58 protein-coding genes, 1 tRNA gene and 1 pseudogene (2 of these 60 only partly in view) are annotated in these 54222 nt (G+C 70.7%); 40 read left to right on the plus strand and 20 right to left on the minus strand.

The window, feature by feature from the left end; all coding sequences use genetic code 11:
- The 3 genes from I4Q55_RS18625 to I4Q55_RS18635 form a co-directional block, all read left to right on the plus strand.
- On the plus strand, nucleotides 1–156 hold the 3' portion of the coding sequence (locus tag I4Q55_RS18625) for a Gfo/Idh/MocA family protein (RefSeq protein ID WP_206789317.1). It extends 810 nt beyond the left edge of the window; only the last 156 of its 966 coding nucleotides appear in the window; the start codon falls outside the window, past its left edge; it ends in the stop codon at nucleotides 154–156.
- 59 nt (nucleotides 157–215) lie between these two features.
- Nucleotides 216–2063, plus strand: coding sequence for a DUF2339 domain-containing protein (locus tag I4Q55_RS18630; protein WP_242546265.1), 1848 nt, complete (start codon nucleotides 216–218; stop codon nucleotides 2061–2063).
- Nucleotides 2064–2129: 66 nt separating this feature from the next.
- Nucleotides 2130–2522, plus strand: a complete 393-nt coding sequence (locus I4Q55_RS18635; RefSeq protein ID WP_206789321.1) for a TIGR03667 family PPOX class F420-dependent oxidoreductase — start codon at nucleotides 2130–2132, stop codon at nucleotides 2520–2522.
- Here I4Q55_RS18635 and I4Q55_RS18640 read toward each other — a convergent pair whose 3' ends face one another.
- Nucleotides 2523–3086: a superoxide dismutase family protein gene (locus tag I4Q55_RS18640; RefSeq protein WP_206789322.1), complete on the minus strand. Its 564-nt coding sequence runs from the start codon at nucleotides 3084–3086 to the stop codon at nucleotides 2523–2525.
- Nucleotides 3087–3211: 125 nt separating this feature from the next.
- Here I4Q55_RS18640 and I4Q55_RS18645 point away from each other — a divergent pair, with 125 nt between their 5' ends.
- The gene (locus I4Q55_RS18645; RefSeq protein ID WP_206789323.1) at nucleotides 3212–3700 is read left to right on the plus strand and encodes a DUF6328 family protein; all 489 of its coding nucleotides are present in this window, start codon (nucleotides 3212–3214) and stop codon (nucleotides 3698–3700) included.
- On the opposite strand, the gene I4Q55_RS18650 is transcribed toward I4Q55_RS18645, so the two are convergent.
- Nucleotides 3676–4059 (minus strand): glyoxalase/bleomycin resistance/extradiol dioxygenase family protein, encoded by a 384-nt coding sequence (locus I4Q55_RS18650; RefSeq protein ID WP_242546266.1) that lies wholly within the window; start codon nucleotides 4057–4059, stop codon nucleotides 3676–3678. The genes I4Q55_RS18645 and I4Q55_RS18650 overlap by 25 nt on opposite strands.
- 80 nt (nucleotides 4060–4139) lie before the next feature.
- Between I4Q55_RS18650 and I4Q55_RS18655 the strand changes: the two genes are divergently transcribed.
- Together I4Q55_RS18655 and helR are read left to right on the plus strand one after the other, a co-directional pair.
- Nucleotides 4140–5957 (plus strand): LamG-like jellyroll fold domain-containing protein, encoded by a 1818-nt coding sequence (locus tag I4Q55_RS18655; protein WP_206789325.1) that lies wholly within the window; start codon nucleotides 4140–4142, stop codon nucleotides 5955–5957.
- Nucleotides 5958–6057: 100 nt separating this feature from the next.
- A complete protein-coding gene (gene helR, locus I4Q55_RS18660; protein WP_277991928.1) occupies nucleotides 6058–8262 on the plus strand; it encodes an RNA polymerase recycling motor ATPase HelR in 2205 nt (734 codons plus the stop codon).
- A gap of 46 nt (nucleotides 8263–8308) precedes the next feature.
- On the opposite strand, the gene I4Q55_RS18665 is transcribed toward helR, so the two are convergent.
- A complete protein-coding gene (locus I4Q55_RS18665; RefSeq protein ID WP_091319192.1) occupies nucleotides 8309–8785 on the minus strand; it encodes an Lrp/AsnC family transcriptional regulator in 477 nt (158 codons plus the stop codon).
- A gap of 263 nt (nucleotides 8786–9048) precedes the next feature.
- On the opposite strand from I4Q55_RS18665, the gene I4Q55_RS18670 reads away from it, so the two are divergent.
- Nucleotides 9049–10599: an APC family permease gene (locus I4Q55_RS18670; RefSeq protein ID WP_206789327.1), complete on the plus strand. Its 1551-nt coding sequence runs from the start codon at nucleotides 9049–9051 to the stop codon at nucleotides 10597–10599.
- On the opposite strand, the gene lysA is transcribed toward I4Q55_RS18670, so the two are convergent.
- Nucleotides 10577–11920, minus strand: coding sequence for a diaminopimelate decarboxylase (gene lysA / locus I4Q55_RS18675; protein ID WP_206789328.1), 1344 nt, complete (start codon nucleotides 11918–11920; stop codon nucleotides 10577–10579). The genes I4Q55_RS18670 and lysA overlap by 23 nt on opposite strands.
- 197 nt (nucleotides 11921–12117) lie before the next feature.
- Here lysA and I4Q55_RS18680 point away from each other — a divergent pair, with 197 nt between their 5' ends.
- On the plus strand, nucleotides 12118–13089 hold the full coding sequence (locus I4Q55_RS18680) for an RNA polymerase subunit sigma-70 (RefSeq protein ID WP_206789587.1): 972 nt from the start codon (nucleotides 12118–12120) through the stop codon (nucleotides 13087–13089).
- Here I4Q55_RS18680 and I4Q55_RS18685 read toward each other — a convergent pair.
- Entirely contained in the window at nucleotides 13086–13991 is a 906-nt protein-coding gene (locus I4Q55_RS18685) for a dihydrodipicolinate synthase family protein (RefSeq protein ID WP_206789329.1), read from the minus strand. The two genes, I4Q55_RS18680 and I4Q55_RS18685, sit on opposite strands and share 4 nt — an antisense overlap.
- A complete protein-coding gene (locus I4Q55_RS18690; protein ID WP_206789588.1) occupies nucleotides 13988–14692 on the minus strand; it encodes a GntR family transcriptional regulator in 705 nt (234 codons plus the stop codon). The genes I4Q55_RS18685 and I4Q55_RS18690 overlap by 4 nt, the downstream gene beginning before the upstream one ends.
- Before the next feature lie 62 nt (nucleotides 14693–14754).
- Here I4Q55_RS18690 and I4Q55_RS18695 point away from each other — a divergent pair, with 62 nt between their 5' ends.
- The 5 genes from I4Q55_RS18695 (at nucleotide 14755) to I4Q55_RS18715 (ending at nucleotide 20095) form a co-directional block, all read left to right on the plus strand.
- Nucleotides 14755–15981, plus strand: a complete 1227-nt coding sequence (locus tag I4Q55_RS18695) for an extracellular solute-binding protein (RefSeq protein WP_206789331.1) — start codon at nucleotides 14755–14757, stop codon at nucleotides 15979–15981.
- Complete coding sequence (locus I4Q55_RS18700) at nucleotides 15978–17021, plus strand: ABC transporter ATP-binding protein (RefSeq protein ID WP_206789333.1); 1044 nt, start codon at nucleotides 15978–15980, stop codon at nucleotides 17019–17021. Before I4Q55_RS18695 ends, I4Q55_RS18700 begins: the two co-directional genes overlap by 4 nt.
- A gap of 400 nt (nucleotides 17022–17421) precedes the next feature.
- Nucleotides 17422–18315: an ABC transporter permease gene (locus tag I4Q55_RS18705; RefSeq protein WP_206789335.1), complete on the plus strand. Its 894-nt coding sequence runs from the start codon at nucleotides 17422–17424 to the stop codon at nucleotides 18313–18315.
- The gene (locus I4Q55_RS18710) at nucleotides 18312–19139 is read left to right on the plus strand and encodes an ABC transporter permease (protein ID WP_206789336.1); all 828 of its coding nucleotides are present in this window, start codon (nucleotides 18312–18314) and stop codon (nucleotides 19137–19139) included. Before I4Q55_RS18705 ends, I4Q55_RS18710 begins: the two co-directional genes overlap by 4 nt.
- A 113-nt stretch (nucleotides 19140–19252) precedes the next feature.
- On the plus strand, nucleotides 19253–20095 hold the full coding sequence (locus tag I4Q55_RS18715; protein ID WP_206789339.1) for a MerR family transcriptional regulator: 843 nt from the start codon (nucleotides 19253–19255) through the stop codon (nucleotides 20093–20095).
- Between the two features lie 37 nt (nucleotides 20096–20132).
- On the opposite strand, the pseudogene thrS reads toward I4Q55_RS18715, so the two are convergent.
- The 3 genes and pseudogenes from thrS to I4Q55_RS18730 all read right to left on the minus strand — a co-directional run.
- Nucleotides 20133–21317, minus strand: a pseudogene (gene thrS, locus I4Q55_RS18720) (threonine--tRNA ligase); the annotation flags it as partial.
- A 141-nt stretch (nucleotides 21318–21458) separates the two neighbouring features.
- Nucleotides 21459–22091, minus strand: a complete 633-nt coding sequence (locus I4Q55_RS18725) for a dihydrofolate reductase family protein (protein ID WP_206789342.1) — start codon at nucleotides 22089–22091, stop codon at nucleotides 21459–21461.
- 76 nt (nucleotides 22092–22167) lie between these two features.
- Nucleotides 22168–22635, minus strand: coding sequence for a heme-degrading domain-containing protein (locus I4Q55_RS18730; protein ID WP_206789343.1), 468 nt, complete (start codon nucleotides 22633–22635; stop codon nucleotides 22168–22170).
- A gap of 86 nt (nucleotides 22636–22721) precedes the next feature.
- Between I4Q55_RS18730 and I4Q55_RS18735 the strand changes: the two genes are divergently transcribed.
- Nucleotides 22722–24671 carry a phosphocholine-specific phospholipase C gene (locus I4Q55_RS18735; protein ID WP_206789344.1) on the plus strand — a complete coding sequence of 650 codons (1950 nt, stop codon included), beginning with the start codon at nucleotides 22722–22724 and terminating at the stop codon, nucleotides 24669–24671.
- Here the strand turns inward: I4Q55_RS18735 and I4Q55_RS18740 are convergent.
- Entirely contained in the window at nucleotides 24668–25897 is a 1230-nt protein-coding gene (locus I4Q55_RS18740) for a M20 family metallopeptidase (protein ID WP_206789345.1), read from the minus strand. The two genes, I4Q55_RS18735 and I4Q55_RS18740, sit on opposite strands and share 4 nt — an antisense overlap.
- Nucleotides 25898–25974: 77 nt before the next feature.
- Between I4Q55_RS18740 and I4Q55_RS18745 the strand changes: the two genes are divergently transcribed.
- The 6 genes from I4Q55_RS18745 to I4Q55_RS18770 all read left to right on the plus strand — a co-directional run bounded on the left by I4Q55_RS18745 (nucleotide 25975) and on the right by I4Q55_RS18770 (nucleotide 28705).
- Complete coding sequence (locus I4Q55_RS18745) at nucleotides 25975–26457, plus strand: tRNA adenosine deaminase-associated protein (protein ID WP_206789346.1); 483 nt, start codon at nucleotides 25975–25977, stop codon at nucleotides 26455–26457.
- Nucleotides 26458–26480: 23 nt separating this feature from the next.
- Entirely contained in the window at nucleotides 26481–26909 is a 429-nt protein-coding gene (locus I4Q55_RS18750; protein ID WP_206789347.1) for a nucleoside deaminase, read from the plus strand.
- A 20-nt stretch (nucleotides 26910–26929) separates the two neighbouring features.
- Nucleotides 26930–27145: a CsbD family protein gene (locus I4Q55_RS18755; protein WP_206789348.1), complete on the plus strand. Its 216-nt coding sequence runs from the start codon at nucleotides 26930–26932 to the stop codon at nucleotides 27143–27145.
- 33 nt (nucleotides 27146–27178) lie between these two features.
- Nucleotides 27179–27266 (plus strand) — tRNA-Ser (locus I4Q55_RS18760).
- Between the two features lie 164 nt (nucleotides 27267–27430).
- The gene (locus tag I4Q55_RS18765; RefSeq protein WP_206789349.1) at nucleotides 27431–27910 is read left to right on the plus strand and encodes a hypothetical protein; all 480 of its coding nucleotides are present in this window, start codon (nucleotides 27431–27433) and stop codon (nucleotides 27908–27910) included.
- An 18-nt stretch (nucleotides 27911–27928) separates the two neighbouring features.
- A complete protein-coding gene (locus I4Q55_RS18770) occupies nucleotides 27929–28705 on the plus strand; it encodes an NAD(P)H-binding protein (protein ID WP_206789351.1) in 777 nt (258 codons plus the stop codon).
- On the opposite strand, the gene I4Q55_RS18775 is transcribed toward I4Q55_RS18770, so the two are convergent.
- Nucleotides 28698–29270 (minus strand): hypothetical protein, encoded by a 573-nt coding sequence (locus I4Q55_RS18775; protein WP_206789352.1) that lies wholly within the window; start codon nucleotides 29268–29270, stop codon nucleotides 28698–28700. The genes I4Q55_RS18770 and I4Q55_RS18775 overlap by 8 nt on opposite strands.
- A complete protein-coding gene (locus tag I4Q55_RS18780) occupies nucleotides 29267–29578 on the minus strand; it encodes a hypothetical protein (protein ID WP_242546270.1) in 312 nt (103 codons plus the stop codon). The genes I4Q55_RS18775 and I4Q55_RS18780 overlap by 4 nt, the downstream gene beginning before the upstream one ends.
- A gap of 309 nt (nucleotides 29579–29887) precedes the next feature.
- Here I4Q55_RS18780 and I4Q55_RS18785 point away from each other — a divergent pair, with 309 nt between their 5' ends.
- Together I4Q55_RS18785 and I4Q55_RS18790 are read left to right on the plus strand one after the other, a co-directional pair.
- Complete coding sequence (locus I4Q55_RS18785; protein WP_206789354.1) at nucleotides 29888–30808, plus strand: TauD/TfdA family dioxygenase; 921 nt, start codon at nucleotides 29888–29890, stop codon at nucleotides 30806–30808.
- Nucleotides 30809–30824: 16 nt separating this feature from the next.
- Nucleotides 30825–31268 (plus strand): limonene-1,2-epoxide hydrolase family protein, encoded by a 444-nt coding sequence (locus I4Q55_RS18790; protein ID WP_206789355.1) that lies wholly within the window; start codon nucleotides 30825–30827, stop codon nucleotides 31266–31268.
- 292 nt (nucleotides 31269–31560) lie between these two features.
- Here the strand turns inward: I4Q55_RS18790 and I4Q55_RS18795 are convergent, their stop codons facing one another.
- Nucleotides 31561–32478, minus strand: a complete 918-nt coding sequence (locus tag I4Q55_RS18795; protein ID WP_206789356.1) for a CapA family protein — start codon at nucleotides 32476–32478, stop codon at nucleotides 31561–31563.
- A 126-nt stretch (nucleotides 32479–32604) separates the two neighbouring features.
- Here I4Q55_RS18795 and I4Q55_RS18800 point away from each other — a divergent pair, with 126 nt between their 5' ends.
- From I4Q55_RS18800 to I4Q55_RS18835, 8 genes are all read left to right on the plus strand, one after another.
- Nucleotides 32605–35070 (plus strand): endonuclease/exonuclease/phosphatase family protein, encoded by a 2466-nt coding sequence (locus I4Q55_RS18800; protein WP_206789357.1) that lies wholly within the window; start codon nucleotides 32605–32607, stop codon nucleotides 35068–35070.
- A gap of 131 nt (nucleotides 35071–35201) precedes the next feature.
- Nucleotides 35202–35729, plus strand: coding sequence for a hypothetical protein (locus I4Q55_RS18805; protein WP_206789358.1), 528 nt, complete (start codon nucleotides 35202–35204; stop codon nucleotides 35727–35729).
- Entirely contained in the window at nucleotides 35726–36919 is a 1194-nt protein-coding gene (locus I4Q55_RS18810; RefSeq protein ID WP_206789359.1) for a WXG100 family type VII secretion target, read from the plus strand. Before I4Q55_RS18805 ends, I4Q55_RS18810 begins: the two co-directional genes overlap by 4 nt.
- Complete coding sequence (locus I4Q55_RS18815; RefSeq protein WP_242546273.1) at nucleotides 36919–37494, plus strand: hypothetical protein; 576 nt, start codon at nucleotides 36919–36921, stop codon at nucleotides 37492–37494. The genes I4Q55_RS18810 and I4Q55_RS18815 overlap by 1 nt, the downstream gene beginning before the upstream one ends.
- A complete protein-coding gene (locus I4Q55_RS18820) occupies nucleotides 37491–37808 on the plus strand; it encodes a hypothetical protein (RefSeq protein ID WP_206789362.1) in 318 nt (105 codons plus the stop codon). Before I4Q55_RS18815 ends, I4Q55_RS18820 begins: the two co-directional genes overlap by 4 nt.
- Nucleotides 37805–38314, plus strand: coding sequence for a hypothetical protein (locus tag I4Q55_RS18825; protein ID WP_206789363.1), 510 nt, complete (start codon nucleotides 37805–37807; stop codon nucleotides 38312–38314). The genes I4Q55_RS18820 and I4Q55_RS18825 overlap by 4 nt, the downstream gene beginning before the upstream one ends.
- On the plus strand, nucleotides 38311–38724 hold the full coding sequence (locus tag I4Q55_RS18830; protein WP_206789364.1) for a YbaB/EbfC family nucleoid-associated protein: 414 nt from the start codon (nucleotides 38311–38313) through the stop codon (nucleotides 38722–38724). Before I4Q55_RS18825 ends, I4Q55_RS18830 begins: the two co-directional genes overlap by 4 nt.
- 4 nt (nucleotides 38725–38728) lie before the next feature.
- Nucleotides 38729–39073 carry a hypothetical protein gene (locus I4Q55_RS18835; protein ID WP_307793246.1) on the plus strand — a complete coding sequence of 115 codons (345 nt, stop codon included), beginning with the start codon at nucleotides 38729–38731 and terminating at the stop codon, nucleotides 39071–39073.
- A gap of 196 nt (nucleotides 39074–39269) precedes the next feature.
- Here I4Q55_RS18835 and I4Q55_RS18840 read toward each other — a convergent pair whose 3' ends face one another.
- The 7 genes from I4Q55_RS18840 to I4Q55_RS18870 all read right to left on the minus strand — a co-directional run bounded on the left by I4Q55_RS18840 (nucleotide 39270) and on the right by I4Q55_RS18870 (nucleotide 46267).
- Nucleotides 39270–39671, minus strand: coding sequence for a hypothetical protein (locus tag I4Q55_RS18840; protein ID WP_206789366.1), 402 nt, complete (start codon nucleotides 39669–39671; stop codon nucleotides 39270–39272).
- The gene (locus I4Q55_RS18845) at nucleotides 39668–42397 is read right to left on the minus strand and encodes an FtsK/SpoIIIE domain-containing protein (RefSeq protein ID WP_206789368.1); all 2730 of its coding nucleotides are present in this window, start codon (nucleotides 42395–42397) and stop codon (nucleotides 39668–39670) included. The genes I4Q55_RS18840 and I4Q55_RS18845 overlap by 4 nt, the downstream gene beginning before the upstream one ends.
- A 36-nt stretch (nucleotides 42398–42433) precedes the next feature.
- The gene (locus I4Q55_RS18850) at nucleotides 42434–42679 is read right to left on the minus strand and encodes a hypothetical protein (RefSeq protein WP_003056173.1); all 246 of its coding nucleotides are present in this window, start codon (nucleotides 42677–42679) and stop codon (nucleotides 42434–42436) included.
- Nucleotides 42680–42683: 4 nt separating this feature from the next.
- Entirely contained in the window at nucleotides 42684–42944 is a 261-nt protein-coding gene (locus tag I4Q55_RS18855; RefSeq protein WP_003056176.1) for a hypothetical protein, read from the minus strand.
- A 434-nt stretch (nucleotides 42945–43378) separates the two neighbouring features.
- The gene (locus tag I4Q55_RS18860; RefSeq protein WP_307793247.1) at nucleotides 43379–44077 is read right to left on the minus strand and encodes a GAF and ANTAR domain-containing protein; all 699 of its coding nucleotides are present in this window, start codon (nucleotides 44075–44077) and stop codon (nucleotides 43379–43381) included.
- Nucleotides 44078–44513: 436 nt separating this feature from the next.
- A complete protein-coding gene (locus tag I4Q55_RS18865) occupies nucleotides 44514–45419 on the minus strand; it encodes a glycosyltransferase (protein ID WP_307793248.1) in 906 nt (301 codons plus the stop codon).
- Nucleotides 45416–46267, minus strand: coding sequence for a GntR family transcriptional regulator (locus I4Q55_RS18870; RefSeq protein WP_206789371.1), 852 nt, complete (start codon nucleotides 46265–46267; stop codon nucleotides 45416–45418). Before I4Q55_RS18870 ends, I4Q55_RS18865 begins: the two co-directional genes overlap by 4 nt.
- Nucleotides 46268–46399: 132 nt before the next feature.
- Between I4Q55_RS18870 and I4Q55_RS18875 the strand changes: the two genes are divergently transcribed.
- The 10 genes from I4Q55_RS18875 to I4Q55_RS18920 form a co-directional block, all read left to right on the plus strand.
- On the plus strand, nucleotides 46400–46690 hold the full coding sequence (locus I4Q55_RS18875; RefSeq protein WP_206789372.1) for a hypothetical protein: 291 nt from the start codon (nucleotides 46400–46402) through the stop codon (nucleotides 46688–46690).
- Nucleotides 46687–46932: a hypothetical protein gene (locus tag I4Q55_RS18880; RefSeq protein WP_307793249.1), complete on the plus strand. Its 246-nt coding sequence runs from the start codon at nucleotides 46687–46689 to the stop codon at nucleotides 46930–46932. Before I4Q55_RS18875 ends, I4Q55_RS18880 begins: the two co-directional genes overlap by 4 nt.
- Nucleotides 46932–47249, plus strand: a complete 318-nt coding sequence (locus tag I4Q55_RS18885) for a hypothetical protein (protein ID WP_206789373.1) — start codon at nucleotides 46932–46934, stop codon at nucleotides 47247–47249. Before I4Q55_RS18880 ends, I4Q55_RS18885 begins: the two co-directional genes overlap by 1 nt.
- On the plus strand, nucleotides 47249–47449 hold the full coding sequence (locus I4Q55_RS18890) for a hypothetical protein (RefSeq protein ID WP_206789374.1): 201 nt from the start codon (nucleotides 47249–47251) through the stop codon (nucleotides 47447–47449). Before I4Q55_RS18885 ends, I4Q55_RS18890 begins: the two co-directional genes overlap by 1 nt.
- Entirely contained in the window at nucleotides 47449–48375 is a 927-nt protein-coding gene (locus I4Q55_RS18895; RefSeq protein ID WP_206789375.1) for a hypothetical protein, read from the plus strand. Before I4Q55_RS18890 ends, I4Q55_RS18895 begins: the two co-directional genes overlap by 1 nt.
- Nucleotides 48375–50684: an FtsK/SpoIIIE domain-containing protein gene (locus tag I4Q55_RS18900; protein ID WP_206789376.1), complete on the plus strand. Its 2310-nt coding sequence runs from the start codon at nucleotides 48375–48377 to the stop codon at nucleotides 50682–50684. Before I4Q55_RS18895 ends, I4Q55_RS18900 begins: the two co-directional genes overlap by 1 nt.
- Nucleotides 50685–50917: 233 nt before the next feature.
- Nucleotides 50918–51310 carry a hypothetical protein gene (locus I4Q55_RS18905; RefSeq protein ID WP_206789377.1) on the plus strand — a complete coding sequence of 131 codons (393 nt, stop codon included), beginning with the start codon at nucleotides 50918–50920 and terminating at the stop codon, nucleotides 51308–51310.
- Between the two features lie 28 nt (nucleotides 51311–51338).
- Nucleotides 51339–52508: a DUF3631 domain-containing protein gene (locus I4Q55_RS18910; RefSeq protein WP_206789378.1), complete on the plus strand. Its 1170-nt coding sequence runs from the start codon at nucleotides 51339–51341 to the stop codon at nucleotides 52506–52508.
- A 321-nt stretch (nucleotides 52509–52829) separates the two neighbouring features.
- On the plus strand, nucleotides 52830–53123 hold the full coding sequence (locus tag I4Q55_RS18915; protein WP_206789380.1) for a helix-turn-helix domain-containing protein: 294 nt from the start codon (nucleotides 52830–52832) through the stop codon (nucleotides 53121–53123).
- 13 nt (nucleotides 53124–53136) lie between these two features.
- Nucleotides 53137–54222, plus strand: the 5' portion of a protein-coding gene (locus tag I4Q55_RS18920; RefSeq protein WP_206789382.1) for a site-specific integrase. It continues 273 nt past the right edge of the window; only the first 1086 of its 1359 coding nucleotides appear in the window; its start codon is at nucleotides 53137–53139; its stop codon lies beyond the right edge, outside the window.

Consider the following 54222-nt stretch of genomic DNA (forward strand, 5'->3'; position numbering starts at 1 on the left):
GAATACGTCGATGAGGGCCACGGCCTGCGGCACCAGGCCGACGAAGTCGCGTTGCGGCTGGCCGCCGGGGAGACCGAGAGTCCGCTCATGCCGCTGGCCGAGACCGTCTCGATCATGACCACCATGGACCAGGTGCTGGCCGCGACCAGGACGTGACCCGGGATTGAGTAGTGCTACGGATCCGCAGGTGGGCGCCTTGGGTGACCCTGTCCGGTATGACCACCGAAGCGAATGTGCTCCTCCGGCTCGCCGGCGAGATCGACGACCTGGGGCGTCGTCTCGCCCTGGTGGGTTCCGAACTGCGGACCGTCCAGGCCGGGCAGGCAGACCAGGCCGAACCGGCCAAGCAGCCCGAGCAGACCACCCAGCCGCACCCGGCACCACAACCGCAACGACAACCTGAGCCGCAACCTCAACCCCCGCCCAGGCCGATGCGGCCCGACTCGGTCCCGTGGCCGCACTACCAGTGGCAGCCCCCGCCGGCGCCGCAGTACGTCCCGCCGCCGCAACAGCAGTACGTCCCGCCTGCTCCGCGGCAGACGCTCGGCGAGAAGCTCGGCAAGGAAGGCGCCGGCAGCCGCGTGCTCGCCTGGGTCGGCGGGGCCGTCACGCTGCTCGGTGTCGTCCTGCTGCTCGTGCTGGCCGTGCAGCGCGGCTGGCTCGGGCCGTTGCCGCGGGTGCTCGTCGGTGCCGGGTTCGGGCTCGCGCTCACCGGCACCGGTGTCTGGCTGCACCGCAAGCCCGCCGGCCGCACCGGCGCCTTCGCGCTGGCGGCCACCGGCATCGCCACGCTCTACCTGGACGTCGTCGCCGCGACGTCGCTGTACGAGTTCCTGCCGGTGCTCGCCGGGCTCGCCGCCGGCCTGGCGGTCGCCGTCGGCGGGCTGCTCGTGGCCGTGCGGTGGGAGTCGCCGCTGCTGGCCTCGGCCGTCGTCGTCGGCTGTGCCGTCTGCGCGCCGATGATCGTCCGCGGGTTCACCCCCGAACTGGTCACCTTCCTGCTGATGATCCAGCTCGCGACGGCGCCGGTGCAGCTGCGCCGCGACTGGTCGTCGCTGACGCTCGCGGCCGGTATCCCGCCGCTGTTCGCCTCCGTGATCAGCACGGCGGTGCTCGGCGGGGGCGGCAGCTGGCCCAACACCGCCGCGGCGGGCGGTGCCGGGGTCACGGCGGTCGTGCTGGCGCTCATCGTGCTGCGGCGTCGTGAGAACGACCCCGCGGCGCTCTCGCTGCTGGCCACCGCCGTGGTGCCGACGCTCGTCGCGGCGTTGCTGCTGCCGAAGGCGCAGGCGGTGCCGGTCACGGCCGGGGCGGGCGTCGTGCTGCTCGCCGTTTGGGCGGCGCGCCGCTGGTGGCCCGGGTTCGCCGGGCAGGTCGCCGGCCTGGCCGGGCTGCTCGCGATCCTCCAGGCGACCGTCACCCAGTTCGACGGCCCGGCGCGCGCCGGGGTGCTGCTCGGCGAGGCGTTGCTGCTGGTCGTGGCCGCGGTGGGCGGCCGCAACCGGGGTGCGCTCGCCGCCGCGCTCGGATTCGCGGCGATCGGCGGCCTGCTCGGCTTGGTCTTCGACGTCACGCCCGCGCTGCTGATCGTGCCCCGCACCCACCCGGCCGCCGAGCTGGCGGGCGCGCTCGCGGTCGCCGCGCTGATCCTCGCCGTGTCGGTCGCGCTGCCGTGGGCCGCCGCGCGCCTGTCGGTGTTCCGCGGCCCGGCCGAAGACCTGCCGATCTGGCTGCTCGCCGGGGTTTCGGCGCTGTACGGCGCCGCCGGGGTCGTGCTCTGCGGCGCCCTGCTGGCGGTCCCCGGCCGGACCGGGTTCCTCGTCGGCCACGCGCTGATCACGGTGTCCTGGACGATCGCGGCGCTCGTGCTGCTCCTGCGCGGGATCGACGTCGTCGCGCTGCGGGTGACCGGGCTGATCCTGGTCGGCGCCGCGGTGCTGAAGCTGGTGCTGTTCGACCTGTCGGCGCTCGACGGGCTGGCCAGGGTGGGCGCGTTCCTCGGCGCGGGCCTGGTGCTGCTGGCGGCCGGGACGCGGTACGCGCGGCGGGTCGCGTCGCGCTGAGGCGGAAGAATTGCCGGTGCCCCGTGGTTACCTGAATCACAGGACCGACGACCAGGGGGCACCGACATGGCACCACCGAAACTCGCCGACCGGGCGGACGAGCCGATCGGCTGGCTGACCACAGTCACGCCGAAGGGGCGGCCCGCGCCGCGGCCGGTGTGGTTCGTCCTCGACGGCGACGACATCGTGCTGTTCAGCCAGCCCGGCGCCGCGAAGATCCGGCACATCGAGGCGAATCCCGAGGTGAGCTTCCACCTGAACACCGACGAGCACGGCGGCGCGTTCGTCGTCGTGAACGGGAAGGCGTACCTCGAGGCGGGGAAGGCCTCGGAGGCGCCGGGGTACCTCGACAAGTACGGCTCCCACTACGCCGCGGTCGGTTTCGAGACACCGGAAGCCTTCGACGCCGAGTACTCCGCCCGCATTCGCGTGGTGCCCGAGCGCTCCTGGGGGTTCTGACTAGAAACCGACGCTCAGGCAAGCCAGCCGGGCACCCGCCGTGCCCGCGTGGCCCGGGTCGGTGTGGGTGTGGGTTTCGTGGATGACCACGGACTTCGCCCGCCGATCGGCGAACGTCCAGTCCACTGTGGACCGCGCGAAGCCGGTGCCGGCCCGGTCGGTGGTGAAGTCGAGCCAGATCTCGTTGCGGGGGTTCGCGTACGCGGGGTCGACCGACGGCTTCGCCGGGTCCGGCAGGTGCTGGAAGTGCGGCCCGGCGGCGTCGCCGGTGGCGCCGCACGGCTGGGTGTGCGCGTGGGCGCCGTAGGCCCGGTCCGGCCGCAGGCCGCTGACGAAGAGCAGGGTGGTCGTGCCGGCGCTCTCGGCCGAAAGGCCGAACACGTGCGCCCGGGCGCCGGCCGGGACGAGGTCGGGGCGGTACGTCACCGCGGTTGCGCCGGGGGCAGCCGCGGTGAACGTGCCGTACGCGGTTGTGAACCGCGCCGGTGCCGGCGACGCGGCGGCGGTGCCGGGAGCGAGCACGGCGACGGCGGCCGCGGCGGCCAAAACGGGAAGAAGACGCATTTCCCCTCTTTAGCCAGTCGTCCGGGGAGCCGCCATGATCATCACTCGGACGAGTGACCGATTTGGTGGAAAAGTTACGGATTTCCCATCCGGTGGACAGTCGTGAGCCCGGTTATGGTCATCTGGTGCCCGAACACACCGGCGAAACCCGCAACGAACAGCTCACGCGCAACGTCGGCGAGCTCCTGCAGGAACTGCGTGTCGCGCAGGCCGGGGTGCAGATCCTCTTCGGCTTCCTGCTGTCGGTCGTGTTCACCGACCGGTTCCACGACGCCAGCGGGTTCGAGAAGTCGCTGCACCTGTCCGCGGTCGCGCTCGCCGTGGCGTCGACGGCCCTGCTCACCGCGCCCGCGGCGTGGCACCGGCTGCTGTTCCGCACCGGCAGCCGGGAACGGATCCTGCGCGTCGGCAACGGGCTCGTGCTGGTCGGGCTGGTCTGCCTGGCGCTGGCGATCACGTCGACGGTCGCGCTGATCGCCAAGGTCGTCTACGGCTGGATCGCCATGGGGATCCTGGGCGTGCTGTGCGTGCTGATCTTCGGGATCCTCTGGTTCGTCATGCCGATCCGGATGCACCCGGCCAACGGCGATCAGCCGACGGGCCCGCCCAAGTAGAGCGTGTCCTCCTGGACGAAGCAGAGCGGGTTGCCGAACGGGTCGTCGGCGTAGAAGGAGCGTTCGCCCCAGAACTGCGTCTCGATGGTGTCGTCGGCCCAGCGCGGCCCGGCGGCGCGCACCCGCTCGAACGTCTCCTCGACGTCCTCGACCGCGAGGTAGACGATCCGCGGGTCCCGCCGCGGACGCGGTTCGCGGTGTTCGAGCGGGGCTGCGACGCAGGCCAGTACCACCTCGCCGAGGGTGAAGTAGTGCCGGTTGACCGCGATCCGCTCGCCCGGATCGCCGAAGACGGCGGCGTAGAAAGCGACCGCGACCTCGATGTCGTCGACGGGCTGGATCAGCCGGAACAGCCTCATGCCGCGGACACTACCGCTGTTCATCCGGTGTTCGGCAGGCGTTGCCGGGGTGGTCGGAAGCCGCCCGTAGCTTCCCGCCCGTGACTGACACTTCTCGCCGGACCTTCCTCCTCGGCGCCCCGGCCGTCGCCGCCGCGGTGACCTTGCCGAACGTCCTCGGCGCCCCGGCTGCCCAAGCCGCCGGCCGGCACCGCCCGGACACCGAAGATCCGCGCTTCACGCTCGTGGTCATGCCCGACACGCAGTACCTGTTCGACGAGGACCGCGGTGACGCGGCCCCGCTGGACGCCTCGCTGAGGTACGTCCTCGAGGAAGCCGAAGACAACGTTGTCTTCCTCGCCCACCTCGGCGACCTCACCCAGAACGGCCGGGCGGACGAATTCGCCCGCGTCAGCCGGTCGTTCCAGGCGCTCGACCGCTGCCGGTTCCCGTACAGCACCCTCGCGGGCAACCACGACATCGACGGCTCGAAGGACGACCAGCGCGGCCCGTCGCCGTACCTCGACGCGTTCGGCCCGCAGCGCCAGCGCAATTCGCCGACGTTCCGCGGCGCGACGAAGGACGGCTACAACAGCTACCACGTCTTCCGTGGCGGCGGCCGCGAGTGGCTGCTGCTCGCCCTCGACTGGCGGCCCTCGGCAGGTGGCCTGAACTGGGCGAAGCAGGTCCTCGCGGAGCACCCGACGCTGCCGGCGATCCTCACCATCCACGAACTGGTCTGGGCCGACGACAACGCCCAGGCGCAGTTCTCGACGTTCGGCGAGCACGTCTGGCAGGAGCTCGTGCAGGGCAACGACCAGATCTTCCTCACGCTCAACGGCCACTACTGGCCGACCGGGCGCACCGTCCGGAAGAACGCCGCCGGGCACGACGTGCACGTCCACATCGCCAACTACCAGGACCGCTACTACGGCGGCAGCGCGATGATCCGGCTCTACCAGTTCGACCTCGCGCGCGGCGTGATCGACGTCCGGACGTTCTCGCCGTGGCTCGCCGCGCAGGACCACCTGAGCGAAATGCAGCAGGTGGAGGTCGAGCGCAGCGGCGCGGCCGACTACTTCAGCCTGGAGATCGACTTCGCCGAGCGCTTCCGGGGCTTCGCGCCGGTGCCGGTTCCGCCCGGACGGCCCGCGAAGCAGCTGCTGGTCCCCGGAACCGTCGCGTACTGGCGCTTCGAGGGCGGCCAGGACGGCAAGGCGGTGCCGGACGACGTCGTCGTGCGTGACCAGACCGGCCGTGGCAACGACCTCACGCGCGTGACCGCGCCCGGGAGCGGGCCGGACGCGTTGAAGTACTCGAACGAGTTCTCGCCGCGGCAGCCGTCACGGGCGAGCCTGCGGTTCGATGGCAGCCGCGACCCCAGCCGGGGCGCCTACCTGCGCACGGTCGACGCGGCGCCGATGAACCGGCTGAAGTTCGAGCGCGGGTACACCGTCGAGGCGTTCTTCCGGCTGCCCGCGAACTTCAAGGACGGCCACCACGGCTGGTGCGGCCTGTTCGCCCGGCAGGGCAGCGGCGCCGCCGCGGGCAAGACCGGCGACGACCCGCAGGAATCGGCGGCCACGCTGTCCCTTTCGGACGGTGGCGAGCTGCAGTGGGCGGTGTACCCGCTGAACCAGGACCGGACCTCGACGAACTGGGGCCACGAGCTGCCGGTCGAGAAGTGGTGGCACGTCGCCGTGGTCAACGACGGCCGGCGCACGACGATGTACGTCGACGGCTGCCCGGTGGTCCGGAACCCGGCCACGCCCGCTGTCGGGCTCGCCGATCCGGGCGGGCCGTGGCTGGTCGGCGCGTCGTCCTACGAGGGCAAGGTCGACCGCAGTTTCGCCGGGCTGCTGGGTGACGTGCGGGTGGTGGACCGGCCGCTGAACCCGCGTGAATTCATGCTGGGCTGAAGCCCTTGACAGCGGGTGGACAATAAAAAATCGGCGTACTCTTCGGAAACACAGAAGAACTCGCCGAACCTGATAAGAGTCTAACCGCTGTGAGGGGAACTTGTCAAACCAGGGGTACGACGAGGAATTGCGGGAAGAACGGGCCTACGTCGCCGCGCTGTACGAGCGGCTCGACCGCGAGCGCGCGGCGGCGCAGGCCCGGTACCACGGCGCACTCGGGCAAACCGGTGTGAAGCCGGGGGAACGGGACAACGACGTCCGGTTCCGGTCGCGGGAGGCGGCCCGGCTGGACGTCGCCGACAACGGGCTCTGCTTCGGCCGGCTGGACGCCCTTTCGGGCGAAACCAGCTACATCGGCCGGATCGGGCTCTTCGACGCGGAAAACGACTACGAACCCTTCCTGCTGGATTGGCGGGCGCCCGCGGCGCGGCCGTTCTACGTCGCCACCGCGGCGACGCCGGAAAACATGCGCCGTCGCCGTCAATTCCACACGATGGGCCGTCGGCTCCTCGATTTCACCGACGAGGTCCTGGGACGTCCGGGGGACGCCGAACGCGGGGACGCGGCCCTGCTCGCGGCCGTCAACGCGCCCCGCGGCGAGGGCATGCGGGACATCGTCGCGACGATCCAGGCCGAGCAGGACGAGATCATCCGCCTCGGCCACGCGGGCGTGTTGGTGGTCGAAGGCGGCCCCGGCACCGGCAAGACGGCCGTGGCCCTGCACCGGGTGGCGTACCTGCTCTACACCAAGCGCGAGCGGATGTCGCGCAGCGGCGTGCTCGTCGTCGGGCCGAGCCCGCTGTTCCTCGACCACATCGGCCGCGTGCTGCCGTCACTCGGCGAGTCGGACGTCGTCTTCACGACGACCGGCGGGCTCTTCCCCGGCCTGCGCGTCACCGCCGAGGACGAGCCGGAGGTCGCGCGGCTCAAGGGGTCGCTGCGCATCCTCGACGTGCTGGCCGCCGCGGTCGCCGACCGGCAGCAGGTGCCGGACGAGCCGATGCTGATCGACCTGGGCGACGTCACCGTGGCACTCGACGCCGGCCTCGTGGCCGAGGCCCGGCTGGCCGCACGCGAGACAGGGCTGCCGCACAACGAAGCCCGCGCGGTCTTCCGGGAGCGCGCCGTCGCACTCGTCGCCGAGCGCGGCGTGGCGAAGATCGGCGAAGGCTGGCTCAGCCGGGAGGACCGCGGGTTGTGGGCGGACCTGCGCGCCGACGTCCTCGGCGAACTCGCGGAGCACGAAGCGCTCGGCGCCGCGCTCGACGGGCTGTGGCCCTACCTGACGCCGGAGACGCTGCTGGCGCCGCTGTACATGTCGCCGCGCCGGCTCGAGGCGGCCGGTGCCGATCCGGCGTTGTTCCGCGCGGACGGCACCGCCTGGACCGTGTCCGACGTGCCGTTGCTCGACGAGCTGGTCGACCTGCTCGGCCGGGACGACGCCGCCGAACGCGCCGCCGCGCGCCGGCGGGCGGAAGCGGAGGCCGAGTACGCCTCCGGCGTCATGGAGGTGATGAAGCTGGACGCCGAGGAACTGGACGAGGACGTCGCGCTGCTCGCCGAGGACCTGCTCGACGCCGAGGAGCTGGCCGGGCGGTTCACCGAGCGTGACCAGCGTGACCTCGCCGAACGGGCGGCCGCGGACCGGGACTGGACGTACGGGCACGTCGTCGTCGACGAGGCGCAGGAACTGTCCGAAATGGACTGGCGGGTGCTGATGCGGCGGTGTCCCAGCCGGTCGTTCACGGTCGTCGGCGACCTCGCCCAGCGCCGTTCGGCGGCGGGGGCGACGGCGTGGGGCCCGGTGTTCGCCCCGTACGTCGGCGACCGCTGGCTGTACCGCGAGCTGACCGTGAACTACCGGACCCCGGCGGAGATCATGACGGTCGCGGGCGCGCTGCTGACCCGCTTCGCGCCGGGCGCGCGGCCGCCGGAATCGGTGCGCGCGTGCGGCGTCCGGCCGTGGTCCAGACGAGTGGCGGACGACGAGCTGCCCGAGGCCATCGAGGACTTCGTCCGCGACGAGGCCGGCCGCGAAGGCACCAGCGTCGTGATCGGTCCGCCCGGGGTGCCGGGAACGATCCCGGCCGCGGCAGCCAAAGGGCTGGAGTTCGACGCCGTGCTCGTCGTCGAACCGGAGCGGATCCTGGCCGCGGGCCCGCGCGGCGCGGCCGAGCTCTACGTCGCGCTCACGCGCGCCACGCAGCGCCTCGGGGTGCTGCACCGGGATCCGCTCCCGGCGGCGCTGACCGGCCTCGCCGAGGCCGGGGTGCCCGCGAGGTCCGGGCACCGGCGATTCCTGTAGCGGAACGGGGGGTGGCGGGCGGCGAGTGCCCGTCATCCCCGCGCCGCTACGCCGTGAGCCGGCCCCAGGAGTAGTTCTGCTTGGCCAGCTTCAGGTACACGAACAGTTCGGTCCCGGACACGCCCGGGATCTTCCGGATCTCCTCACCGAGCACGTCGAGCATGTGGTCGTCGTCCCGGCAGACCAGTTCGGCCAGCAGGTCGTAACGCCCGGCGCACAGCACGACGTAGTGCACGTTCGTCAGCTCGGACAGCTTGTCCGCGACCTCACGGGGATCGACGCCGTCGACGTTGATGCCGACCATGGCCTGGCGCGTCAGATCCACGTTGGCGGGGTCGGTCACCGCGACGATCTGCATCAGGTCGTCGCGCAGCAACCGCTGTACGCGCTGGCGGACCGCTCCCTCCGAAAGGCCGACCGCCTTGGCCAGTGCGGTGAACGAGGCCCGGCCGTCCTGCTGCAGCAGAGCGATCAGCGATCTGTCCGTGTTGTCCAGCGCGCGCGCACGTGTTTCGTCACCCATGCCGTCCCTCCCTGTGTTTCGGCATGTGATTTGTCAAGTGCGCAGCGTATCGAGACCTGCCGAGAAAGCGAGACCCCCGCGCCAGCTTCGCGCGATTCGACGTGCACGCCGCGCTCAGCCGAGGAATCGGTGGCGAGAGGCGAAATCGACGAGGCTTTCCGAGGCGGTTTTGTGCGCCCGCGCACAGCCGGGCGCGCCCGCCGGGCCGCGCCAGGTACCGTCCGACGGCTCTTTCGTACCGGTGACCCCAGGAGGACCAACGCATGTCGGAGGCCGTGGCGCTCGGTGCCGCCCCCGCCGTTCCCGCCAAGGGACTGCGCGGCGGCGCGCTGGGCATGGTGTCGTCGATGGTCATCGGGATGTCCTCGACCGCGCCGGCGTACTCCATCGCGGCCACGCTCGGGCTGATCGTGCTGGCCGGCACCGGCTTCAAGGCGGCCGCGTTCGTGCTGCTCTCGTTCGTGCCTGTCCTGTTCGTCGCCTTCGCGTTCCGCGAGCTGAACACCGCGGAACCGGACTGCGGCACCAATTTCACCTGGGCGGCCCGGGCGTTCGGCCCGCACGCCGGGTGGTTCACCGGCTGGGTCGTCACGGTCGCGCAGCTGCTGGTGATGAGCAGCCAGTCCGCGCTCACCGGCCGGTACACGCTGCTGCTGTTCGGCGCGTCCGACGCGGCGGGCAACCGGTGGCTGACGACGGCGATCGGCGCCGCCTGGCTGCTCGGGCTGTGCTGGCTCTGCCACCGCGGCATCGAGGTGTCCGCGCGGGCGCAGTGGATCCTGCTCGGCGTGGAACTCGCCGTCCTGGTGCTGTTCTCGGTCGTCGCGCTGGTCCGCGTCTTCGAAGGCACGGCCGGGCCGCAGGCGTCGCTGCCGCACCTGGACTGGCTGTGGCCGGGCGGGGTTTCCGCCGGTACCGCGGTTTCGGCGGTGCTGCTGGCCGTGTTCATCTACTGGGGCTGGGAAAGCTCGCTGTCGGTCAACGAGGAGTCCGCCGATCCACGCCACGCGCCGGGGCGCGCGGCCGTGCTGTCGACGGTGTTGCTGGTGCTGAACTACCTGCTCGTGACGGTCGCCGCGCTCGCCTTCGCCGGGGTCGGCGCCGACGGGATCGGCCTGGCGAACGAGGCCGGCTCCGAGGACGTCCTGGCCGGACTGGGTGGCGCGGTGTTCGGCGACGGCGCGACCGGCAAGGTGCTCGGCGTGCTGCTGATCGTCTCGGTGCTGACCAGCGGCGCGGCGACCAGCCAGGCGACGATCATGCCGGCCGCGCGCACGACGTTGTCGATGGCAAGTCACGGCGCCCTGCCGCGGGTCTTCGGGCGCGTGCACCCGAGGTTCCGGACGCCGACCGTCGCGACCTGGGCGTTCGGCCTGGTGTCGCTGGCGGTGTACGTGTTGCTGGCGCTGATCAGCGACAACGTGCTGGCAGACTCGGTCGACGCGGTGGGCCTGACCATCGCCATCGAGTACACGATGACCTCGCTGGCCTGCGTCTGGGTGTTCCGCCGGACACTGTTCGCGAGCGTGCGCAACTTCGTGCTGCGCGGGCTGCTGCCGTTCACCGGTGGCGTGTTCTTCCTGGCGGTACTGGGGTTCGCGCTGATCGAGTACGCGCGGCCGGACGCGGGCGAGACGACGGTGTTCGGCATCGGCGGCGTCGCGGTGATCGGCGTGGTGTCGATCGTGCTCGGGGTGCCGCTGATGTTCGCCGTCCACCGGGCCTGCCGCGACTTCTTCGCCGGCCGCCGCCTGCCGCGCGGGGTCGTGCCACGCGACGGCGACCGCATCGTTACCCCAGATCGCGTCGGCTGAGGTCTTCTTCGGTTTCGCGGCGCACCAGCAGCGTCGCGACGCCGTTCCGCACGCCGACCAGCGGCGGCCGGCCGACCTGGTTGTAGTTCGAGGCCAGCGAGTGGTGGTACGCGCCGGTGCACGGCACGGCCAGGAGGTCGCCGGCGTGCAGGTCGGCGGGCAGGGTGATGCCGTCGGCGAGGACGTCACCGGCTTCGCAGTGCCTGCCGACCACGGTCATCGGGACGCGGTTGGCCTTCGACCGCCGTCCCACCAGCCGCGTGGTGTACCGCGCGCCGTAGAGGGACGGCCGCGCGTTGTCGCTCATGCCGCCGTCGACCGCGACGAACGTGCGGCTGCCGCGCTTGACGGCGCACACGCGGTAGACCGTGATCCCGGCCGGTCCGACGAGCGCCCGGCCGGGCTCGATCGTCAGGCGCGGCAGGGGAAAACCGTGCGCCGCGCATTCGTAGGCGAGGGCCACGCGCAGGCGTCGCGAGTAGCCGCCGAGGTCGAAGGCCGGCTCGCCGCCGACGTACGGCACCGCGTGGCCGCCGCCGAGATCGAGTTCCCGCAGCGTGACGCCGTGGGTGTCGCGGATGCGGACGAGCACCTGGGCCATCCGCCGCGCGGCGGCCTCGTACCGGTCGATCCGGGGCACCTGGGAGCCGATGTGGCAGTGGAGGCCTATCAGGCGCAACCCGGGTTGCCTCTTCACGGCTTCGGCGGCGGCGTCGACGTTGTCGGGTACGCCGTCGAGGAGCGAGAAGCCGAACTTCTGGCCTTCGGCGCCGGTGCTGATGGCGGCGTGGGCGCCGGCCTCGACACCCGGGGTGACCCGGATCATCACCTGCTGCGCGCCGTGGGCGAGCGCGCCGAGCTGTTCGATTTCGTCGAGCGAGTCGACGACGATCCGCCGGACGCCGTAGCCGAGCGCGGCCTTCAGGTCCTCGGGCGTCTTCGCGTTGCCGTGCAGCAGCATGCGATCGGCGGGAAAGCCGACCGAGCGCGCGACGGCGATCTCACCGGCGGAGCAGGTGTCGAGCGACAACCCCGCTTCGGCGACCCAACGGAGTACGGCCCGCGTACAGAGCGCCTTGCTCGCGTACGCGACTTCGACGTCCGGCAGCGCTTCGCGGTACTCACGCGCGGTGTCGCGAACCTGCTGTTCGTCGATCAGGTAGGACGGCGTCCCGAATCGGGCGGCGAGGTGGCTGACTTCGGCGCCGGCGAAGAGAAGCTCGCCGTCTTCGCCGAGTTGGGTGCTTCGCGGCCAGACTCCTGGCTCGAGGTGATCGGCGGCTTCGCAGCCGAGGCTGGGAAGAAGCTCGCTGAGCGTCACGGGTGCCTCCGGGCATCACGGCGGATCGGACTGCCGTCAGGACACTCCTGCCGACGGGTCCGGAGATCACCCGTGAATGCCGTCCTGACGGCTTTGGTTTGTCCGCTTACTCCTTATTAACGCGCGAGTAACTTCGGCCACACCCGACGTGACCTGCGAAGAGTTCGGTTTCCGTGCCGGCCGCCGTCACACCGGGCATGGTTACCGACACGATGGACGAGACCGAGTTCGCCGAACTGACCGAGCAGCACCGCCGGGAGCTGCGGGTGCACTGCTACCGGTTCCTGGGATCGCTCGACGAGGCCGAGGACCTGGTGCAGGAGACGTTGCTGCGCGCCTGGCGCGGGCGTGATCAGTACGCCGGACGCGCGAGCGTGCGGGCTTGGCTGTACAAGATCGCGACCAACGCGTGCCTCGACTTCCTCGACCGCACGCCACGGGTGGTTCCCTCGGTGGACCTGCCGGTGGCCATGGAGTCGCACCTGGCGCCACGGCCCGCGGCCGCCGTCCCGTGGCTGCAGCCGTGCCCGGACGACCTCCTCGACGCGGCCATCGCCCGCGAGACGGTCGAGCTGGCGTTCCTCGCGGCCGTCCAGCACCTCTCGCCGCGGCAACGCGCGGTACTGATCCTTCGCGACGTCGTCGGCTGGTCGGCGAAGGAGACTGCGACCGCGTTGGGGACAACCCCCGCTTCGGTGAACAGCTCGCTTCAGCGCGCGCGTGCCGAGTTGAAGGAGCAGCTGCCTTCGCGGCGTACGGAGTGGCGAGTTCCTTCGAGCAGCGAGGAGCGCGAAGCCGTCGCGCGCTACATCGCGGCGATCACCTCGGCGGACGACAAGGCGATCGCCGCGGTGTTGCGCGACGACGTCCGGTGCAGTCACCAGCCGGGCGCCGGCGGCTACGACGGCCCGGAGCCCACCTGGTACGGCGGCCTGGCCACCGTCCTCGCCGCCTGGGCGCCGGTGCTGCACGCGGCGGAGCCGATGGAGCTGCGGATGGTCCCGGTGCGCGCGAACGGCGGCCCGGCGGTGGCGACGTACGTCCGCCACGACGGCCGGTTCCACGCCCTCGGCCTCAACACGCTGCTCGTCGTCGACGGCCGGGTGGCGGAGGTGACCACCTTCGTCCCGGCCGTCTTCGCTTCCTTCGGCCTCGCGATGACGTGCTAGGAGAGCCCCCACGAGGACAGCAGCCCGAAGAGCTGCTCGCGTTCGGGACCGGTCAGCAGCCGGCTCGGGGGGCGGACGTCCGGGCGGCACAGGCCCAGCTGGCCGAGCGCGTCCTTGACCACGCTGACGTTGTTGGCGTTGCCGTTGGCCGCCCGGAGCTCCTCGAACGGGCGGATGCGCTCCCAGACCGCCATCGCCGCCGGATAGTCCCCTGTGGACAGTGCGTGGAACATCTCCAGTGAGATCGCCGGGTCGACGTTCACCAGGCCGGACGTGAAACCGGTGGCGCCCACGGCGAAGTAGCCGGGAGCCGACAGCTCCGCCAGCCCCGCGACCCACACGAACCGGTCGAAGCCCGCGTCCCGGGCGACCGAGCCGAACCGGACCGGGTCCGGGACGGCGTACTTCACGCCGATGACGTTCGGTGCCACCGCCCCGAGCGCGCGCAGCTGCTCGCCGGCGATCGCCGGGTTGCGGACGTAGAGCACGACGCCGAGTTCCGGCACCGCGGCGGCGATCGACGCGTGGTAGTCGACCCAGCCGTCACCGGAGATGTACGGGTGCACCGGCTGGTGGATCATGATCATGTCGGCACCGGCGTCCCGGGCGTGCGCCGCGGCCCGCCTCGCCGACGCGACGTCGTGCCCGATGCCGGCGAGCACGCTCGCCCGGCCCGCTGTCGCCTCGACGGTGACCTCCAGGCAGTGCCGCGCTTCGGCCGCGTCGAGCGCGTAGAACTCGCCGGTGTTGCCGTTGGGCGTCACGACCTCGATGCCGCTGGTGATCAGCCGGTCCACCAGCTTCGCGTACGTCTGGCCGTCGACGGCGCCCTCGGCGTCGAACGGCGTGACCGGGATGGCCACCACCCCGGAAAGCCGCCGCCTCTGCTCCTCGAACGTCATCGGGCCCCCTTCGGATCGCCGGTCTCGGTGGTGCGTTCGCCGGGCAGCCCGCGGGCGACCCGGTCGATGAAATCGGTGATGTGCTTGCGCAGCAGGTGTTCGGTCTGCCGGGCGTTGCCGCTCTCGGCGGCGTTGAGGATCGCCCGGTGTTCGGCGGCTTCGCCCTGCCAGGTCGGGCTGATGCCCCAGCCGGTGACGGTGATCAGCGCGGCCTGGTCGCGCAGGCCGTCGAGGACGTCGACCAGCAGCCGGTTCCCGCACCCGGCGTAGAGCGCGCGGTGGAACAGCCGGTTGGCCAGGCTGGCCTTCGCCCGGTCACCGGCCTCCGCGCCGGTTTCGACGCCGGCCAGCGCCTGCCGCGCTTCCGCGAAGTCGGCGCCTCGCTCGACGGCTCGCCGGACCGCTTCGGGCTCCAGCAGCGCGCGCAGGTCGTACACCGCGTACGCGCTTTCGGCGTCCATGACCCGGACCGCCGCCCCCTTGTACGTGCTCATCGTGACCAAACCGGAACCGGCCAGGATCCGCAGTGCCTCGCGCACCGGCGTCTTCGACACCCCGAGCAGGGCGCCGACCTCGGCTTCTACGAGCGTTTCGCCCGGCCCGAACTCCCCGCTCAAGATCGCTTCCTTGATGGCGTCACGGACGAAATCCGTCCGCGAGACGGGCGGCGGCGGCCTCCGGGCCGAAGAAGTGCTCGCCACTGGCATGTCCGATCTGATATACGATGCGACATACAACATTATCACGGACCTAGGGAGCAGCCATGCAGCGTTGCACCGGCTTCCGATTCCGACGAGTGTTGCTGGCGGTGAGCCTCGCCGCCGGTCTGGCGGCCTGCGGCGCGCCCGGCGGTGACGGCGGCCAGGCGGCGGATCCCCAGGCCGTGCCGGAAAAGCCGAGCAAACCGGTCGAGCTGAACATCCTCGACGTCGCGGGCAACCTGCAGCTCACCAAGCAGATGATCGAGAACTTCAAGGCGGCGCATCCCGAAGTGCTCGCGAAGGTCACCTACTCGACGGCCCCCGCGCCGAGCATGGCGGGCAAGCTCAAGGCCGAGCAGGACGGCGGCGTCGCCCAGACCCACCTGGTGCTGAGCGGCACCGACGGGCTCTCCGCCGGCATCGCGAACGGCACCCTGGCCAAGGTCCTGCCGGGCTTTTCGAGCCGGTTCCCGAACCTGATGCAGAACTACCTCGAGCCCGCGGCCAAGATGCAGGAGCTGGCCAACGGCTACGGCATCGAGGTCGTCTACTACCCGTCGGGCCCGCTCCTGGAGTTCAACCCGGGCGCGGTGCCGGTCGCCCCGGCGTCCCCGCAGGAGCTGCTCGACTGGGCGAAGGCGCACCCGGAGAAGTTCCAGTACGCCCAGCCGTCGAACTCCGGCCCGGGCCGGACGTTCCTGATGGGCCTGCCCTACTTGCTGGGCGACAAGGACCCGAAGGACCCGGACAAGGGCTGGGACAAGACCTGGGCGTTCCTGCAGGAGCTCGGCAAGTACGTGAAGTACTACCCGTCGGGCACCACGGAGACGATGAAGAACCTCGCGTCCGGCGCGGTGGACATGGTCATGTCGACCACCGGCTGGGACATCAACCCGCGCAAGCTCGGCACCGTGCCCAACACGGTCAAGACCGCGATCATGCAGCCGATGCACTGGGTCACCGACGCCCAGTACGCCCTGATGCCCAAGGGCCTCTCGCCCGACCAGGAGTCGGCGATCCTGCTGCTGGTCGCGTGGATGCTCAAGCCGGACCAGCAGGCGATCGCCTACGACGACGGGTACTTCTACCCCGGCCCGGCGGTCAAGGACGTCACCCTGCAGATGGCACCGCAGAAGAGCCAGGACACTCTTCGGCAGTTCGGGCGCCCGGAGTACGACCAGTGGATCGCGCAGTACCCCAAGGAGACCTCGCTGCCGGCCGAGCAGCAGGTCAAGGCGTTCGACAAGTGGAACCAGCTGGTCGGCGGCTCGAAGGTCGGCAAGAAGTGACGTTCGGGCAGCTGCGGCTGGACGGCGTTTCGCGCAGCTTCGGCACCGCGAACGCCCTGCGCGGCCTCGACCTCGCGATCGCCCGCGGCGAGTTCGTGGCCCTGCTCGGCCCGTCCGGTTGCGGCAAGTCGACGGCGTTGAACTGCCTGGCCGGCCTGCTGCCCCTGACGGCGGGCAGCATCTGGCTCGACGACACCCGCATCGACGGGCAGCCGCCGGAGCAACGTGGGTTCGGGATGGTCTTCCAGAACTACGCGCTGTTCCCGCACATGTCCGTCCGCGCCAACGTCGGCTTCGGCCTCAAGATGCGCAAGGTCGGCCGCGCCGAGGCCCGGCGGAGGGTCGACGAAGCACTCCGCCTGGTGCAGCTGACCGAGCACGCGGCGAAGTTCCCCGCCCAGCTGTCCGGCGGGCAGCAGCAGCGCGTCGCCATCGCCCGCGCGGTGGTGCTGGAGCCGCCGGTCGTGCTGATGGACGAGCCGCTGTCCAATCTGGACGCCAAACTCCGGCTCGAGATGCGGATGGAGATCCGCCGCCTCCACCAGACGCTCGGCCTGACCACGGTGTACGTCACCCACGACCAGGAGGAGGCCTTGTCGCTGGCTGATCGTTTGGTGGTGCTGCGCGAGGGCGCGGTCCAGCAGATCGGGACGCCGGAAGAGGTGTACGCCCAGCCGGTGAACAGTTATGTGGCCTCCTTCATGGGGTATCGCAATCTCTTGGACGTGACGGTGACCTCGACGGCGGCCTCGTCGGTCACCGTGGAGGGCGACGGAGTCCGCCTCACCGGCCGCGGCTCGCGCACGGAGGGCCCGGCGAAGGTGGCGATCCGCCCGGAGGACTTCGTGGTCGGCGACGGCACGGAGAACGCCCTCGACGTGACGGTCGAGATCGTCGAGTACCACGGCCGCGAGCTGTCGGTCTCGGCCCGGCTGGCGACCGGGGTGCCGGTGTACTTCCGCACGGACAAGCGCCTTGCCCCGGGCGACACGGCGAAGATCGGCGTCCCGGCCGAACGGGTCCTGGTGTTCGCGCCGTGAGCGCCGGGATCGCGACGACGGTGGGCGCCGGGCGACGCGGTGGTTGCGCCGCGAGCGCGCCGCGGGCCGGTGTCGTCCGGAGCGTGGGGCTGGCCGCTGCGAGGAAGGGTGGCGTGGACGCCGTGAGGACTGCTGCCGCCCGGGCTGGCGCCGGAGCCGCCGAGGCGGTCGCTGTGGTCCGGGGTCCGGTGGTGGTCGCTGCCGGAGTCGTCGAGGCGGTCGCTGCCGTCCGGGGGGCCGGCGGGGGCTGCCGGAGCCGCCGTAGCGATCGCTGTCACCTGGGCTGGGTGGGGCCTGCTGCCGAAGCCGCCGAGGCGAGCGCTGCCGCCGGGGGTGCGGTGCGGGCCGCTGCCGGAGCTGCCGTAGCGAGCGCTGCCGCTTGGGGTGCGGAGGTTGCGCCATGACCGCTGTGGCCAGTGCTCGCCCTGCCCTTCGGCATCGGCTTGCCGAACGCGGGATCGATCGCACCCTGCTGCTCCTGGTGCCCGGCCTGCTCGTCACTGCCTGCCTGTTCCTGTACCCCTTCCTCTACGGCCTCCAGCTGTCGTTCGCGCCGCGCAAAGGCGGGCTCTTCGCGAACTACGCGCGGTTCTTCGGCGACCCGTACCTGCGCAACACCATCTGGACGACGCTCGGCATCGCGCTCCCGGCAACCTTCATCAACGTGCTCGCCAGCATCCCGATCGCCTACGTCATGCGCGGCCGCGTCCGCGGCAAGCGCCTCCTGACGACGATCCTCGTCGTGCCGATCACGCTCGGCACGGTGCTCACCGCGCAGGGCCTGATCATGTACGGCGGGCCGGCGGGCTGGCTGAACAAGGTGCTCACCGTCCTCGGGATCACCGACCAGCCGCTCCCGCTGATCCACAACTACACCGGCGTGCTGCTCTCCCTGGTGATCACCGGCTTCCCGTTCTCCTTCCTGCTGACGTTGTCCTACCTTTCCGGCATCGACCCCTCCCTGGAAAAGGCCGCCGCGACGCTCGGCGCGAACGGCGTCCAGCGCTTCCGCCGCATCACGCTGCCGCTGCTGGCGCCCGGCCTGGCGATCACCTTCTGCCTTTCGTTCGTGATGGCGTTCTCGGTCTTCCCGAGCGCGCAGCTCGTCGGCGATCCGGCGAACGAGACCCGCGTCATCTCGATCGCCGCCTACCACGCCGCGTTCGAGGAGTACGACTACTCGATGGGCTCGGCCGTCGCGATGCTCATGGCGGTGGTCATGCTGATCGTGATCGGCCTGGTCATGGCGTGGCGCGGCACGCTGTACCGCGGAGCGACCGGAGGTAAGGGATGACCGGTTGGGTCGCGCGTCCTGGACGTTGGGTCGTCTGGGCCGTCGTGGTGTTCTTCTTCGTCAACCTCGCGGGCGTGGTGCTCTCGGTGGTCGTCGACTCGTTCGGCACGCAGTGGTTCGGCACCTGGCTCCCGGACGGCTTCACCACCCACTGGTACGCCGACGCCTGGCGCGAGTTCGGCCTCTCGGACATCCTCCTCACGACGGCGATCGTCGCGCTGGTGGTGATCGCCGTGTCGGTGGCTGTCGGCGTTCCGGCCGCCTACGCGCTGGCCCGCCGCTCGTTCCCCGGCAAGCGCCTGGTGATGCTGCTGTTCGTGCTGCCGATCCTGATCCCTCCCATCACCTACGGCATCCCGCTGGCCACCGTGCTGTACAAGTTCCACCTGGCCGGCACGATCACCGGCGTCATCCTGGCCAACCTCGTGCCCTCGGTGCCGTTCGTCGTTCTCACGATGACGCCGTTCATCGAGCAGATCGACCCGAAGATCGAGGCCGCGGCCCGCATGTCCGGCGCGCGGACCGTCTCGGTGTTCACCCGCATCCTCGGCCCGCTGCTGCTGCCGGGCATCCTGGCCGCGTCGATCCTGGTGCTGGTGCGCACGGTCGGCATGTTCGAGCTGACGTTCCTCACCGCCGGCCCGGACTCGACGACCCTCGTGGTGGCGCTCTACAACTCCGTGTTCGCCGCGGGCATCCGCGCCAACCAGTCTGTCGACGCCATGGCGACCATCTACACCGCGTCCATGCTCGTGCTCCTTCTCGTCGCGCTGCGGTTCGTGAACCCGACCCAGCTGGTGACCCGGATCCGGGAGGAAACCTGATCTGTTCGCTCATGCGTTCGACTTTACCGCGAAAAGTCGAACGCATGATCGACACGATCGAGCGAACCTGCAGGTCTTGCGCCTCCCCTGAGGGGAGCTGCCACGCTTGTGGCATGCAGTACTCGATCGGCGAACTCGCCCACCGGACCGGCCTCACGGTCAAGGCCGTCCGGTTCTACTCGGACCGCGGCCTCGTGCCGCCGTCCGGGCGCAACACCGCGGGCCAGCGCCGTTACGACGACGCCGCGCTCGCCCGGCTCGACGTCATCCGCGTCCTGCGCGACCTCGGCATCGACCTCACCACGATCCGGCGGGTGATCGACGGCGAGACCACCGTCGCGGAGGTGGCGGCGGAGCACTCCGCGGTGGTGGAGGCGCAGATCGGAGTCCTGCGCCGGCGGAGTGCGGTGCTGAACGCAGTGGCGCACCGCGGCTCGCGCCCCGAGGAGGCGAGTCTCGCGCACCAGCGGGCCCTGTTGTCCGAAGTGGAGCGGCAGTGCCTGGTCGGCGACTTCCTCGCCGATGTCCTGGGTGATCGTCCCGAGCTGGCGGGGATCGCCCGCACCTTGACCCCGGAGTTGCCCGCGGACGCCAGCCCCGAGCAGGCCGAGGCGTGGGTCGAGCTGGCCGCCCTGATGCGGGACACGGAGTTCCGCGCGAACCTGCGCCGGCTCGTGGACGGTCACGAAACCGGTTTGCGTCGTGACCTGGCGGCCGAGGTGCGGGATGCCGTCACCCCGGCCGTCGTGGCCGGGATCGTGCCGAAGTCCCCGGCGGCGAAGGCGATCGTCGACGGCCTGGGGCGTGATCCCGGGGAGCTCCGGGAATGGCTCCGCGTCGTCAACGATCCGCGCCGCGAGCGCTACCTGGAGCTATTGGGGGTGATCAACGGCTGGGCGGCACCGGAAAGCCTGGCTCCCACCTTCGACTGGCTGGCCGAGGCCATGGCAGCTTGACAACTTCACAGTGGAGCCCGACGCGCCGGCGTCGCGGCTACGGCCTCCTGACCTCCGCGCCGATCCGCGCCAGCGCGTCCGCCACCGGTTGGGCGTCGAGCCGGCGTCCGTCGCGCAGGCGCAGGGAAAGCTGCCCGGCGGCGACCTCCTGCGGCCCGAGCACGGCCTGGAACGGCACCAGGCGCCCGTCCCGGATCCGCGCGCCGAGGCTGCCCTCCGACGCGATCTCGGCCCGCACGTCACCGCATCGGGCCAGGATTTCCCGCGCGTACGGCAGCTCCGCGGCGGAGACGGGCAGCAGCCGGAGCTGTACCGGCGCCAGCCAGGCCGGGAACGCGCCGCCGTGGACTTCGAGCAGCTGGGCCACCGCGCGTTCGACGCTGCCGATGATGCTCCGGTGCACCATGACCGGCCGGTGCTTCGCCCCGTCCGCGCCGATGTACTCGAGGCCGAACTGCCGCGGCTGGTGGAAGTCGACCTGGACGGTCGACAGGGTCGATTCCCGGCCCGCGCTGTCGGCGATCTGGACGTCGATCTTCGGGCCGTAGAACGCTGCTTCGCCCTCGACCTCGTCGTACGGGAGGCCGTCGAGCACCGCGCGCAGGATCTCCGCGGCGCCGTCCCAGTTCCCCGGCACGTACTTCCCGCCGGGGCCGGGCAGCGAAAGCCGGTAGCGGGCCGCGCTGATGCCGAGCGCGTCGTGGGCCCGCCGGATCAGGGCCAGCGCCGCGGCGGCCTCGGCCTCGACCTGGTCGAGGGTGCAGAAGACGTGCGCGTCGTTGAGCTGGATCGCGCGTACCCGGCCCAGCCCGCCGAGCACGCCGGAGAGCTCGGCCCGGTACATCCCGCCGATCTCGGCGATCCGCAGCGGCAGCTCGCGGTAGCTGCGGCCGCGCGAACGGTAGATCAGCGCGTGGTGCGGGCACAGGCTCGGCCGCAGCACCAGCTGTTCACCGCCGACGTCCATCGGCGGGTACATGTCGTCGCGGTAGTGCGCCCAGTGCCCGGAGAGCTCGTACAGCTCGCGTTTGCCCAGCACCGGCGAATGGACGTGCCGGTACCCGGCGCGCCGTTCGAGGTCGCGGACGTACTCCTCCAGGCAGTGGCGGACGATCGCGCCGTCGGGCAGCCAGTACGGCAGGCCGGCGCCGATCAGCGGGTCGGTGTCGAACAGGCCGAGCTCGCGGCCGAGCTTGCGGTGGTCAGGCATCGTGGACTCCCTCGTGGACGCGAGGCGGGAGACCGCAGAACGAAGCCCGGGGCACCCGCCCCGGGCTGGAAACGCCGTTCAGCGCGCCGGGACACTCTCCGGCGTCGTCGTCTGTGCAGCGCGCTTCATGGGATCGACGGTAGCAGCCCGCCGCTACTCCTTTAGGTCCTCCGGCAACCGGAACGTGTCGAACCGCGGCTTCCCGGCAGGCCGCAGCACGAGCACGGTCACGCCCGCCGCCGTCTGCCGGGTTCCGACGTGCTCGAACCCCTTCGGCGTCACGCCTTCCGGGAAGAGGCGGCGCCCCTTGCCGAGCACGACCGGGTACAGCCACAGCCGGTACTCGTCGACGAGGTCGTGCGCGATCAGCGTCTGCAGCAGGGCGCCGCTCCCGTGGACCTGGAGCTCGCCACCCGGCCGGGACCTGCGGTCGCGGACGAACTCCACGACGTCGCCGTCCACAATGGACGCGCCGGTCCACGACAGGTCCGCCGTCGTCCGCGAGGCCACGTACTTCGGCAGGGTGTTGAGCCGGGACGCGACCGGGTCGCCGGGGTCGGTGACCTTCGGCCAGTGCGTGGCGAAGATGTCGTACGTCCGCCGTCCGAGCAGGAACGCGTCCGCCCGCGAGAACCACTCCGCGACGAGCCGGGCCATGTCCTCGTCGTAGAACGGCTTCACCCAGCCGCCGAGGTCGAAGCCGCCGGAGGTGTCCTCGTCCTGGCCCCCGGGTGCCTGGTAGACGCCGTCGAGGGTCAGGAACGTCTGCACGGTGAGCTTGCCCATGGTGTCTCCTTCGGGTCGGGCCTTCCTGACCCGTCGAACGGGACCGCGCCGGTTCGACAAACCCGCCGGAGGATTTTCAGGAGTTCAGGAACAGCTCCAGCTGCTCGACGACGAACGCGTGGTCGTCGGCCTGCGGGAGCCCCGAGACGCCGACCGTGCCGACCGGCCCGACCCCGCGCACCAGCACCGGGAACACACCGCCGTGGGCCGCGTACAGGTCCAGGTCGAGGCGGGAGTGCTCCTCGAACGATTCGCCCTTCGCGCGGAACCGCGTCCCGATCAGGAAGGAGCTGTGGCCGTAGCGGTCGACGACCCGGCTCTTGCGGTCGATCCAGGCGTCGTTGTCTGCCGACGTCCCGGGCAGGGCGGCGTGGAAGAGCCGCTGGCCGTTGCGCCGGATCGAGATCGTCAGCGGCAGCCCGCGGTCACGGGCGGCCGTCAGCAGCTGCTGGCCGAGGGCGAGGGCGGTCTCGTTGTCGAACTTCGTGAACTGGAGGCGTTCCTCCTGCTCGGCGAGCTGGGCGAGGCGGTCGGCTTCGTTCATGGACCCATTAAATCAACACTGTTGTGTAATTGCCAGTGGTGAACTGGAGGCACCTGGCGTCCGTACAACAGGCGAGGAGGTGGGGCATGGGCCGGATCCGTCGTCGCACGGTACTCGGCGGCGCGGCCGCGGCCACGGCAGCCGGGGCGCTATCCGCGGCCTGCGCTCCGGCGCCGCGGAAGGGCACGATCGAAGACGTCCGGCACGTCGTCGTCCTCATGCAGGAGAACCGGTCGTTCGACCACTACTACGGCACCATGGCCGGCGTACGCGGCTTCGGCGACCGCGCGGCCCTTCGCGACGTTTTCCGCCAGCGGGGCGACAGAGGTGGCCCGGTGCTGCCGTTCCGGATCGACACGTCCGTTGTGGACGGTCAGGACCTCGGCGAGCTGCCGCACGACTGGAACAGCACCCACCGCGCGTGGAATGACGGCGGCTACGACCGCTGGATCGCGGCGAAGAGCCCCATGACGATGGGGTACTTCACGGGGGACGACCTCCCGTTCCAGCACGCGCTGGCGAGCGCGTTCACCCTCTGCGACCACTACTTCTGCTCGCTCCAGGGCCCCACGCACCCCAACCGGCTGTACCACTGGACCGGCACGATCGACCCGGACGGCCTGGCCGGCGGCCCGGTGACCCGCAACGCGCCGGACTACCAGCCTTCGTTCCGCTGGACGACGTACCCGGAGCGGCTCGAGGCGGCGGGCATCTCGTGGCGGATCTACGCGAACGACGAAGAACGCGGCGTGCCCGAGCACTTCGTCGGCGACTACGGCGACAACCCGCTCTGGCTGTTCCAGAACTTCCACGACGCGCTGCACTCGCTGGACCCGCTGAAACGCCGGCTGGCCGAGCGCGGGAACCTGCGCAAGAAGCTCCTGCCCGACTCCGGCAAGGGCAAGGACCTCGACCACGTGCTGGCCGGCTTCATCGCCGACTGCGCGACGGGGACGCTGCCCGCCGTGTCGTGGGTCGTGGCCCCGTACGGCTACTGCGAGCACCCGGCGGCGCGGCCGGTCGACGGCGCCGCGTACATCCACCGCATGCTGAAGGCGTTGTGGGACAAGCCGGAACTGTGGGAATCGACCGTCGTGTTCATCAACTACGACGAAAACGACGGCTTCTTCGACCACGTCCTCCCCCCGACGCCGCCGCCCGGCACCCCCGGCGAATACCTGCCGGGCAACCGGCCGGAGAAGGGCGAGCCGTCCGGGCCGCCGGTCCCGATCGGGCTGGGCCCGCGCGTGCCGATGACCGTCGTTTCGCCGTGGAGCCGCGGCGGCTGGGTGAATTCGCAGGTCTTCGACCACACGTCGGTGCTGCGGTTCCTGGAGACCTGGACCGGCGTGCGCGAGCCGAACATCTCGGCCTGGCGCCGCGCCATCTGCGGCGACCTGACCAGCTGTTTCGACTTCCGCGCGCCCGACACGACCATCCCGCTGCTGCCGGACGCGGACGCGCTGCGCGCCGAAGCCGACCGGACGCAGCGGCGGCTGCCGAAGCCCGGGCTCGGGCCGGGCGCGTTGGTGCAGGACCCCGGCACGGCGAAGGCGCGCCCGCTGCCGTACCAGCCGGTCGCCTGGGTCGCGGCCGAGGCGAGCGCCTTGACGCTGCACCTGGCCAACCACGGGACGCAGGCGCTGCAGCTGGCCGCGTACGCCTACCACGCTGGCGGGACGTCGCAACGCTTCGATGTCGGCCCGAAGAGCGAGCTGACCGGCGAAGTCGCGCACGGCGGGACGTACGACGTCGCGATCCACGGCCCGAACGGCTTCGTCGTCGAAGCCTCGGGTGGCGTGGGCCTCGAAGCGGCTGTCACCTTCGAAGGCACGCCGGCGCTGCGGGTCACGGTGACCAACCGCGGGCCGGCGCCGGTCACGCTGAACGGCGTCACCCTCCCGCCCGGCGGCGCGCACGGCTTCCCGGTGCCGGCGAGCAACGGCTGGTACGACGTCACGTTCGAGACGCCGGGGTGGCGCCGCCGCTTCGCCGGCCACCTGGAGGACGGGCGCCCGTCGCGGACCGGGCCTTAGCGCAGGGCGTCCAGCGCGAAGGCGGCCAGCATCGCGACGCCGTTCGGCATCGCGTCCTCGTCGAAGAGCACGCGGTTGGAGTGGTTCGCCGCCGCTTCGGCCGGGTCGACGCCGGGCGGGCACGCGCCCAGGAACGCGTACGCGCCGGGAACGCGTTGGAGGACGTAGGAAAAGTCTTCGGCGCCCATCAGCGGGTCGGCCAGCAGCTCGATGTTGCCCGGTCCCAGCACCTGCGCGCCGAGCTCCAGCACCTCGGCGGCGATCCGATCGTCGTTCACCGTCACCGGGTAGCCCGGCTCGACGTCGGCCGCCACGCGGCAGCCGTAGGCCGCGCCGACCTGCTCGCACACCTTGGGCAGCTCGGCGCGGACCAGCGCGCGCGTCTGCTCCGACAGCGTGCGGATCGTGCCCTCGAGCTCGGCGGTCTCCGGGATGATGTTCGACGTCGTGCCGGCCTGGATCCGGGTCACCGAGAGCACCGCGGGGTCGAAGACGCTGACCCGGCGCGTGATCATCGTGTGCAGCGCCCCGACCATCGCCGCGGCCGCCGGCACCGGGTCGATCGTGTGCTGCGGCGCGGAGCCGTGGCCGCCCTTGCCCGTGACGCGCACGTGGAACGAGTCCGCCGACGCCATCAGCGGGCCGGGCCGCACCTGCAGCAGCCCGCTGCGCGCGTTGGCGAGGATGTGCACGCCGAACGCGCGCTCGACCCGCGTGCCTGCCGCGTCGAGCACACCCTCGTGGATCATGAACCGGGCGCCGTGGTGACCCTCCTCACCCGGCTGGAACATGAAGACCACCGACCCGGCCAGCTGGTCCCGGCGCTCGGCGAGCAGCCGCGCCGCCGACGCCAGCATCGCGACGTGCGTGTCGTGCCCGCACGCGTGCATCGACTCCGGATCCTCCGACGCGAAGTCGAGGCCGGTCTCCTCGGTCAGCGGCAGCGCGTCCATGTCGCCGCGCAGCAGCACCGCCGGACCGGGCCGCGCGCCGCGCAGGACGGCCGTCAGCGACGTCGTGGCCTTGCCTTCGGTGATCTCGAGCGGCAGGCCGGCGAGGGCCTCCCGGATCGCCGTCTGCGTGCGCGGCAGGTGGAGGCCCTGCTCCGGGTGGCGGTGCACGGCCCGCCGGAGGGCGACGGTGCGGTCCTGCAGCGCCCGCGCGTCGTCGAGGAGCCCGGCGAACGGCGTGCCGGGCAAGGTGGGCAGGTCAGTGGGGCCGGTCATGGTCCCGATAGTGCCGCATGCGGCGCTTCGGGCGCACCGTGCGTGCGCCGGACCGACCGGCGGAATACGGTGTGCGCATGGCGGTGGATGAGCCGGTCACGGGCTTCGCGGTGGCTGTGGTCCGGGAAGACGGTCGGTGGCGGTGCAGTGCGCTCGACCCGGGGGCGTTGACCGAGCTGGACGCAGCGATCACTGAACTGGGCAAACTACGGTCCACCGGCGCGAGCTTCGGGCTGCTGGCGGTCGACGACGAGTTCTTCGTCATCGTCCGGCCGAGCCCGCGGGGGCCGTCGTTGCTGCTCTCGGACGCGGCGGCGGCGCTGGACTACGACATCGCGGCGGACGTCCTCGACGTCCTGCGCGTCGACCCGCCGGACGAGGAGGACGACTCCGTCTGGCCCGAGGGCGACCTGGAGATCCTCGCCGATCTCGGGCTGCCCGGGCCGGAGCTGGAGGTCATCGTCGGCGAGGTCGACCTCTACCCGGACGAGCAGCTGCAGATGGTCGCGCAGCGCTGCGGCTTCGGCAGCGAGTTCGCCAAGCTCCTGGACGAGCTCTGAGACGCCCGTCCGACACCGAGGCCGTGGAGGCGGCGCTGGAAGCGGCGCGCGCCCCGGGCTCGGACGTGCCGATCGGGGCGGTGGTGTTCGGCCCCGACGGCGTCCCGCTGGCCGCGGCCCGCAACGCGCGCGTCGAGCTGGGCGACCCCACGGCGCACGCGGAGATCCTCGCCCTGCGCGCGGCGGCGGCCCTGGTCGGCGACGGCTGGCGGCTGGAGGGCTGCACGCTGGCGGTGACGCTGGAGCCGTGCACGATGTGCGCGGGCGCGCTGGTGCTGGCGCGGATCTCGCGGCTGGTCTTCGGGGCGTGGGAGCCCAAGACGGGCGCGGTGGGGTCACTGTGGGACGTCGTGCGTGACCGTCGTCTCAACCACCGGCCCGAAGTGCACGGAGGCGTGCTCGTCGACGAGTGCGCCGGCCTCCTGGAGACGTACTTCGCTACACGTCGCTGATTTCTGGGTACTCCTCCGGCATGACGATGAAGCACCGGATCCAGCAGGCAGTGGGCACCGCTCGCGAGAAGGCCGGCGCGGCGACCGGCAATCGCCGTCTCGAAGCGTCCGGCCGCGCCCAGCGGCGGTCGGCCCAGCTGCGTTCAGCGGCGTCCGACGTCCGCCTCCGTGCGCGTCGGGTGGTGCGCGAGGCGCAGGTCAGGCTGCGCGGCGGGCGGGCAGCCGACCCCAGGTGAGACCCGCATCGGCCCTCGGGTATTGTTCTCGGCGGTGGCGTGTCCGAGCGGCCGAAGGAGCACGACTCGAAATCGTGTGACGGCTAATCCCCGTCCGTGGGTTCAAATCCCACCGCCACCGCGGACGAGTGGGCGAGGTGTGTCGACGGAAAGCGTCGACCTGCCTCGCCCGCTCGTATTTTCTGGGGGTGCAACCCCCAGACCCCGCCCGGCGGGCTCCGCCCCCGGACCCCCGTCGTGGTCACCTTGGGCGTTTCCCGGGCGTTTTGCTGTAAGAACTGCGGCATGCAGACGCAGGTTTGGCTCGCCGTTCTGTCCCTCGTTGGCGTCGTGCTCGGTGGGGGTTTGTCGTATCTGGTGCAGACCACCGTGCAGCGGCGTAACGAACGCAATGAGCGGCGGCGGTTGGCTGCTGAGCGCGTTGAGAAGCGGCGTGAAGAGCAGCTGGAGCTGTTGCGGCAGTTCATCCGCGTTGCCCAGCAAGCTGAGCGGGCCGCCGAGGACCCGTCGAAGAAGAAGCCGTCCTGGAAGGCCGGGGCTCTTGATGTCGTCGATGAGCTTTGGGTGTGCGAACGGATGATCCACGTCCTGTTCGCCCCGGCGCTGCACGGCCTGGCCCGCGCCTACGTCAAGGCGCTCGATCACGTTGTCTGGCAGGAGCCCGGCGATGATTCGCTGTGGGACTACCTCAGGGGTCCGAAGGTCGCCTTCCTCGATGCGGCGCGGGAGGAGCTGAGCCGTCCGCTTGACTTGAAGGGCTCTTGAAGTGTGACCGTGGCCGGTATGACCACTCTCGTCACCGGGGCCACCGGGCACACCGGACGGCACGTCGTCGCCGGCCTCAAGGCCGCCGGCGTTCCCACCTCAGTCCTCGTCCGTGACCCCGTGAAGGCCCCGGACGGCGTTGACGTCGTCCACGGCGACATCACCGAACCTGACGCCGGCGGGGTCGATGCCGTCTACCTGCTTTGGCCCTTCTTCACCGCCGACGGCATCGAGAAGGCCGTAAAACCCTTCGAGGGCAAGAAAATCGTCTACCTCTCCGCCATGTCCGCTGAGGCCGGGGGTGTCTGGGGTGACGTTGAGGCCGCCGTCCGGCGCGTCACCGATGACTGGACCTTTCTGCGCGTCACCGGCCTTGCCACCAACGCGCTCGCCTGGGCGCCGCAAGCCGCGACCGGTGTCGTGCGGGCGGCCTATGGGCAAGCGAAGCGGTCGGTCGTCCACGAACGCGATGTCGCCGACATGGCCGTCAAGGCGCTCACCGGGGACCACGCCGGACAGGTTTACCTCGTCACCGGGCCGGAAGCCGTCGCGCAGGCCGAACAGGTCCGGCTCATCGGGGAAGCGCTCGGGAGGCCTGTCACGTGGGAAGAACAGCCGCCGGAGGAGGCGGTGGCGCAGCTCGGTGCCACGCTGGGGGCGGACTTCGCGGCTGGCGCGGTGAACTACTGGGCGTCACTCGTCGACGACCCGGAACCCGTCTCGCTGGACGTCCCGCGCGTCACCGGGCATCCCGCGCGGCCCTTTGCGGAGTGGGCGCGGGAGCACTTCAACTGAGCTGGACGGCCGGGTCCGTCAGAGGCTCCAGCTCCGCCGCCAGCGTCGACAACGAGGCGATCTTCGCGGACACCGCCCGGACCACCGCCGTGCACGTCGTGCTGACCTCGCTGACCACCTCGGCGGACCGGTCGCCGGCCAGCACGGCGGTGACGGACGCCGCGGCGGCGGACGCCAGTGCGCACACCTCCGCCGCCGCGGCCGTCGCCAGCTCGTCCAGCCGGTCGGCGAGGCGGGCACCCAGCGCCGCCGTCTCGGCGGCCGCGCGGGCCGCCGCGGCGTACTGACCGTCCACTGTGTCCGCCCACGTGCCGAACGTCTCGGTGCTGCCGCCGTTTTCCGCGCGCTCGACGCCGGCGCGGAACTCCGCCTGCGCCGACGTCACCGCCAGCGCGCCGGTGTCGACCGCCGCGGCGGACGTGCGGATCGACGCCGGTGCGCAGTCGAGGTGGCGCAGGGCCGCGACCGGGTCGGCGACGCCGATGCGGCCGGCCGCCGCGCGCAGCTCGGCCAGGTCGGCCGCGGCCGACGACAACGCCGGGTGCTCGAAGACCTCAGCGGTCACGGCGCCACCGCTAACCGCCCCCGGAAACCGGTGCTCCGGGTGCTCCCGGCCGCCATGCGCAGCCGGCCCGCCAGGTCCGACGTCGCGTCGCCGAGGACGCGTGCGTCCGCTTCGCGCGCCGCCAGTGCCGCGGCCCAGCGCGCCGCCAGTTCGCGGGCCTGCGGCGAGATGCCGAACGGCGTCGAATCGACGCGGGCTTCGGCGAACCGCCCCGCCGCCTTGTCGTCGGCGGCCGCGGCCTGGTCCAGCAGGTCTGCGGCGGCCCGCAGCCGCTCCGGGTGGATCCGCGAGCCTCTGCCTTCCGGCATGGGGACCTCCGTCATCAAGGGCGCTCACCCGATCGGGGAAGATCTTGCCTCATGCTCCCGAGCCGCCCGCATCGCGGTGACCAGCGGCGTTGAGAGTGTTCCACCAAGTGGACGTCTTGACCGCGACGCGGGAAGAAAGCGACCATGAACGCATGCCCGCCACCTCGGAAAGCACGCCGATCCGGGCCTTCGCGCGGTCGATCGGGGAAGGCGTCGTCGCGCTGCTGCTGCGCCGCGGCCGCCTGGGTTCGCCGCCCGCCTGAGGCGAACCCGGCGTCCGAATTCCCCGAAAACCCTTGGAGCACAACCATGTCCGTAGATCTTCCTGCCCGGATTCAGCTGCGGGAAGCCGTCACGCCCGCGGATGGCATCGTCGAAGGCCCCCGGCTCCTCCGGGAACCGCAGCGGAAGCAGTACGAGCTGTTCACCCTCCGCCCGCTGGGCCGGGTGATCGGCGCCGAGATCGACGGCGTCGACCTGGGCGCGCCGGTGACCCCCGAGCTGCGCGAAGAGCTCAACCACGCCCTGCTGGCGTGGAAGGTGCTCTTCTTCCGCGACCAGCGGATCACCTCGGCGCAGCAGCGCGCGTTCGCCGCGAACTGGGGCGCGCTGGAGACCAACCCGTTCATCGCACGCGGTGACGACGAAGCCGTCACGCGCTTCGAGCGCACCGCGGCCATGCCCGGCTACGAGAACATCTGGCACACCGACGTCACCTGGCGGCCCGAACCGGCGCTCGGCTCGGTGCTGCGGCTGATCGAGGTGCCGCCCGTCGGCGGCGACACGATGTGGGCCGACATGGCCGCCGCCTACGACAACCTGCCCGAAGACGTCCGGGCCCGCATCGACGGGCTCACCGCGGTGCACGACTACCTCCCCGGTTTCGACCGGTTCTCCGATCCCGCGCTCCTGGCGCGGTGGCAGGACCGCTTCCCGCCGGTCGAGCACCCGGTGGTCCGGACGCATCCGGAGACCGGGCGGCGCACCCTGTTCGTCAACCAGGCGTTCACCACGCACATCGTCGGACTCGACCGGGCCGAGAGCGACCGGCTGCTGCGGTACCTGTTCCTGCAGGCACACACGCCCGAGTTCCAGGTCCGGTTCACCTGGCGGCCGGACTCGGTCGCGTTCTGGGACAACCGCGCGACGCAGCACTACGCGGTCAACGACTACCACCCGCACGTCCGGATCGCGGAGCGCGTCGCGATCGCGGGCGACCGGCCGTACTGAGCAGTAGCCTGGGGTCATGACCGATGAACCCAAAGCAGTGGTGACCGGTTTTCTCAACGCCCTCGAAGACCTCGACGTCGACCGAGCCCTGACGTTCGCGGCGAGCGACATCGTGTACCAGAACGTGCCGCTGCCGCCCGCCCGCGGCGTCGCAGCCTTCGAGAAACAGCTGCGTGTCATGGCCAAGTACGGCTCCGGGTTCGAGGCGCGGACCCACCACATCGCCGCGGACGGCAACGTCGTGCTCACCGAACGCACCGACGTGCTGCGCCGCGGCGCGTGGGAAGCGGAGTTCTGGGTGTGCGGCACGTTCGAGGTCGAGGCGGGCCGCATCGTGCTCTGGCGCGACTACCTCGACTGGACGACGGTGCTGGCCGCGAGCGCGAAGGGCGCCGGGCGGGTCGCGCTGGCCGGCGCTCGCTCGCTCCTCGGCCGGTACAAGGCGAGGCAGGTGCGCTAGATCCGGCGCTCGCCGCGGTCGTGGTCCCGAAGGTCCACGACCGCGGCTATCCCCAGCACCAGCACGAACACGCAGCTGAAAACAATCAACCCCCACATGATCGTTCTCCCTCCCCCCGTGTTCGTGCCGACTGCGAGCTGTCGGGGAGTGGTCTGTGCCACTTTTCCGGCGGCTCACGCAGACCGTACCCCCGCTTCACGCAGGTTGTTCCCACCCTTGAGCTTCATTTAAGGCAGATGCGCCGGATGGGTGACACGCCCGTGTCCCACTGTCACAGAACGGGCGCAACCCGTTACGCGCCAACAGATACCGATGCGATTCCGTTCTGGACGGTCACCTTCGTCGACCGCAGGGCCGACACTTCCGCGACGTACCGCAGCACCTTGTCGGCTTCGTCCCCCGCGAGCGGCTCGCACTCGTTGTCCGCGTTGCGCCGCACCGGGATCAGCTCGAGCCGCGGCTCGTCGCCGAGCATGCACCCGGCGAGGAGCCCGTCCGGCCGGTCGGCGGCGAGGTTGCCGAGGCCGTAGAGGATCGGCCGCCCGCGGTACACCTCGACGGCCTGGATGGTGCGCGACCCGTGCCCGGCGACCAGGTCGGCGCCGGCGTCGATCGCGGCGCGCCCGTAGGTGACCTGGTACTCGGCGAGCTCCGCGCCCGGAAGACCCCAGTGCATCGAGACGACCACGTGGTCGTGGGCGCTTTTGGCCCGCTTGATGTCGGCGACCAGCCGGTCCAGGTGCTCGGGCACCGGCGTGGTGCGGACGAGCGGCGGGCGGCCCGGGATGTCGGCGACGTGGGGATCGGGCTGGTACGCCGTCGTCGCAAACGCTTGCGCGACCACCGGGAAGTCCGGTGGGGCGGCGTACGGGTGGCGAAGTGAGGTGTACGCGAGGAAGGCGACTTTCCCGCCGGAGCGTTCGACGACCGCCGGAGCGTGCGCGGCGTCGAGGTTCGCGCCGGCGCCGCAGTGCGCGATCCCGGCGTGGTCGAGGACCCCGAGGCTCGCCGACGGGAGGGGAACGTCGTTGGCGCACGAGACGACGTCGACGCCGGCCGACGTCAGCGCTTCGGCCATCGCCGCGTCGAGTGGTCCTTCGAGGTTGGCGAACCGGAGGTCCGCGCCCTTGAGCAGCGGCTCCAGCTGGGCGAAGGCCGTGGCCGCGCGACCCTGGATGTGGACATCTCCGCCGATAACGAGCGTGATCACGAAACCTGCTCTGCCGAGTGAGTGACGACGAAAGTAGTTGTTACGAATCGTTGCATCTTTGTCTTCCTCCTCCTCACTTGTTCGGGGGACTATGCCACGACTGTTCAAGCACAAAGGGGACTCAGGGTGACCAAGACCCACAGATCCAGGGCCGCCTTCACGGTGGCCGTCGCGTCGGGCCTGGTGCTCGGCGGCGTGGCCGCACCGGCCGCGCTCGCCGCACCCAGCGCCGACGCGGTCATCGCCGAGGTCTACGGCGGCGGTGGCAACTCCGGCGCGACGCTCACCAGCGACTTCGTCGAGCTCGCCAACCGCGGGGCGGCCGCTGCGAGCCTGGCCGGCTTCAGCGTCCAGTACCTGCCCGGTTCGGCGAGCCCGTCGAGCGCCTGGCAGGTGACGCCGCTGGCCGGCAGCGTAGCGCCGGGCGGGCGCTACCTCGTGGCCGAGGCCAAGGGATCCGGCGGCACCGTGGCTCTGCCGACGCCGGACGCGACCGGCACGATCGCGCTGTCGGCCACCGCCGGCACGATCGCCCTCGTCTCCGGCACCACCGCGCTGACCTGCAAGACCGCGGCCGACTGCGCCGCGGACAGCCGGATCAAGGACCTTGTCGGCTTCGGCACGGCGACCGTGCGCGAGGGCAACCCGACCGCGGCGCCGTCGAACACGACGTCCGTCGCGCGCGGCACGGCGCTCGCCGACACCGACGACAACGCCGCCGACTTCGCCGCCGGCGAGCCCACCCCGACCAACGCCGCGGGCGAGTCGACCGGTGGGGACCCCGGCCCGGCGCCGACCCCGGCGAAGATCCACGACATCCAGGGCACCACGCGGATTTCGCCCTTCAAGGACAAGAAGGTCGGCGACGTCACCGGCGTCGTCACCGCGACCCGGACGTTCGGATCGCAGCGCGGGTTCTGGCTGACCGACCCGAACCCGGACACCGACCCGCGCACCAGTGAAGGTCTGTTCGTCTTCACCGGCTCCACCAGCCCGGCCGTCGCGGTCGGCGACGCGGTGACCGCGACCGGCACCGTCCGTGAGTTCTACCCGGACGCGCCGGCGACGTCGAACTTCCAGTCGCTGACCGAGCTGACCGGTGCACAGTGGACGGTCGGCTCGCACGGGAACGCCCTGCCCGCGCCGACTGTGCTGAACCCGGACACCGTGCCGACGACGTACGCGCCGTCGCCTGGCGGGAACATCGAGCCGCTCGCTCTGGAGCCGTCGAAGTACGCGCTGGACTTCTGGGAGGCGCACGAGAGCGAGATCGTTTCGGTCACCGACGCGCGGGTCGTGGGCCCGACGAACTCGCACGACGAGCTGTACGTGACGACCAAGCCGGACCAGCACCGCTCGGTCCGCGGCGGCACCGTCTACCTCGGCTACGACCAGGTGAACAGCGGTGTCCTCAAGGTGCAGTCGGTGATCCCGTTCGCCCAGCGGCCGTTCCCGAAGCTCAACGTCGGTGACGTGCTGACCGGTACCACGTCGGGCCCGGTCGAGTACGACGACTTCGGCGGCTACACGCTGTTCGCCAGCGTGCTCGGGACCGAAAAGGACAACGGGCTGCGGCAGGAGACCACGCGCAAGCAGCGGACGGGCGAGCTCGCCGTCGCGACGTACAACGTCGAGAACCTGTCTCCTGTGGACACCCAGGCGAAGTTTGACCGGCTGGCCGACGCGATCGTGACCCACCTCGCGACGCCGGACATCGTGAACCTGGAAGAGATCCAGGACAACAACGGCAAGGTGGACGACAGCGTCGTCGCCGCGGATCAGACGCTGCAGCGGTTCACCGACGCTATCGTCGCGAAGGGCGGCCCGCGCTACGAGTGGCGTGAGATCGACCCGGTCGACGACGCCGACGGCGGCCAGCCGGGTGGCAACATCCGGGTGGCGTTCCTCTTCAACCCGGCTCGCGTGTCCTTTGTGGACCGTCCGGGTGGGACGCCGACTGCCGCGGTGGGCGTCGTCCGCGAACACGGCAAGGCGCACCTGACGATGTCGCCGGGCCGCGTCGACCCCGCGAACGAGGCGTGGACGGCCAGCCGGAAGCCCCTGGCGGGCGAGTTCGTCTTCAAGGGCCGCACGGTGTTCGTCATCGCCAACCACTTCAACTCCAAGGGCGGCGACCAGCCGACGCACGGCCGGTACCAGCCGCCGGTGCGCAGTTCCGAGGAGCAGCGGGCGAAGCAGGCGACGGTGCTGCGCGGCTTCGTCGACGCGTTGCTGGCGGCCGATCGCAACGCGAACATCGTGGTGGCGGGCGACCTGAACGACTACCCGTTCTCGCCGGCGGTCCGGACGCTCACCGCGGGTGGCGCCCTGAACGACCTGATCGCGTCGGTGCCCGAAGCCGAGCGGTACAGCTACGTGTTCGAGGGCCAATCCCAGGTGCTCGACCACATCCTGGCGTCGCGGGCGCTGCGCGGGGTGGACTACGACGTCGTCCACATCAACGCGGAGTTCGCCGACCAGGCCAGCGACCACGACCCGCAGGTGATCCGGTTCCGGCCGGGCGCGGGCAACCCGGTGCTGGACGGGCTCAACGACCTGCTCGACTGGCTGGACCAGGTCTTCGGCAAGTAGTTCTCGTCTCGGCAAGGCCACTCCCGGGCTCGGGAGTGGCCTTGTTCGCGTTTGACCCTTTTGAGTGACGAGGAAACCGCGGAGCGTTGACGGCCGTCATACGGTGGACGGGACCACAAGGGGAGGGTGGCGTGGACGGGTACGCGGTGAAGGTCGACGAGCTGGGCAAGCTCATCGGCGAACTGGACACGGCGGCGAGCCGCATGGCCGACGCCAACAAGAAGCTCGGCGGCGGTGGGGCGTTCGGGTCCCTGGGGACGGCTGAGCTGGGCAAGGCCGGGGTCGAGTTCGAGGAGGCCTGGGGCTTCGGCATCAAGCGGCTGGGCGAAGCGGCTTCGGGAGTGACGGAGCGGCTGAAGGTGGCGAAGCAGAAGTACGAGCAGATCGAGGCCGAATTCGGCGGTGAGCTGGGGAAGTTCGGCTCGGCGGTGCTGGGAGACGGTCCTGCGGGCGGGGAGCCCACGGGTGGGGTTAAGGGGGACCATCCGCGGGTCGGGCAGCCGGCTGGCGGGCCGGTGGGCGGTGGGTACACCGGCGGAGTGCGGGGGATCGACGGCTTGGCTTCGAAGGCCGAACCGGGCGCTGACCTGGGTAACGGCCCGGTCGGTGGCGGTGCTACCGGCGGCATCACCGACATCCTGAACGGCCTCGACCGATGAGCGCCCGCGACTTCCCGGCCCTGGGTTTCGACCCGGCGCCCGGCGACCTCGACGGCATCACCGCATTGGCCGGCAAGTACCGCACGGTGAGCAAGGACCTCACCGACGCCGACGACTCCCTCCGGCGGATCGTCCGGAAGCAGGGCATCTGGCAGGGCGAGGCGAGCGAGGCGTTCGCGCGCCGCCTCGGTCCGCTGCCGCAGTACCTCGAGGGCGCGGCCAGGTCGATGGGTGAGGCGGCCGACGCGCTCGAAGGCTGGGCTCAGACCCTCGGTGACCTGCAGAAACGCGCCGCGGACCTGGAGGCCCGAGCGGAGGCGGCGGCTCAGGCCGCGGAGCAGGCCCGAGCGAATCCGGACCTGGCGCTGGCGAACCGGACCTTCCCGGACCAGCAGTCCCTGCAGATCGCTCAGCGCCTCCTGGACAACGCCGGTCAGCAGCTCCAGGCCGCGATCGACGGCTGTCAGAACGTCCAGGACGCGGCCAAGCAGCTCCAGCAGGAGCACGCGGACGCGGCGGCCCGGGTCGCGGAGGCGCTGCGGAAGGCGAAGGAGCTCGCCCCCGATGAGCCGGACGTCCTCGACAAGCTGTCCGGAGCGGTCACCGGGGCCATCGGCGACCTGGCGGACACGCTCGTCGACGGCGCCGAGCAGGCCTGGAACTTCGTCCAGGACCACGCGGAGCTGATCTCGAAGCTGTCCGACGTGACTGGGGACATCGGGAACGCCCTCGGTCTCCTCGGCGAGTTCCTCCCGCCGCCGGCCGGTGAGGTGGTGGGGGCCGTCGCGACCGGGCTGGGAGTCACGGCCTTGGAAGGGCATGTCCTGGCAAAGGCCGCCGGTGCCGATGTCGCTCCGGAAACACTGTTCTTCGACATCGTGGGTACCGGGACCACGCTGGTCGGTAGTTTTCTTCCACAGGGCGGCGGGGCCGTGGCCAAGGCCATCGGGCTCGGAGCGGTCGGTGCCCAGTTCCAGACCGATGCCGCCACCGAGGTGGGTGGGTTGAACTTCGAGGGCCCCATCGACGACTTCAAGAACTACTGGATGCCTAAGGACATGACTCAGGTCGCGGCCGCCGCGCTCTCACCCGCCGGGGTGGCGTACTGGAACGCGGTCGACGCCGGCAACCAGGCCGACAACACGCCGGAGCGGCGTCGTGAGCGGGCGGAAGACGAGGTGTGGAACTGATGCCTCTGCAGATCGACCTGCCACCGGGCTTCGCCGGGATGCCGGTGGGCACCGACGACAAGATGAACCGCGGCCATGCCTGGACCATTGCCGAGAACGCGGCCGCCGGGGCCGGGACGTCCGTCGAGGAGTTCGGCAGCTACCTCATGGCCCTCGTGCCGGCCATGCAGGCCAACGGCATCCGGGTCTTCGGCAAGTTCGCCGTCGGGCCTCGAAAAGGTGATGTCGCGACCCTGACGCTCGGCGTGGCGCAGTGGCCGGACACCGCACCCGGCAACCGGGACGCCCTGGTGGCAGCGCTGGCCGAGGAATACCGCGGTCGCCACAAACGCGCGGTCGTGCAGCCGGTCCGGCTGCCGATCGGGCCGGCGATCGTCGCGATCAGCGGGGGCGAGTTCCACCTGCCCGAACAGGACGTGCGCACCCAGATCAAGGCGGAGTACCAGATCCCGCTCCCGGACGGGCGGTCCGTGGCGATCCTTTCGGTGGTGGCGGAGTCCGAGGACGCCTGGCCGGCGGTCGCCGAAGCGACGGCCAGGGTGGCGTGGAGCCTGCGCAGCGAGGAAACGCCGTGATCAGCGCGGCGGCAGCCGATTCGACCGAGCGGGTGATGTTCCTCGTTCTGATGGGCGTGGTGATCGTCGCCGGTCTGACGGTGACGATCGTCCGCGCACTGCGTTCGACGAAGTCGAGCGAGGAGCAAATGGCACGCTTGGCCGCGCAATTGGACGGCCGGAGCCAGGTGTGCATCCGGAAGATGGAAATCGGGTTGTCGCGAGAGGACCTGCTCCGGGTTGCGTACAGCCGTGGTTACTCGCTGATCGACCACCAGGTCATGAAGTACTACGAGTTCGTCTACACCCCGCACCAGCCGGGGAGGTACGCGTGAGCGATCTGATCGTCGCCGGCTCCAAGTTCACCGGAAGCGACGCGGAGTACTTCGGGACGCTCGCGGTTCTCGTTGCCATCGTCCTTACCGCCATCGGTGTGTTCCTCTTCGTCAAGAACAGGCTGGAGAAGACTCGGCGCGCCCGCATCCAGTGGCTCGTCCAGCAGCTCGACGGCCGTCCGCTCGTCTACGTTCCCTACGCCGACTGCCGGCTGACCGTGCCGGACGTGCTCAGCTCGGCCCAGGCCCGCGGCTACGCCATGACTCCGAACGGGCAGGCGCTGCGATACGAGTTCACGCTCGGCGCACCGCAGACGGCGTTCGCGGGCAGTCCGCTCCTGCGGGAGGTCGCGGTGCAGCTGGACGGCCGGCCCAGCTATCGAATGCGCGTCTTCTCCACATCGCTGACCCTCCCCGAGCTGATGGTCCTCGCGCACAGCCAGGGGTACACCGTTCAACAGAACCAGAAGTTCTACGAGTTCGTGCGGCACCAGGGGAGGCCATGAACAACGACCAGCTGATCGAGGAAATGCGCTGGCAGCTCAAGCAGATCGAAGACCGCAAGGCCGAAAACCAGCGTCTCCTGGCGGGGATCGCCGGGAGTAACCACGCGACCGTCGTCTCGCCTGACCGGTCCGTCACCGTGCTGGCCGGGCCAGGTGGGGTGGTCAGCGAAGTCCGGCTCGCCCCCGAAGCCATGCGGTTCGACGCCGTCACGCTCAGCCGGACGATCACCGCGGCCATCCGGGAGGCCGTTGCCGCCGGGGGACGGCTGGGCGCGCCGCCTGCCGGGGCGCCACAGCCGGCCGTGCCGGCTCGGCAAGAGCCGCAACCCCAGCACGTGCCCGCACCGCAGCAGCGCCGGCCGGCCCCGGTGGACGACGACGATCCCTACGACACGGTGTTCGATGTCTAGTCCGGTGACGGTGCTGGCCGCACAGTCGGACGACACAGTCAAGCTGCTGTTCTTGCTGCTCTTCACCGTCGTGCTCGGCGGCCTCCTGGCCGCCCACGTGACGGTGCTGATCATCCGGATGAACCGGGCCTCCCAGCCGCGCGAACAACAGATGGCGCGACTGGCCGCGCAGCTGGACGGCCGGACCAAGGTGACCATCCGGATGGTCGAGTTCGGCATCGGCAAACCCGATTTGCTCTGGGTGGCGCGAAGCAGGGGCTACGCACTGATCGAGCACCAGTTCGGGAAGTACTACGAGTTCGTCTACGCACCGCACCAGGCGGGAAGAGCGGGGCCATGGGCGATCTGAACCTCGCCGGCAGCCAGTTCCGCGGGAGCACCAGCGAGCTGCTCCTGATCGTCGGGGGCTTCGCCACGGCGGTCGTGGTGGGCGTTGTCCTCTTCCTCATCCTGAATGGTCGTCGCCCACAGCCGGGGCTACACCGTCCAGAAGAACGATCGCGTCTACGCATTCATGCGGCACCAGGGGAGGCCATGAGAAACCGCTAAGCAGGCGGCTCCCCGCGCTGCTTCGCGGCCGCCCGCTTGGCCCGCCATCCCAGCGCCAGCACCGCCTGCACCAGCTCCTGGTAACTCGGCTTGACCTCCTCGAGGTACCGCTCCAGGTACGCCGCCCGGGCCGTCGGGACCGGGCGCGGGTCGTCGCCCGGGTCGAGCCACGGCAGGCCCTGGATGTTGTGCAGCGCCATCTTCCACCAGCGCGTTGCTCGCTCGGCCGCCCTGGCCTCGCGCTCCGTTGCCGCCTCGATTGCCGCCTGGGCTTCCTCGATCTCCGCGTCCAGGGCCTCCGCGCGGGCCAGCTCCCACGCGCGCAGGTTCTCCGCCGAGCCGCGGGAAAGGGCGATGATTTCCTTGTACCGCATGGCCGCGGTGGCGTCGTCGGTCATCGGTCGTTCTCCGGACGCTGGAACGGGATGATCACTTCGGGCGCGCCGTGGGTGGTGCGGTCGAAGAACAGCGCGCGGCCCGGCCGGGGCGACCAGTGCACCACCTGGCCCGCCGCGAACGGCGACAGCTCGTTGCCCTGGACGTCCAGGGCCGCCCACGTGCCGATGTCGTCGGTGCCGGCGAAACCCAGCGTGTCCTTCAGCCGGGCGATGCTGCGCCACCAGCCGATCGTGTGGATGCCGTGGCCCGGCCCCTGCTTGAGCACCACCCGCAGGTGGTCGAGACCGCTCTTGAGCTGGCCGACCGCCTTCGCCTCCAACGCCGGCAGGGCCGCGTCGACGCCGTACAGCAGCAGCACCTTCGCGCCGCCGGACATCGAACCCGTCATCGACTCCAGGACGCCGGTCAGGTCCTCCACCAGCGATGCCGCGTGGCCGTCCTCACGCAACCGGTCCGTGAGCTCGAGCGCGGCCGGAGCGCACGCCTCGATCGGGCAGCTCAAGATGAACTCGACTTCGCCGGGTTCGTACTGGCGGGACAGCGACCGCGCCGACGAGTCCATGATGGACAGTGCTTCCGCGGTCGCCGAGCCGAGCACCGCGACGTTGCGGCCCGGCGCCCGCGGCAGGTCGACGCCGCACGCCGTTTCGGTGACGTCGATCGACTGGCCGAGCAGGGCCCGCGGCTTCGAGCTGGGCTTGAGGTCGAGGTACGCCGGGAACCGTTCCAGCACCGGCTGGTGCGCGCCGTCGAACAGGCGCGGCCGCGGGTAGTGGCCCGCGTACTCCTCCCACAGCCGGTGCTGCAGCCGGACGAACACGTTCTTGCTGCTCGCGTCCGGGATGTGGGCCAGCTGGTTGCCGTGCGCGACGCCGGAGTCGTGGTTGATCACCGCGTGCCACTTCGGTGCCGACACCGCCGCGTTGTTCGTCTCGGCCAGCACGCGCCGCGCCTTCGGCATCGCGATCCGCAGCGTGCACTGCTCGAACACCGCCGGCTTGCCCCAGAACGCCTCGATGCCGGCGACGTCCTGGCTGGCCAGCACCATGTGGATGCCCTGCGAACGGCCGCGCCGCGCGATGTCCTCGAGCAGCTGCGTCGCCGTCGCGGTCACCTGGTCGCGGCCGGCGAACAGGTACTGGAACTCGTCGATCACCGCGACGATCCGCGGCCAGTGCCCGCCCGGATCGGCTTCACGGAGGTCGGCGAGGTTGGTGACTTCGTGTTCCTTCGCGGCCGCGGACCGGCGACGCAGCTCGTCGGCCAGGAACCGCAGCAGCGCCAGGCCGAACTCGCGGTCGGTGTTGACGTTGACGCCGACGAGCCGCGCGTGCGGCAGCCAGCTCGCGTCCTTGCGTCCGGGCGCCAGGCCGGCGAACGAGACGCCTTCCTTGAAGTCCAGCAGGTACAGCGCCAGCTCGCCCGGGCTGTACCGCGCGGCGAGGCTGCCGAGCAGCGCGTAGAGGAAGTTCGTTTTGCCCGAACCGGACGGACCGCCGATCAGGGCGTGCGGGCTGGCGTCGCCGATCACGACCTCGACCGGCTCGCCTTCGAAGAACCCGACCGGGGCCCGCAGTTCCCGCGCCGAGTTCTCCTGGCCGAGTTCCGCGGGCAGGAGGTCGTCGAACGACCGCGGTCCGCCCTGCTTGGCGATCAGCGCCTTGGCGATCTTGTCGACCGCGCGGATCACCTGCGCCGACGGCATCGGGGGATCGAGGTCGACGACCAGGTCGGTGCCGGTCATGCTGCTGATCGCGTGCCGGTCGTCGACCAGGCTGAGCGTCTCGACCGGCGCGCTCACCGCGGTCGGCACGTCGACCATGATCAGGCAGATGCCGGCGGCGAGCGCGCCGCTGGCGACGCGCTTGAGGTCGCGGGCGCGTTCGGGCTCCAGGGTCTCGCCGTTGCCGTAGAGCACGACGATCCGGAACGGCTCGCCGCGCTGCCCGGTCGCCTTCCGGATCTCCCGCAGCGACGTGTACCCGGCGGCCATGCCGGTGGAGTGGATCCGGCGGATGTGGCCGGCCAGCTCGTCGAGGAGGTCCTCCAGCCGGCCCGGGTCGTAGAGCGAGAGGGCGCTGGTGTGGCTGAGCGGGTAGAGGTCGGGCAGGATCGCGGTCAGCTGCCCGATGTCCCACAGGTGCACGCGGACCGCGCCGGGCTCGAACGTCGAGAGCACGCGGATCAGCAGGTTCTGCACGATGCCGTCGATCGCCGGCCGCGTCTTGGGTGCCGACGTGATCGCCAGGTGCGACTCGTCGAGCAGGGGAACGGCGACGTCGAACGTGCGGGTCGGGTCGCCACCGGCGGCGGTGGCCGAGCCGACGTGCCACAACCCGGGCGACGTCAGGCCGGCGTTGTGCCCGACCGTGCCGAGCCAGTCGCCCGGCGGCAGCCCGGCCGGGCCGGGCGCGTTCTGCGCGACCAGCTCCCGCAGGGTGGCCGGGCCCTGGCTCCAGTCGGTGTAGAAAGCGCTTCGCACGCTGCCGAGCGCCCCGAACACTTCGTGGGCGGCGGGGTGCTTGGCCCACTCGTTCTGCTGCTCGGCGTCGGCGTGGTTCATGCCGACCTTGACGATCTCCTGCTCCAGCTGGAGCTTGGCGAGATCGGCCTCCGCGGCTTGGCGCGCCCCGGCAGCCGCGCCCAGCACCAGTCCGATCTGATGGCGGACCCGGTCGAGTGCGGTTTCGACGCGGTTGCGTTGCTCGGCTGACTTGCTGGCCATCGGCGTCCCCAAGAAAAAAGGTGTCCCCGGAAAGGATTACAGGCGCGACCGGTATCCGCTCACCAGATCCTCGGCGGCGTGCAGGCGGACGAGGAGCTGGTCCAGCCCCTCGCCGGCCTGTGCGTACTGCGAAGGAAGCCAGGGATCGGCCTTGGCCTGGGCATCCACGAGAGCTTGCCGGGCTTCTCCGAGCAGGCTTGTGGCCCGTTCGGAGTGGGCGCGCGCGTCGGCGAGCCCGGTCACGGCAGCGGTGAGCAGCTGGTGGAGTTCGGCGAGCGTCATCCGGCTAGAGACGCGCCGAGTAGGAGTCGGCGGAGGAAATGCTTGCCTGGACGGTGCTCTGCAAGCCGTTGATGCCTTGCAGGGCCTCCGCCAGGAGTCCGTGCGCCTGGCTCACTTCGTGCTGGCTGCTCCCCTGCGTCGCCTGTGCGAGCGACTGCTGGGCTTCTTCGAGAGACTGCGCTGCCTGTTGCAGGGCGGCGATGCTCGCGGACGCCTTCTCGTTGGCGAGCGCGATGCCAGCGCGGATCTCTTCGACTCCGGCCATCGGGCCTCTACTCCTCGAAATCTGGGTGTCGTACGGGGACGGATTCCATTGAAACAGATCCAGCGACTCAGCGTGATCATCAGACTTTGCCGAGTGATCGCGGGCCCGGAATCAGCAAGGCCCCGGACGTGTAACGTCCGGGGCCGGGCCGATCACGGTCTGTGCGGGGGTCGTCCCGGCACCAGTACCGCACACTGAAGTCGCTGGCCAGCGCTACCCCAGGTCAGAGCGGTTTTCGTGCCACTGCTGGCCTTTCTCCACGGGGGCGGGCGAGGTGGTGGTGAGACTAGCGCGAGCGGAGTAACGGCCTTCGGTCAGCCCTGTTCGTGACTCCGCGTACAGGCACAGAATTCCGCAGCCCCGAAGGCATTTCACGTTCTACTGCGCCGAAAGTGCCGCGCAACTGTGTCCGGGACATACCGACGGTGGACCGCTCACAGGTCCCGGCGGTGTTCGACGAGCCACGCGGCGACCTGGTGCAGCTTCAGGTTGGCGTTCTGCGAGCTCTCGACGAGCATCCGGAACGCCGCGACGGCGTCGACGTCGTGGCGTTGCATCAGGATGCCCTTGGCTATGCCGATGACGTCGCGAGATTCGATCGCGGCGCTCAGCTGCGCCTCGGTCTGGGCGCCGACGAGCGCGATCGCGGCGTGCGTGGCGAACAGCCTGCCGTCATCCTGCGTCTGCTTGCCGAAGGCGTCGCGGGCTCGGGAGTAGAGGTTCAGCGCGCCGAGCGTGGTGTCGGTGACGAACAGCCGGTAGGACAGCATCGAACGCACACCGAACCGCACGGCCGCGCAGGCGAACTCCGGCCAGCGGTCCTCGGCGGCGAGGTCGCCGGTGCTGAAGACCTGGTGTTCGGCGATGGCGTCCAGGCACGGCCCCTGGCGGGTGCGGTACTGGACCTCGTCGATCGCTCTGACGGTGTCGTCGGTCGGGGCGACGGTCCGGATGGCACGTCCGCGTTCGACGAGCGAGATCCCGGCGTGCTCGGCCCCGTCGACGTGATCGACCGCGGCCTTGACGATCGCGGCGAGGGTGGAGTCGACATCGGGTTCCGCCTGCAGTGTCCGCGCGATCGAGCTCAACGTGGCGCCCAGGCTCGTGTCCGAGTGACCGGGGTGATCGTTCACGTACGGCCCCCTCCCAGCCCTTCTTTTCGAGCTGTCCAGCTTAGCGAAAGCGAAGGGAACGCTCATCTCGGCGACACCGGGGCGAGACGCGAAACGCCGGGTGTCCCGAAGCTGGGACACCCGGCGTTTCGCCTGATCAATCGGCGGAGGATACAGGATTCGAACCTGCGAGGGCGTGAACCCAACACGCTTTCCAAGTCTGCACACGGCCGTGCGCGGGGGTTCGGCTAACCGTGAACCGCAGGTCAGAGCGTTGCGCGTCCCTCGGTGGACACCGGCGAACCGGGGTGAATGAGACTAGAACTGAGACTAGGCCAGGCCGTCTCGCGCGAGCCTGAGCCCGCACGTCGGCCGCCCTGCCGCCTTCCGGGGCCCCTGCGAGGCTGAGCCTGCGAGCGCCCGTCTCAGCGCTCCTGAGCGGCCAGCGCCCCGCCGGCTACCCCGCCACGTGAACGTACGGCCTCAGGGCAGCCAACGACGCGTCCAGTAGGCGTGTCTCGAACTCCTGCGGGTCGTCCCGGTCTGGGTCGTAGGCGGCCATCAGGCCGTGCGTCGTCTCGAACCAGCTCCCCAAGCGTCCGGCCGCGTCGGGTGTGATCCTGCCGCGCTCGACTGCGCGCGTCACGAGTAGGTCAAGCTCCTGCCGCATGAGGTCGGGCTTTGGCCGCTGGGGGTTCACCCAGTCGTCGGCAAGCACCGGGCGCATCCGTAGCGCGTGCTCGTTCCAGTGCAGCAACAGGGCGAGATCCATCGTGAAGCCCTCGGGCAGGGAGTCCGGCCACAGGTGCCGTCTGGCCGCGCGCTGGCCAGACCAGGGCGTTGACCCAACCTTCGGCAGCAACTCCGGAAAGAGCGAACCGGCGAGCGGTGCGAAGAAGCCGCAGAGCCAGAGTTGCGGATAGAGCGGACGCCAGTAGAGGTCACTCACCACAGCATCCGCAATTCCGTTGAGAATCGGCTCAACCAACAACGGCACCAAAGGCGGGTCGCCATAGTAGCGAATATCGCCGTCAACCAGGCAGACGATCTCACCGTCGGTCGCTTTCAAACCGGCCATGACGGCCGCACCCTTTCCGGGCGGCGACTCGACCACTCGCGCACCGGCCGACTCGGCGATTTGCGCAGTGTCGTCCGTGCATCCGCTTGCGCTTACCAGTACATCGCGCGGGACGCCAAGTCCGTCGAGTCCTTCTAGCGCCTCCTCGACGACTTCGCCGATTGTCGCGGCTTCATTGTGTGCCGGAATGACCACACTGACGGTGGTCATCTCCTTTTTCAGGGTCCGCTCCGGCTTCAGGTCAAGCCCTAGGGCCGGGTTGATCGCAGGCCGATCCTCGGTCACTTGTCCTCGCTTCGCTGGTAGCTGGGGTAACCGGCAGGCCACCGGTTCAGGTGCTCCGTGAAGTGAATCTCCGTCCGATCCGCCGGGTACACCGCGTCGGAGATTTCCACGACACGGTCGTTAACGTCGACCGACCGACTTCGCACTTGGATCATCGGTACACCGGGCTCAATTCCCCACAACTGTCGCTCGCCGGTCGTCGGCTGAATTGCGATCACGGTGCGCTCAAACCGCCCCAGTTCAATTCCAACGGTGTACAACTGGTGCTGGTGACCGCCGGGCCAGGGCTCGTTGTTCTCGTCCAGCAAATCAGGATTCGAGGCGATGAGCACCAAAGGAATATAGGACACACTCCAGGAAACGCGGTGGCCGGTGTCCTTTTCGGTCATCTCGTATGCTCGTCGCACCAACTCCGCGCCAGGCTCAAGGCTGAATTCCGCAGCTAGTTCGTCAGTCGCCGGAACACGAGAATAGCGATGCGTGGAGTTCAACTGCTCAATCGGGATGCCCGCCGTTAGCTCAATAGCGCCACGCACCCGTCGTTCTTCCTCGGGGCGAAGTACGAGGTCTTTCTGCTCCTGCGTCCAGTCGATCGTCAGCCGGATGCGGCGGGGCGGTATCCGCACAGTGGACGGCTTGCCACGCCCGCCAGTGATGCGCCCCTCCCCGCGCAGGACGTCCAGGGCGGCCCGCGCCACGCCCGGAGAGCAGCTCCAGCGCTGCGTCAGCTCGCTGACCGATGGCAACGGATCGCCGGGCTTCAGGTCGCCTGCCTCGATTCGAGCGCGCAGCGCGTCGGCTATCTGGTGGGTGACCGGCACGACCCCGGCCGTGGGCTCTGACTGCATGGGAGCCATTAGAACAGACGGTTCGACAGTTCGCTAGCGAACCCCCTTGCGCTCCCGGTTGGTGATGCCCTAACGTCCCTCTCGACAACTTCGCTAGCGAACTGGCTAACCAGCGAACCTGAGAGGGTTGAAATGAACTCCGCACGAATCACCAACCGCACCACCCGAGCCGCCGTTGACGGCGTTCCCGCTGGTCAGGGCCACTGCCCGGACGGCTTGGACGAGTCGGCTATTGACGCGTTGCTGGCCGAGGTCGAGCAGGAGCTGACCGCCGCGACGGCGGTGGCTGAGGTCCGGACCCGGCACGCGTTCACCGACCCGCAGCACGCCCACCGCACCCGCCGCCGGGCCGACCGCGCCGCGTTGCGCGTGCTGCCGGTCCGGCTCGACACCACCACGTCGACCCGAGGGGAGGCCGCGTGACCAGGAACCTCAGCCCGCGTGCGATTGAGCGGCTGGCGATGCGCCGGTTCATCGACCGCACGGGACGGACGTGGACCAAGGCCACCGCCAAGGAACGCCGCCAGTGGCTGGCCGCCGAAGAGCCGGTCATCCGTGCGGAGCACGGCATCGCCCTGGACGCGGTGTGGCACGGCGGTGACTGGCAGGCCCCCGGGCAAGCCGACCTGTTCCCCCTTCCCGACGACGCTGCGGAGGTGGCGTGATGAACACCCAGATGCTGATGGTCCTCGGTGGACTCGCAATGGTCGGCGCGCTGTCGGTGTGGCGGGCCGGACGCAAGTCCGCCACCAAGAGCCTGCGCGGTGCCCGCGAGATCACCCGCATGACCGGCAACACGATCCGCCTGATCCTGGCCACGGCGATCATCGCGTTCGTCCAGTGGCTGGTGATCGTGAAGATCCAGAACACCACCGCCACGTGGATCGCGCTGGTCGTCCCGGCGCTGCTGGCCGCCGCCACGATTGTGCGGCTGATGGCCATCACCGAAATCGTCCACACCACCCGTGGGGGTCGTCGCTGATGTTCGGCAAGAAGAACGAAGACGACGCCATCGCGGCCGCCGTGGTCCACGTGCTGCTGTCCGGCATGAAGCCCGAACACCGGCAGGGCGTGCTCGCGCAGCTCAACGACAACGAACGCCGCCAGGTCCTCAACGCGGAACTGGAAGGCCGCAAGGACCAGTGGGAACGCAAGAACGGCACGGAATGGGGGCAGAGCTGATGACCACCACCGAACTCACGCCGACCGACGCCCGACACCAGCCGCTGACCGAGGCTGACAAGCTCGCCCAGGACGCGGCCACCGCCGCGCAGGTCCGGGCGCTGACCAATCACCCGGACGTGGTGGCGCTGCGGGTGGAGAAGGTCCGCACGCAGATCGACGCGGTGATCTGGCTCGGGATCTTCCTCGGCCTGGCCTTCACGATGGTCAACGTCCAGAGCTTCGCCGCCGCCGGTGCGGCCACCTGGTCCGCCGGGTGGCTGGCCGGATGGCTGCTGGACCCCATGGTGTCGCTCGTGCTCGTGGCGGTGCTGCGGGCGGAGCAGGTGACCGCCCGGTACCAGGTCGACACCGGCCGGTGGGCGCACCGCACGAAGTGGTTCGCGTTCCTCGCCACGTACGTGATGAACACCTGGAAGTCCTGGACGCACTTCGACGTGGCCGGGGTGGTGCTGCACTCGGTTCCGCCCGTGCTGGTGTTCCTCGCGGCGGAGACCGCGCCGGTGCTGCGGGACAAGCTCACCGAAGCGGTCATGGCCGCCGCCGGGACGGCGTTCACCGGGCAGTCGGACAAGGCCACCGCCCCGGCCGACGTCGCGGCGGAGCCTGCCACGGGCACCCCGGACGCCCCGCCGGCCAAACCGGCTCCGGCTCCGGCTCCGGCGCGCCGACGTCCGGCCGCCCGTAAGGCCACGGCCAAGCCTGTCCGCAAGCTGCGCGGGGACTACCTGGCCGAAGCCCGCGCGGCGTGGGCACCGGGGATCGAGATCACCCCGGCCTGGGTCCGCTCGGTCTGCCCGGACATCTCGCGCGGCACGAGCAAGAACGTCGCCGACGACCTGACCGCCGAGACCGCCACCGCCCCGGCCGCGCTGCCGGTGCCCGCCGACCAGCCGACCACCAGTGACGAGAGGGAGGCCGCCTGATGTCCACCACCGCCGACCACACCCCCGACCCCGTGAACGCCCCCGACCCCGAAGGGCTCCCTTCCGTGAACAGCACCCCCGACCCGTCCACGAACACCCCCGCCGACACGGCTGTGAACAGCACCACCGACGCGTCCGTGAACACCGACCCGGCGGCCACCGAGACCGCCACCACCCGTGCCGGGAACGTCGTCCCGATCCGGCCGGACACCGCCCGGACGCCCGAGGAGATCCCGGAGCAGGACCGGTTCGCCGACGCGGGCACGGTGCTCGACAGTGCCGACGTGGCGGCCGCCGACACCAGTGTCCCGCTCAAGCCGGTGGACCCGGTCCACGCCAAGCCGTCGTGGTGGGAGACCGTCTCCGACGCCACCGCTCGCCCGCTGGTCGCGAAGTGGCTGACGTCGGCGGAGGAGTTCCGCTCCCGGGCGCGGTTCCTGGTCCGCTACGCCGCCCACACCTTCGCCTTCCACGCGCTGCGGGTGCCGGTGTACGTGCCGTCCGCGCTGCTGCGGGCACCCGGCGCGCTGTGCCGCCTGACCGCCCGCGTCGGGCGGTGGGTGTACGACGCGGAGTCCAAGCCGGTGCGCATGAACGCCCGCGACCGCAACGACGCGGACGTGTACATGAAGCTGCGCGAGGCCCGCAACGAGACCGTCCGCCGCCGCTCCGCCCCGGTCCTGGTCGCCGTCCTGGTGCTGCTGGCGACGGTGTACCTGTGCCTCACGTTCGTGGCCCCGGTGTGGAACTGGACGCTGCTGCTGGCCACCCTCACCGCCGTGGGCTGGTGGGGTGCCCCGGCGGACAAGCCGGTCGCCGGTCGCGCCGTGGACCTGGCGAAGACGCCGAAGATCACCTCAACGATGATCGAGGACGCGCTGTGCTCGCTCGGGATCGGCGGGCTGAACCAGGCCATCGCCAAGGGCAAGCGCATCGAGTTCCCCAACCCGATCGCCCGCGACGGCGACGGCTGGCGCGCCGACATCGACTTGCCCCTGGGTGTGACGGCGGGGGACATCATCGCCAAGCGTCAGGAGCTCTCCTCCGCGCTCCGCCGCCAGATCGGGTGCGTGTGGCCCGAGGGTGACGGGAAGGTCCACGAAGGACGGTTGGTGCTGTGGGTCGGGGACCGGGACATGTCCAAGACCAAGCAGAAGCCGTGGCCGCTGGCCAAGCCCGGGGCGACGGTCGACCTGTTCAAGGCTCAGCCGTTCGGCACCGACCAGCGCGGCCAGTGGGTCAGCCTGACCCTGATGTTCGCCTCGATGATCATCGGCGCGGTGCCGCGTATGGGCAAGACGGTCACGCTGCGGGAACTGCTGCTCATCGCCGCCCTGGACCCGCGTGCCGTCCTCTACGCCTACGACCTCAAGGGCACCGGTGACCTGGCCGCGCTCGCGCCGGTCTCGCACGGCTACGGCGTCGGCGACGACCCCGACGACATCGAGCGCATGGTGGTCGAGATGCGCGAACTCCGCGAGGAGATGCGGCGGCGGATCAAGGTGATCCGTGGCCTGCCGGAGTCGGTGTGCCCGGACAACAAGGTCACCCCGGAACTGGCTGCCCGCAAGGACCTCGGGCTCGCGCCGATCGTCGTCGGGGTGGACGAGTGCCAGATCTGGTTCGAGCACCCCGAACACGGCGACGAGCTGGAAGAGATCTGCACCGACCTGGTCAAGCGCGGCCCGGCCTTGGGCGTCATCGCCATCCTGGCCACCCAGCGCCCGGACGCGAAGTCCCTGCCCACCGGCATCTCCGCCAACGCCATCCTCCGCTACTGCCTGAAAGTCCAGGGCCACACCGAAAACGACATGGTGCTCGGCACCGGCCAGCACCGAAACGGTGTCCGCGCAACGATGTTCGCCCGCACCGACCTCGGGATCGGCTACCTCGCCGGGGAAGGCGACGACGCCAAGATCGTGAAGTCGGTGTACAAGGACGCCACCGAAGCCAAGAAGATCGTCGCCGGAGCCCGCGCCCGCCGGGAAGCCCTCGGCAACATCACCGGCTACGCGGCCGGGGTCGAGGTCGACGTGGAGGCCGCTCGGCTGGACCCGCTGGCCGACGCGATCGCGGTGTTCGAGCGCGGTGAGGACAAGCTCTGGTCGGAAACCATCGTGGCCCGGCTCGCCGAGCTGCGCCCCGGCCAGTACCGGGGCTGGACCGCGCAGAACCTCGCGACCGCGCTCAAGCCGAAGGGTGTCAAGCCCAAGCAGGTGTGGAGCACCGACCCGGTCACCGGCAAGGGAGCCAACCGCAACGGCTACACCCGCGACGCCCTCACTACCGCCAAGAACAACGGAGCGTAACGGATCTCTGGGCTAGGGGCGGTGGCCGTCCTAGACTCCGCCGCCCCTAGACCTAGACCCCTCCTCTAGACCCCCGCAGGCCACATGACCAGCACTCTAGGCATCTAGGCCCACCCCGCGCCGACCAGCGAAAACACCGGAAAACCCGGGCTAGCCGCCTTCGCCGCAGGCCCTAGCCCTGGCTGACGACACCCTGAAGACGTCACCCACGGTGACCGACGTGAGGACCCGTCTTGAGCACGCACACCACCACCAGCACCGGCCCGCAGCCCGACCCGGAACCGCCCGCCGCCGTCGCCATCCCGTTCCGCGAGTACCGCGCACTGGTGCTCGACGCCGCCGCCTGGCGACTGCTCAACACCAGCCCGCACGTGGCGGAGCTGCTCGCCGAATGGGTCGAGTGGGATCGCCGCCGCACCGCCCGGGAGACCTCGGGCGCGGTGTCGGCCGCCGCCGACTGGCGGGCCATCGCGGCCGCGCCGACCTACGACGAACTCGCCCGCCGCCGCGCCGTCGCCACCCGCCCGGCACTGACCCCGCAGGAGATCCGCGCGCAGGCCGCCCGCTCGTGGGCGCGCGTCAACGACTGGATCAACGCCCGCACCGCCACCGCCGACGCGGCCTGACACCACCGTCCAGAAAGGCCCAGAACGCATGAGCACCACCGAACCCACGCCCAACACCACCGGACCCGGCGCGACGCTCCTGGACGCCCTCAGGGCCGCGCTCACCCGGTACGTGTCGCTGCCCAACCCCGAGACCGCCGACGCCATCGCGTTGTGGATCGCCGCCACCCACGCACAACCGGCATGGGCGCACGCCCCGCGCCTGGTGATCCGAGGACCGGAGAAGCGCTGCGGGAAGTCCCGGCTGCTCGACGTCGTCGAGGCCACCTGCCACAACCCGTTCATCACGGTCAACAGCTCATCAGCGGCCGTCTACCGGTCCATTTCGGACGACCCGCCCACCGTGCTGGTCGACGAGGCAGACACCATCTTCGGGCCGAAGGCCGAAGGGAACGAGGACCTGCGCGGGCTGCTCAACGCCGGGCACCAGCGCAACCGCCCGGCCAAGCGCTACGACGCGGCCACCAACCGCGTCGAGTCCATCCCCACCTTCGCCATGGCCGCCCTTGCCGGGATCGGCGCGATGCCCGACACCATCGAGGATCGCGCCGTCATCGCCCGGATGCGCCGCCGCGCCCCTGGCGAGACCGTGGCCCCCTACCGGGTCCGCCGTGACCGGCCCGCCCTGCGGGCACTCGCCGACGACCTGCGCGCCTGGCTGCGCGCCGACCTCGCCACCCTCGAATCCGCCGAACCGGAGATGCCCGTGGAAGACCGCGCCGCCGACACCTGGGAACCGCTCGTCATCGTCGCCGACCACGCCGCCGGCCACTGGCCCACCCGCGCCCGTGCCGCCGTCGTCGCGCTCACCGCCACCGCCGAAGAGGACAGCGACAGCAGCGCGGGCGTCCGACTGCTCAGCGACTGCCACACCGCGTTCGGTGCGTCGCCGGAGCTGCCCACCACCGAGCTGCTGTCGCGGCTCAACGGCGACCCGGAGGCCCCGTGGTGCGGATACGGGCCGACCGGGCTCACCCCGGCCAAGCTCGCCAAGCTGCTGCGGGAGTACGGCATCCGCTCCGGCAACATCCGCCCCGACAACGGCCCGCAGGCCAAGGGCTACACCCGCGCCGACTTCACCGACTCGTGGGCGCGCTACTGCCCCGACCTGCCCGCTACACCGCCACCACCACCGCCGTCCGAAAAGGACAGCAGCGGCGGAGACGTCACGCCGATCCGCCGCGCACGGTCCGCCTGACACCCGCCAGAGGGGTAGCCGTCCCAGCCGTCCCAAGCGTCCCCGCCCAGGTCAGCCCCGGGACGGCTACCCCACGTGGGACGGCTCCATCCGTCCCACGCACCCCGCCCGCCGTGACGGCCCGAACCGCCACAAACCCGTCCCTGGGACGGCTCAAGCCGTCCCACCCAACCAAGCCGTCCCAGGGCTGACCTGCGATGGGACGGCTGGGACGGCTGGGACGGCTACCCCCCTCAGCACCAACCACAACCCCAACCAGACCCGAGGAGAGCCCATGCGCATCACCGCCACCCACACCGCGACCCGAAGGGCTCACCACCAATGGCTACCGCCAACGACATCGCACAGCTCGCCGCCAGTCTCGCTCAGCTCGCCGAACGCCTCGCGACCCAGCGCCCGGACGACGTACCCCGGCCGCTGCCACCGCGCGTTCTCCTGACTGTCGAAGAGGCCGGGCAACGGCTCGGCATCGGCCGCACCATGGCCTACAGCCTGGTCCGCTCCGGCGCATTGGAATCCGTCCGCATCGGCCGACTCCGCCGCATCTCCGTATCCGCTATCAACGAGTACGCCGCCCGCCTAGTCGCCAATTCCAGCGGCAAGGCTGCCGCCTGAGGGAGGAGTTTTAATGGCAAGGAAGAAGCGCCCCGAGGGCACCCGCGCTCCGAACGGCGCCAGCAGCGTCTACTTCAGCGAAGCGGACGGCCACTGGCACGGCCGCGTGACGGTCGGCCGCAAGGACAACGGGAAGCCGGATCGCCGCCACACGATGTCCAAGGATGAGGGCAAGGTTCGGAGCAAGGTGCGGGAGTGGGAGAACGAGCGCGACGAAGGGCGCGTCCGCAAGGCAGGGCAGAACTGGACCGTCGAGTCCTGGCTGACCCACTGGCTTGAGAACATCGTCGCGCCGCCGACCATCACCGAGAATGCGTGGGACGCCTATGAGGTGGCGTGCCGAGTGCACCTCATTCCGGGCGTCGGCGCTCACCGTCTCCAGCGTTCTCACACGGGCGACAGGCTGGAACCCGACCATCTGGAGAAGCTCTACCGCAAGATGATGCGCGAGGGCTCCGCTGCGGGGCGGGTGCACCAGGTTCACCGCACCATCCGCACTGCGCTCAAGGAGGCCAAGAAACGCAAGATAATCACGGACAACCCGGCGGAACTCGCCCGCGCTCCGAAGGTGGAGGAACAGGAGTACGAGCCGTATGACGTCGACGAGATCCAGCGGATTCTCGAAACGGCCAACCGGCGACGCAACAGCGCACGGTGGGCGATCGCCCTTGCTCTGGGGCTCCGTCAGGGCGAAGCGCTGGGAATCCAGTGGGCGGACGTGAACTGGGACCGCTGGGACCGGCCGTGCAAAGAGCACAGCTCCCGTTTCTGCGCCCTGTGTTTCGAGCACTACTCGCCCGAAATCGGCGTGCGTCGGAACCGGCTCCGGCCGAAGTACAAGCACGGCTGTTCGACGCCGTGCGGGCGGAAGTTCCCGGGCTACTGCCCGCAGCGCGTCCCGACGCGGCGGGAGACCGCGCCCACGAAGTCACGAGCCGGTAAGCGGTACATCGGGCTGCCCAAGCAGCTCGCGCTGCTGCTCGTGCGGCACCAGGCGGCACAGGCCCAGGAACGCGCGCTGGCGGCCGACCTCTGGGAGGAGACCGGCTACGTCTTCACCAAGCCGACCGGTCAGCCGCTCGTGCCCAACACCGACTAT

It is taken from the genome of Amycolatopsis sp. MtRt-6, assembly GCF_017308975.1.
Classification (GTDB): domain Bacteria; phylum Actinomycetota; class Actinomycetes; order Mycobacteriales; family Pseudonocardiaceae; genus Amycolatopsis.

What these genes read in the sequence shown, in the direction of transcription:
- I4Q55_RS18780 (WP_242546270.1), bottom strand. Translation starts at nt 29,578, where the DNA reads ATGCCGGAAGGCAGAGGCTCGCGGATCCACCCGGAGCGGCTGCGGGCC.
- I4Q55_RS18875 (WP_206789372.1), top strand. Translation starts at nt 46,400, where the DNA reads ATGAACTCCGCACGAATCACCAACCGCACCACCCGAGCCGCCGTTGAC.
- I4Q55_RS18650 (WP_242546266.1), bottom strand. Translation starts at nt 4,059, where the DNA reads ATGAGGCTGTTCCGGCTGATCCAGCCCGTCGACGACATCGAGGTCGCG.
- I4Q55_RS18710 (WP_206789336.1), top strand. Translation starts at nt 18,312, where the DNA reads ATGACCGGTTGGGTCGCGCGTCCTGGACGTTGGGTCGTCTGGGCCGTC.
- I4Q55_RS18915 (WP_206789380.1), top strand. Translation starts at nt 52,830, where the DNA reads ATGGCTACCGCCAACGACATCGCACAGCTCGCCGCCAGTCTCGCTCAG.
- I4Q55_RS18730 (WP_206789343.1), bottom strand. Translation starts at nt 22,635, where the DNA reads ATGAACGAAGCCGACCGCCTCGCCCAGCTCGCCGAGCAGGAGGAACGC.
- I4Q55_RS18885 (WP_206789373.1), top strand. Translation starts at nt 46,932, where the DNA reads ATGAACACCCAGATGCTGATGGTCCTCGGTGGACTCGCAATGGTCGGC.
- I4Q55_RS18745 (WP_206789346.1), top strand. Translation starts at nt 25,975, where the DNA reads ATGGCGGTGGATGAGCCGGTCACGGGCTTCGCGGTGGCTGTGGTCCGG.
- I4Q55_RS18910 (WP_206789378.1), top strand. Translation starts at nt 51,339, where the DNA reads ATGAGCACCACCGAACCCACGCCCAACACCACCGGACCCGGCGCGACG.
- I4Q55_RS18685 (WP_206789329.1), bottom strand. Translation starts at nt 13,991, where the DNA reads ATGACGTTCGAGGAGCAGAGGCGGCGGCTTTCCGGGGTGGTGGCCATC.
- I4Q55_RS18900 (WP_206789376.1), top strand. Translation starts at nt 48,375, where the DNA reads ATGTCCACCACCGCCGACCACACCCCCGACCCCGTGAACGCCCCCGAC.
- I4Q55_RS18680 (WP_206789587.1), top strand. Translation starts at nt 12,118, where the DNA reads ATGGTTACCGACACGATGGACGAGACCGAGTTCGCCGAACTGACCGAG.
- I4Q55_RS18895 (WP_206789375.1), top strand. Translation starts at nt 47,449, where the DNA reads ATGACCACCACCGAACTCACGCCGACCGACGCCCGACACCAGCCGCTG.
- I4Q55_RS18810 (WP_206789359.1), top strand. Translation starts at nt 35,726, where the DNA reads ATGAGCGCCCGCGACTTCCCGGCCCTGGGTTTCGACCCGGCGCCCGGC.
- I4Q55_RS18850 (WP_003056173.1), bottom strand. Translation starts at nt 42,679, where the DNA reads ATGACGCTCGCCGAACTCCACCAGCTGCTCACCGCTGCCGTGACCGGG.
- I4Q55_RS18830 (WP_206789364.1), top strand. Translation starts at nt 38,311, where the DNA reads ATGAACAACGACCAGCTGATCGAGGAAATGCGCTGGCAGCTCAAGCAG.
- I4Q55_RS18635 (WP_206789321.1), top strand. Translation starts at nt 2,130, where the DNA reads ATGGCACCACCGAAACTCGCCGACCGGGCGGACGAGCCGATCGGCTGG.
- I4Q55_RS18815 (WP_242546273.1), top strand. Translation starts at nt 36,919, where the DNA reads ATGCCTCTGCAGATCGACCTGCCACCGGGCTTCGCCGGGATGCCGGTG.
- I4Q55_RS18790 (WP_206789355.1), top strand. Translation starts at nt 30,825, where the DNA reads ATGACCGATGAACCCAAAGCAGTGGTGACCGGTTTTCTCAACGCCCTC.
- I4Q55_RS18765 (WP_206789349.1), top strand. Translation starts at nt 27,431, where the DNA reads ATGCAGACGCAGGTTTGGCTCGCCGTTCTGTCCCTCGTTGGCGTCGTG.
- I4Q55_RS18770 (WP_206789351.1), top strand. Translation starts at nt 27,929, where the DNA reads ATGACCACTCTCGTCACCGGGGCCACCGGGCACACCGGACGGCACGTC.
- I4Q55_RS18840 (WP_206789366.1), bottom strand. Translation starts at nt 39,671, where the DNA reads ATGACCGACGACGCCACCGCGGCCATGCGGTACAAGGAAATCATCGCC.
- I4Q55_RS18890 (WP_206789374.1), top strand. Translation starts at nt 47,249, where the DNA reads ATGTTCGGCAAGAAGAACGAAGACGACGCCATCGCGGCCGCCGTGGTC.
- I4Q55_RS18845 (WP_206789368.1), bottom strand. Translation starts at nt 42,397, where the DNA reads ATGGCCAGCAAGTCAGCCGAGCAACGCAACCGCGTCGAAACCGCACTC.
- I4Q55_RS18785 (WP_206789354.1), top strand. Translation starts at nt 29,888, where the DNA reads ATGTCCGTAGATCTTCCTGCCCGGATTCAGCTGCGGGAAGCCGTCACG.
- I4Q55_RS18705 (WP_206789335.1), top strand. Translation starts at nt 17,422, where the DNA reads ATGACCGCTGTGGCCAGTGCTCGCCCTGCCCTTCGGCATCGGCTTGCC.
- I4Q55_RS18755 (WP_206789348.1), top strand. Translation starts at nt 26,930, where the DNA reads ATGACGATGAAGCACCGGATCCAGCAGGCAGTGGGCACCGCTCGCGAG.
- I4Q55_RS18715 (WP_206789339.1), top strand. Translation starts at nt 19,253, where the DNA reads ATGCAGTACTCGATCGGCGAACTCGCCCACCGGACCGGCCTCACGGTC.
- I4Q55_RS18640 (WP_206789322.1), bottom strand. Translation starts at nt 3,086, where the DNA reads ATGCGTCTTCTTCCCGTTTTGGCCGCCGCGGCCGCCGTCGCCGTGCTC.
- I4Q55_RS18735 (WP_206789344.1), top strand. Translation starts at nt 22,722, where the DNA reads ATGGGCCGGATCCGTCGTCGCACGGTACTCGGCGGCGCGGCCGCGGCC.
- I4Q55_RS18870 (WP_206789371.1), bottom strand. Translation starts at nt 46,267, where the DNA reads ATGCAGTCAGAGCCCACGGCCGGGGTCGTGCCGGTCACCCACCAGATA.
- I4Q55_RS18740 (WP_206789345.1), bottom strand. Translation starts at nt 25,897, where the DNA reads ATGACCGGCCCCACTGACCTGCCCACCTTGCCCGGCACGCCGTTCGCC.
- I4Q55_RS18670 (WP_206789327.1), top strand. Translation starts at nt 9,049, where the DNA reads ATGTCGGAGGCCGTGGCGCTCGGTGCCGCCCCCGCCGTTCCCGCCAAG.
- I4Q55_RS18725 (WP_206789342.1), bottom strand. Translation starts at nt 22,091, where the DNA reads ATGGGCAAGCTCACCGTGCAGACGTTCCTGACCCTCGACGGCGTCTAC.
- I4Q55_RS18695 (WP_206789331.1), top strand. Translation starts at nt 14,755, where the DNA reads ATGCAGCGTTGCACCGGCTTCCGATTCCGACGAGTGTTGCTGGCGGTG.
- I4Q55_RS18630 (WP_242546265.1), top strand. Translation starts at nt 216, where the DNA reads ATGACCACCGAAGCGAATGTGCTCCTCCGGCTCGCCGGCGAGATCGAC.
- I4Q55_RS18665 (WP_091319192.1), bottom strand. Translation starts at nt 8,785, where the DNA reads ATGGGTGACGAAACACGTGCGCGCGCGCTGGACAACACGGACAGATCG.
- I4Q55_RS18855 (WP_003056176.1), bottom strand. Translation starts at nt 42,944, where the DNA reads ATGGCCGGAGTCGAAGAGATCCGCGCTGGCATCGCGCTCGCCAACGAG.